Origin of the sequence: Dyella sp. KRB-257 (genome assembly GCF_049445995.1) — a bacterium.
Lineage (GTDB): Bacteria > Pseudomonadota > Gammaproteobacteria > Xanthomonadales > Rhodanobacteraceae > Dyella_A.
Genome location: NZ_JBMSDZ010000001.1, coordinates 222,163 through 276,497, shown reverse-complemented (window position 1 = coordinate 276,497; position 54,335 = coordinate 222,163). Strand labels below are relative to the sequence as shown.

At 68.2% G+C, this 54,335-nt stretch carries 58 protein-coding genes (2 of these 58 only partly in view); 34 read left to right on the top strand and 24 right to left on the bottom strand.

Annotated features, from left to right (window positions below; genetic code table 11):
- The 13 genes from ccmE to ACO2Q2_RS01305 form a co-directional block, all read right to left on the bottom strand.
- A protein-coding gene (gene ccmE / locus ACO2Q2_RS01365; protein WP_423253971.1) for a cytochrome c maturation protein CcmE crosses the window boundary here: on the bottom strand, window positions 1-288 show its 5' portion. It extends 180 nt beyond the left edge of the window; only the first 288 of its 468 coding nucleotides appear in the window; it begins with the start codon at window positions 286-288; the stop codon falls past the left edge of the window.
- A gap of 20 nt (window positions 289-308) precedes the next feature.
- Window positions 309-497: a heme exporter protein CcmD gene (ccmD, locus tag ACO2Q2_RS01360; protein WP_423253970.1), complete on the bottom strand. Its 189-nt coding sequence runs from the start codon at window positions 495-497 to the stop codon at window positions 309-311.
- The gene (locus ACO2Q2_RS01355; RefSeq protein ID WP_423253969.1) at window positions 494-1,252 is read right to left on the bottom strand and encodes a heme ABC transporter permease; all 759 of its coding nucleotides are present in this window, start codon (window positions 1,250-1,252) and stop codon (window positions 494-496) included. Before ACO2Q2_RS01355 ends, ccmD begins: the two co-directional genes overlap by 4 nt.
- Window positions 1,253-1,256: 4 nt before the next feature.
- Window positions 1,257-1,943, bottom strand: a complete 687-nt coding sequence (gene ccmB, locus ACO2Q2_RS01350; protein ID WP_423253968.1) for a heme exporter protein CcmB — start codon at window positions 1,941-1,943, stop codon at window positions 1,257-1,259.
- Window positions 1,940-2,569: a cytochrome c biogenesis heme-transporting ATPase CcmA gene (ccmA, locus tag ACO2Q2_RS01345; RefSeq protein WP_423253967.1), complete on the bottom strand. Its 630-nt coding sequence runs from the start codon at window positions 2,567-2,569 to the stop codon at window positions 1,940-1,942. The genes ccmB and ccmA overlap by 4 nt, the downstream gene beginning before the upstream one ends.
- Window positions 2,570-2,632: 63 nt before the next feature.
- Window positions 2,633-3,052, bottom strand: coding sequence for a DUF3293 domain-containing protein (locus ACO2Q2_RS01340; RefSeq protein ID WP_423253966.1), 420 nt, complete (start codon window positions 3,050-3,052; stop codon window positions 2,633-2,635).
- Window positions 3,045-4,439: an FAD-dependent oxidoreductase gene (locus tag ACO2Q2_RS01335; RefSeq protein WP_423253965.1), complete on the bottom strand. Its 1,395-nt coding sequence runs from the start codon at window positions 4,437-4,439 to the stop codon at window positions 3,045-3,047. The genes ACO2Q2_RS01340 and ACO2Q2_RS01335 overlap by 8 nt, the downstream gene beginning before the upstream one ends.
- Window positions 4,440-4,634: 195 nt before the next feature.
- The gene (gene phaR / locus ACO2Q2_RS01330; protein ID WP_423253964.1) at window positions 4,635-5,144 is read right to left on the bottom strand and encodes a polyhydroxyalkanoate synthesis repressor PhaR; all 510 of its coding nucleotides are present in this window, start codon (window positions 5,142-5,144) and stop codon (window positions 4,635-4,637) included.
- Between the two features lie 105 nt (window positions 5,145-5,249).
- Window positions 5,250-6,803: a DHA2 family efflux MFS transporter permease subunit gene (locus tag ACO2Q2_RS01325; protein ID WP_423253963.1), complete on the bottom strand. Its 1,554-nt coding sequence runs from the start codon at window positions 6,801-6,803 to the stop codon at window positions 5,250-5,252.
- Window positions 6,804-6,809: 6 nt separating this feature from the next.
- Window positions 6,810-8,015 (bottom strand): HlyD family efflux transporter periplasmic adaptor subunit, encoded by a 1,206-nt coding sequence (locus ACO2Q2_RS01320; protein ID WP_423253962.1) that lies wholly within the window; start codon window positions 8,013-8,015, stop codon window positions 6,810-6,812.
- Window positions 8,012-9,493 (bottom strand): efflux transporter outer membrane subunit, encoded by a 1,482-nt coding sequence (locus tag ACO2Q2_RS01315; RefSeq protein WP_423253961.1) that lies wholly within the window; start codon window positions 9,491-9,493, stop codon window positions 8,012-8,014. Before ACO2Q2_RS01315 ends, ACO2Q2_RS01320 begins: the two co-directional genes overlap by 4 nt.
- 25 nt (window positions 9,494-9,518) lie before the next feature.
- The gene (locus tag ACO2Q2_RS01310; protein WP_423253960.1) at window positions 9,519-10,043 is read right to left on the bottom strand and encodes a MarR family winged helix-turn-helix transcriptional regulator; all 525 of its coding nucleotides are present in this window, start codon (window positions 10,041-10,043) and stop codon (window positions 9,519-9,521) included.
- A gap of 75 nt (window positions 10,044-10,118) precedes the next feature.
- The gene (locus ACO2Q2_RS01305; RefSeq protein WP_423253959.1) at window positions 10,119-10,907 is read right to left on the bottom strand and encodes a TatD family hydrolase; all 789 of its coding nucleotides are present in this window, start codon (window positions 10,905-10,907) and stop codon (window positions 10,119-10,121) included.
- A gap of 179 nt (window positions 10,908-11,086) precedes the next feature.
- Here ACO2Q2_RS01305 and ACO2Q2_RS01300 point away from each other — a divergent pair, with 179 nt between their 5' ends.
- Window positions 11,087-11,656: a glycine zipper 2TM domain-containing protein gene (locus ACO2Q2_RS01300; RefSeq protein ID WP_423253958.1), complete on the top strand. Its 570-nt coding sequence runs from the start codon at window positions 11,087-11,089 to the stop codon at window positions 11,654-11,656.
- A 10-nt stretch (window positions 11,657-11,666) separates the two neighbouring features.
- A complete protein-coding gene (locus tag ACO2Q2_RS01295) occupies window positions 11,667-12,158 on the top strand; it encodes a glycine zipper 2TM domain-containing protein (RefSeq protein ID WP_423253957.1) in 492 nt (163 codons plus the stop codon).
- 87 nt (window positions 12,159-12,245) lie between these two features.
- Here ACO2Q2_RS01295 and ACO2Q2_RS01290 read toward each other — a convergent pair whose 3' ends face one another.
- Window positions 12,246-12,680, bottom strand: coding sequence for a cell wall hydrolase (locus tag ACO2Q2_RS01290; RefSeq protein ID WP_423253956.1), 435 nt, complete (start codon window positions 12,678-12,680; stop codon window positions 12,246-12,248).
- Between the two features lie 444 nt (window positions 12,681-13,124).
- Entirely contained in the window at window positions 13,125-13,940 is an 816-nt protein-coding gene (locus ACO2Q2_RS01285; protein ID WP_423253955.1) for a YgfZ/GcvT domain-containing protein, read from the bottom strand.
- A 116-nt stretch (window positions 13,941-14,056) separates the two neighbouring features.
- Here ACO2Q2_RS01285 and ACO2Q2_RS01280 point away from each other — a divergent pair, with 116 nt between their 5' ends.
- The 23 genes from ACO2Q2_RS01280 (at window position 14,057) to hisIE (ending at window position 34,909) form a co-directional block, all read left to right on the top strand.
- Complete coding sequence (locus tag ACO2Q2_RS01280) at window positions 14,057-14,224, top strand: DUF1674 domain-containing protein (protein WP_423253954.1); 168 nt, start codon at window positions 14,057-14,059, stop codon at window positions 14,222-14,224.
- 84 nt (window positions 14,225-14,308) lie between these two features.
- Window positions 14,309-14,704 (top strand): succinate dehydrogenase, cytochrome b556 subunit, encoded by a 396-nt coding sequence (sdhC, locus tag ACO2Q2_RS01275; RefSeq protein WP_423253953.1) that lies wholly within the window; start codon window positions 14,309-14,311, stop codon window positions 14,702-14,704.
- Window positions 14,701-15,090 (top strand): succinate dehydrogenase, hydrophobic membrane anchor protein, encoded by a 390-nt coding sequence (sdhD, locus tag ACO2Q2_RS01270; RefSeq protein WP_423253952.1) that lies wholly within the window; start codon window positions 14,701-14,703, stop codon window positions 15,088-15,090. Before sdhC ends, sdhD begins: the two co-directional genes overlap by 4 nt.
- A 1-nt stretch (window position 15,091) precedes the next feature.
- Window positions 15,092-16,879, top strand: coding sequence for a succinate dehydrogenase flavoprotein subunit (sdhA, locus tag ACO2Q2_RS01265; protein WP_423253951.1), 1,788 nt, complete (start codon window positions 15,092-15,094; stop codon window positions 16,877-16,879).
- 97 nt (window positions 16,880-16,976) lie between these two features.
- Window positions 16,977-17,759, top strand: a complete 783-nt coding sequence (locus tag ACO2Q2_RS01260; RefSeq protein ID WP_423253950.1) for a succinate dehydrogenase iron-sulfur subunit — start codon at window positions 16,977-16,979, stop codon at window positions 17,757-17,759.
- A gap of 72 nt (window positions 17,760-17,831) precedes the next feature.
- A complete protein-coding gene (locus ACO2Q2_RS01255) occupies window positions 17,832-18,080 on the top strand; it encodes a succinate dehydrogenase assembly factor 2 (protein WP_423253949.1) in 249 nt (82 codons plus the stop codon).
- Window positions 18,052-18,480, top strand: coding sequence for a hypothetical protein (locus ACO2Q2_RS01250; RefSeq protein WP_423253948.1), 429 nt, complete (start codon window positions 18,052-18,054; stop codon window positions 18,478-18,480). Before ACO2Q2_RS01255 ends, ACO2Q2_RS01250 begins: the two co-directional genes overlap by 29 nt.
- Window positions 18,481-18,615: 135 nt before the next feature.
- Window positions 18,616-19,860: a lipoprotein-releasing ABC transporter permease subunit gene (locus ACO2Q2_RS01245; RefSeq protein WP_423253947.1), complete on the top strand. Its 1,245-nt coding sequence runs from the start codon at window positions 18,616-18,618 to the stop codon at window positions 19,858-19,860.
- A gap of 4 nt (window positions 19,861-19,864) precedes the next feature.
- A complete protein-coding gene (gene lolD / locus ACO2Q2_RS01240; protein ID WP_423253946.1) occupies window positions 19,865-20,590 on the top strand; it encodes a lipoprotein-releasing ABC transporter ATP-binding protein LolD in 726 nt (241 codons plus the stop codon).
- A 106-nt stretch (window positions 20,591-20,696) separates the two neighbouring features.
- Window positions 20,697-23,018: a DNA internalization-related competence protein ComEC/Rec2 gene (locus tag ACO2Q2_RS01235; RefSeq protein WP_423253945.1), complete on the top strand. Its 2,322-nt coding sequence runs from the start codon at window positions 20,697-20,699 to the stop codon at window positions 23,016-23,018.
- A 104-nt stretch (window positions 23,019-23,122) separates the two neighbouring features.
- Window positions 23,123-23,767: a MotA/TolQ/ExbB proton channel family protein gene (locus ACO2Q2_RS01230; protein WP_423253944.1), complete on the top strand. Its 645-nt coding sequence runs from the start codon at window positions 23,123-23,125 to the stop codon at window positions 23,765-23,767.
- A 5-nt stretch (window positions 23,768-23,772) separates the two neighbouring features.
- Window positions 23,773-24,213: an ExbD/TolR family protein gene (locus ACO2Q2_RS01225; RefSeq protein WP_423253943.1), complete on the top strand. Its 441-nt coding sequence runs from the start codon at window positions 23,773-23,775 to the stop codon at window positions 24,211-24,213.
- Window positions 24,214-24,218: 5 nt separating this feature from the next.
- Window positions 24,219-25,982 carry a lipid A export permease/ATP-binding protein MsbA gene (gene msbA / locus ACO2Q2_RS01220; RefSeq protein WP_423253942.1) on the top strand — a complete coding sequence of 588 codons (1,764 nt, stop codon included), beginning with the start codon at window positions 24,219-24,221 and terminating at the stop codon, window positions 25,980-25,982.
- A gap of 7 nt (window positions 25,983-25,989) precedes the next feature.
- Window positions 25,990-26,967: a tetraacyldisaccharide 4'-kinase gene (gene lpxK / locus ACO2Q2_RS01215; protein WP_423253941.1), complete on the top strand. Its 978-nt coding sequence runs from the start codon at window positions 25,990-25,992 to the stop codon at window positions 26,965-26,967.
- 177 nt (window positions 26,968-27,144) lie between these two features.
- Window positions 27,145-27,480, top strand: a complete 336-nt coding sequence (locus ACO2Q2_RS01210; RefSeq protein WP_423253940.1) for a YerC/YecD family TrpR-related protein — start codon at window positions 27,145-27,147, stop codon at window positions 27,478-27,480.
- Window positions 27,459-28,370 (top strand): ATP phosphoribosyltransferase, encoded by a 912-nt coding sequence (gene hisG / locus ACO2Q2_RS01205; protein ID WP_423253996.1) that lies wholly within the window; start codon window positions 27,459-27,461, stop codon window positions 28,368-28,370. Before ACO2Q2_RS01210 ends, hisG begins: the two co-directional genes overlap by 22 nt.
- Window positions 28,371-28,392: 22 nt before the next feature.
- Window positions 28,393-29,700, top strand: coding sequence for a histidinol dehydrogenase (hisD, locus tag ACO2Q2_RS01200; protein ID WP_423253939.1), 1,308 nt, complete (start codon window positions 28,393-28,395; stop codon window positions 29,698-29,700).
- The gene (gene hisC / locus ACO2Q2_RS01195) at window positions 29,697-30,755 is read left to right on the top strand and encodes a histidinol-phosphate transaminase (protein ID WP_423253938.1); all 1,059 of its coding nucleotides are present in this window, start codon (window positions 29,697-29,699) and stop codon (window positions 30,753-30,755) included. The genes hisD and hisC overlap by 4 nt, the downstream gene beginning before the upstream one ends.
- Window positions 30,756-30,861: 106 nt before the next feature.
- Window positions 30,862-31,926, top strand: a complete 1,065-nt coding sequence (hisB, locus tag ACO2Q2_RS01190; protein ID WP_423253937.1) for a bifunctional histidinol-phosphatase/imidazoleglycerol-phosphate dehydratase HisB — start codon at window positions 30,862-30,864, stop codon at window positions 31,924-31,926.
- A gap of 53 nt (window positions 31,927-31,979) precedes the next feature.
- Window positions 31,980-32,606 carry an imidazole glycerol phosphate synthase subunit HisH gene (gene hisH, locus ACO2Q2_RS01185; protein WP_423253995.1) on the top strand — a complete coding sequence of 209 codons (627 nt, stop codon included), beginning with the start codon at window positions 31,980-31,982 and terminating at the stop codon, window positions 32,604-32,606.
- Window positions 32,603-33,331 carry a 1-(5-phosphoribosyl)-5-[(5-phosphoribosylamino)methylideneamino]imidazole-4-carboxamide isomerase gene (gene hisA / locus ACO2Q2_RS01180; protein WP_423253936.1) on the top strand — a complete coding sequence of 243 codons (729 nt, stop codon included), beginning with the start codon at window positions 32,603-32,605 and terminating at the stop codon, window positions 33,329-33,331. The genes hisH and hisA overlap by 4 nt, the downstream gene beginning before the upstream one ends.
- Window positions 33,325-34,098, top strand: coding sequence for an imidazole glycerol phosphate synthase subunit HisF (hisF, locus tag ACO2Q2_RS01175; RefSeq protein WP_423253935.1), 774 nt, complete (start codon window positions 33,325-33,327; stop codon window positions 34,096-34,098). Before hisA ends, hisF begins: the two co-directional genes overlap by 7 nt.
- 181 nt (window positions 34,099-34,279) lie before the next feature.
- Entirely contained in the window at window positions 34,280-34,909 is a 630-nt protein-coding gene (hisIE, locus tag ACO2Q2_RS01170; protein WP_423253934.1) for a bifunctional phosphoribosyl-AMP cyclohydrolase/phosphoribosyl-ATP diphosphatase HisIE, read from the top strand.
- A 14-nt stretch (window positions 34,910-34,923) separates the two neighbouring features.
- On the opposite strand, the gene ACO2Q2_RS01165 is transcribed toward hisIE, so the two are convergent.
- Genes ACO2Q2_RS01165 through ACO2Q2_RS01150 form a run of 4 tightly spaced genes read right to left on the bottom strand, consistent with a single transcriptional unit; the run spans window position 34,924 to window position 37,868 of the window.
- Window positions 34,924-35,922 carry a C13 family peptidase gene (locus tag ACO2Q2_RS01165; protein WP_423253933.1) on the bottom strand — a complete coding sequence of 333 codons (999 nt, stop codon included), beginning with the start codon at window positions 35,920-35,922 and terminating at the stop codon, window positions 34,924-34,926.
- Between the two features lie 17 nt (window positions 35,923-35,939).
- Complete coding sequence (gene mtnC, locus ACO2Q2_RS01160; RefSeq protein WP_423253932.1) at window positions 35,940-36,629, bottom strand: acireductone synthase; 690 nt, start codon at window positions 36,627-36,629, stop codon at window positions 35,940-35,942.
- 31 nt (window positions 36,630-36,660) lie between these two features.
- Entirely contained in the window at window positions 36,661-37,224 is a 564-nt protein-coding gene (locus ACO2Q2_RS01155; RefSeq protein ID WP_423253931.1) for a 1,2-dihydroxy-3-keto-5-methylthiopentene dioxygenase, read from the bottom strand.
- Window positions 37,221-37,868, bottom strand: a complete 648-nt coding sequence (locus ACO2Q2_RS01150) for a methylthioribulose 1-phosphate dehydratase (RefSeq protein WP_423253994.1) — start codon at window positions 37,866-37,868, stop codon at window positions 37,221-37,223. Before ACO2Q2_RS01150 ends, ACO2Q2_RS01155 begins: the two co-directional genes overlap by 4 nt.
- Window positions 37,869-38,034: 166 nt before the next feature.
- Here ACO2Q2_RS01150 and ACO2Q2_RS01145 point away from each other — a divergent pair, with 166 nt between their 5' ends.
- Window positions 38,035-38,367, top strand: coding sequence for a high-potential iron-sulfur protein (locus tag ACO2Q2_RS01145; RefSeq protein ID WP_423253930.1), 333 nt, complete (start codon window positions 38,035-38,037; stop codon window positions 38,365-38,367).
- A 394-nt stretch (window positions 38,368-38,761) separates the two neighbouring features.
- Here ACO2Q2_RS01145 and ACO2Q2_RS01140 read toward each other — a convergent pair whose 3' ends face one another.
- On the bottom strand, window positions 38,762-40,213 hold the full coding sequence (locus ACO2Q2_RS01140; RefSeq protein WP_423253929.1) for an amino acid permease: 1,452 nt from the start codon (window positions 40,211-40,213) through the stop codon (window positions 38,762-38,764).
- A 76-nt stretch (window positions 40,214-40,289) separates the two neighbouring features.
- Entirely contained in the window at window positions 40,290-41,774 is a 1,485-nt protein-coding gene (locus ACO2Q2_RS01135) for an amino acid permease (protein WP_423253928.1), read from the bottom strand.
- Between the two features lie 240 nt (window positions 41,775-42,014).
- Between ACO2Q2_RS01135 and ACO2Q2_RS01130 the strand changes: the two genes are divergently transcribed.
- Complete coding sequence (locus tag ACO2Q2_RS01130; protein ID WP_423253993.1) at window positions 42,015-42,491, top strand: NUDIX hydrolase; 477 nt, start codon at window positions 42,015-42,017, stop codon at window positions 42,489-42,491.
- 128 nt (window positions 42,492-42,619) lie between these two features.
- On the opposite strand, the gene ACO2Q2_RS01125 is transcribed toward ACO2Q2_RS01130, so the two are convergent.
- The 3 genes from ACO2Q2_RS01125 to ACO2Q2_RS01115 all read right to left on the bottom strand — a co-directional run bounded on the left by ACO2Q2_RS01125 (window position 42,620) and on the right by ACO2Q2_RS01115 (window position 47,181).
- Window positions 42,620-43,141, bottom strand: coding sequence for a 3-hydroxyanthranilate 3,4-dioxygenase (locus tag ACO2Q2_RS01125; RefSeq protein ID WP_423253992.1), 522 nt, complete (start codon window positions 43,139-43,141; stop codon window positions 42,620-42,622).
- Window positions 43,142-43,325: 184 nt separating this feature from the next.
- On the bottom strand, window positions 43,326-45,215 hold the full coding sequence (gene parE / locus ACO2Q2_RS01120; RefSeq protein ID WP_423253927.1) for a DNA topoisomerase IV subunit B: 1,890 nt from the start codon (window positions 45,213-45,215) through the stop codon (window positions 43,326-43,328).
- A gap of 166 nt (window positions 45,216-45,381) precedes the next feature.
- Window positions 45,382-47,181, bottom strand: coding sequence for a M24 family metallopeptidase (locus ACO2Q2_RS01115; protein ID WP_423253926.1), 1,800 nt, complete (start codon window positions 47,179-47,181; stop codon window positions 45,382-45,384).
- A gap of 141 nt (window positions 47,182-47,322) precedes the next feature.
- Here ACO2Q2_RS01115 and ACO2Q2_RS01110 point away from each other — a divergent pair, with 141 nt between their 5' ends.
- The 7 genes from ACO2Q2_RS01110 to mgtE all read left to right on the top strand — a co-directional run.
- Window positions 47,323-48,996: a CTP synthase gene (locus ACO2Q2_RS01110; protein WP_423253925.1), complete on the top strand. Its 1,674-nt coding sequence runs from the start codon at window positions 47,323-47,325 to the stop codon at window positions 48,994-48,996.
- A 136-nt stretch (window positions 48,997-49,132) separates the two neighbouring features.
- On the top strand, window positions 49,133-49,966 hold the full coding sequence (kdsA, locus tag ACO2Q2_RS01105) for a 3-deoxy-8-phosphooctulonate synthase (protein WP_423253924.1): 834 nt from the start codon (window positions 49,133-49,135) through the stop codon (window positions 49,964-49,966).
- 122 nt (window positions 49,967-50,088) lie between these two features.
- Window positions 50,089-51,402, top strand: coding sequence for a phosphopyruvate hydratase (gene eno / locus ACO2Q2_RS01100; protein WP_423253923.1), 1,314 nt, complete (start codon window positions 50,089-50,091; stop codon window positions 51,400-51,402).
- 17 nt (window positions 51,403-51,419) lie between these two features.
- Entirely contained in the window at window positions 51,420-51,752 is a 333-nt protein-coding gene (gene ftsB / locus ACO2Q2_RS01095) for a cell division protein FtsB (RefSeq protein WP_423253922.1), read from the top strand.
- Complete coding sequence (gene ispD, locus ACO2Q2_RS01090; protein ID WP_423253921.1) at window positions 51,749-52,447, top strand: 2-C-methyl-D-erythritol 4-phosphate cytidylyltransferase; 699 nt, start codon at window positions 51,749-51,751, stop codon at window positions 52,445-52,447. The genes ftsB and ispD overlap by 4 nt, the downstream gene beginning before the upstream one ends.
- A 28-nt stretch (window positions 52,448-52,475) precedes the next feature.
- Window positions 52,476-52,949 carry a 2-C-methyl-D-erythritol 2,4-cyclodiphosphate synthase gene (gene ispF / locus ACO2Q2_RS01085; RefSeq protein WP_423253920.1) on the top strand — a complete coding sequence of 158 codons (474 nt, stop codon included), beginning with the start codon at window positions 52,476-52,478 and terminating at the stop codon, window positions 52,947-52,949.
- Window positions 52,946-54,335: the 5' portion of a magnesium transporter gene (gene mgtE, locus ACO2Q2_RS01080; RefSeq protein ID WP_423253919.1), read on the top strand. 65 nt of this gene lie beyond the right edge of the window; the window shows 1,390 of its 1,455 coding nt (coding positions 1-1,390); the start codon lies at window positions 52,946-52,948; its stop codon lies beyond the right edge, outside the window. The genes ispF and mgtE overlap by 4 nt, the downstream gene beginning before the upstream one ends.

Genomic DNA, 54,335 nt, shown 5'->3' with positions numbered 1-54,335 from the left:
CAGGTCCGGCAGGATGCCGGTGTACTCCACCGGCATGGCACCGTCGGCGTCGACCACGGTGAAGGTGACCTTCAGCGAGTCGCTGGCGCGCTGGATCGAGCCCTGCTTGACCATGCCGCCGAGGCGGAAGGTCCTGTAGCCCTTCGCCTGGCCCGACTGCACCTGGCTGGGGGTGAGCAGGTAGTTCATGTTCTGCTGCAGCGCGAACACGGTCAGGCCGCCGGCGACGGCGGCGGCCACCAGCACCATGACCACGATGACGAGCCGACGTTTGCGGGTGGGGTTCATGCGGGACTTCCGGTTCGATCTCAGGCGGCGGGGGACGCGTCGCGGGACTGGCGGGCCGCCTGTCGCGCCAGTCGGGTGCGCAGCTCGCGCAGCACCCGGCGACGGCGCAGCACGGGCGCCAGCGCATCGGCCAGCAGCACCAGGAGAAACACGGCGTAGGACGGCCAGACATACGCCGCGTAGCCGCCCATGGCGAAAAACGCGCTCATCGGCCGCCCTCGTGCTGCGCGATCTGGCGCACCCAGTCCTTGCCGCTTTCCAGCGCCAGCAGATCGGTGCGCACGCGACCGAACAGGCTGGCCAGGTAATAGCACTTGGTGGCCACCATCATCGTTAGCAGCGGCCAGATCATCGAGCCGCTCATGGTCGACGGCCCGAGCAGGCGCACGGTGGAACCCTGGTGCAGGGTGTTCCACCAGTTCACCGAGAAATGCACGATCGGCACGTTGATGATGCCGATCAGCGCCAGGAAGGCGGCGGCCCGCGCGCCCTGCCGGCGATCCTCGAACGCGTGGTACAGGCCCATCACGCCCAGATACAGGAACAGCAGCACCAGCTCCGACGTGAGCCGGGCGTCCCAGGTCCACCAGGTACCCCACATGCGGATGCCCCACAGCGAGCCGGTGACCAGCGTGATCAGGGTGAAGGCGGCGCCGATCGGCGCCGATTCCATCGCCACCACCTCGGCCAGCTTGATCCGCCAGACCAGCGCGATGAACGCCGAGACGGCCATCACCGCATAGATGAACAAGGCCATCCACGCGCTGGGCACGTGCACGAAGATGATGCGGTAGTCGTCGCCCTGCTGGTAATCCGGCGGGGCCAAGACCAGCCCGCCGTACATCGCCACGGCGCCGAGGATCAGCGCGAGCGCGAGCATCCACGGACGCAGGGCGCCGGCGAAGCGGTAGAAGGTCGGCGGCGAGCCGAGCTTGTGCAACCAGAGCGGAATCCAGCTGGACATAGGTTCACGCGTCCAAGGCAATGCGGAGGGCGGCGGCGCAGGCCAGCGGCGCCAGCACCAGGGCCAGCGCCAGCGCGGCGCCGAGCCATGCGATCGGGGCTATCCATGGCAGGCCCTGCTGCGCCGCGGAGAGCGCGCCGGCGGCAAAGATCACCACGGGCACGCACAGCGGCAGCAACATCAGGGCGAGCAGCATACCAGAGCGCCGGGTGCCGGCCGTCAGCGCCACCAGCACCGCGCCGAGCAGGCTGAGCATCGGCGTGGCCAGCGCCAGCGCCAGCAGCAGGATCGGCATCGCCGCCGCCGGCAGCTGCAGCATGCTGGCCAGCATCGGCGCGATCACGATCAGCGGCAGCGCGGTGGTCAGCCAGTGCGCAAGAATTTTCATGCCGAGCATCAGCGCCAGCGGCTGCGGGGCGAGCACCAGTTGCTCCAGCGAGCCGTCCTCGATGTCGCCGCGGAACATGCCGTCCAGCGCCAGCAGCATCGCCAGCAGCACCGTCACCAGCACCACGCCGCCGGCGATCCGCTGCAGCAGGGCGTTCTCCGGGCCGAGCGCGAACGGAAACAGCGTGGTGACGATCAGCGCGTACAGCACCGGCATGGCGATGTCGCCGCGGCGGCGCCAGGCCAGCGTGAGGTCGCGCCGCAGCACCGCGGCGCAGGCGCGCGACAGCGGAGCGCGGTTCATGCGTGCATCCGGATGCGCTGCGGTTCGCCACCGTGGAAGCTCACCGCGCCGTGGCTGGTGACCAGCGCCGCGCCGCCGCTGGCGAGATGCGTTTCGAGCAGCCGGTTGACCAGCGCGATGCCGTGCCGATCCAGGTTGGCGTACGGCTCGTCGAGCAGCCAAAGAGTGGCCGGCACCAGCAGCAGGCGGGCCAGTGCGGCGCGCTTTTTCTGGCCGGCGGAGAGCTGGCGCACCGGCTCGTCCTCGTAGCCCGACAGGGCCACCTCGTGCAGCGCCGCGGCCGGATCCATGCCATCGCGGCAGCCATGCAGGCCGGCGGCGATGCGCAGGTTCTCGCGCGGGCTGAGGTCGCCCTTGAGGCCCAACTGGTGGCCGAGGAACACGATCTCGCCCTGGCTGGTGTCGCGCACCAGCGGGGCGCCGCGCCAGTGCAGCTCGCCCTCGTCGACGTGCAGCAGGCCGGCCAGCACGCGCATCAGCGTGGTCTTGCCGCTGCCGTTGTCGCCCTCCACCAGTGCCAGCTCGCCGGCATGCAGCCGGAACTGCAGCGGCCCGAACACGGGTTCGTCCTGGCGCAGGAAGCTCAGGGCCCGCGCTTCGAGCAGGGGGAGGGCGGCGGCGGTCATCCGCTCAATTGTCCGCAATGGCCGGCGGCCTTGTCCATGCGGCGGCCTGTCGCCGGGCGGCCGTCACGGTATGTCGCCCGTCCAGCACAGTCGCGGTGGCGTCCCGCCTTCGCCGGCGACGAAAGCGTGCTGGTGAAGGCGGGCGCACAGCGAGCGCAGGCTGGCGGCATCCGGACCGATCACCAGCAGGCTGGGTTCGCGCCAGCCGTCGACTCCCACGCCGACCGCAGCGTGGATGCCGGCGATGTCCTCGCGCTGGCGCAGGTCGGCCAGCAACGCGCGTTGCGCACGGCGATTCCACGCCTTCGGCATGGGCTGCGAACGCGGGTTCCATGCGGTGATCACGCCCCAGGCCGCGTCGCCCGTCAGCTGCCGCAGGGCATCGGGCATCGGCGCGCCGATGCGCAGGCTCGCGCATCCGCCGGCCGGCAGACGGATGCGGTAATCCGTGGCCAGGTACGCCGCGAGCAGGGCCTCATCCACGTTCGATCACGGGCAGCGGCGGCAGGCTGGCGCGCAGTTGTCGCACAGCCTCGTCCAGCGACACGGCCGTGGCGCTGTCGCGGCCGGCCAGCAGCCGGTCAAGCAGTGCGTTCTGCGCTTGGCCGCGTTCGTAGGCATAGGCATACGGCAGGCGGGTGAAGGTGACCATGCGGTAGCGTGCCATGAAGTGCTCCGGTGCCGCCTCCGCCAGGCGCGCGCCGAGTTCGCGCTTGGCCAGATAGTGCCGGTCCGCCACCGAATCGCGCATCTCGATGTAGTTCTCCAGCGCCATGGCGGCAATCGCGTCGGCGTTTGGTTTGCGACGCTGCTGGAAGGTCTCGAATACACCGGCGCCATCGCCGCCGTCGGACGCCAGCAAGCCGGCCAGTTCGACGGCGTCCTCCAGGCCGCAGTTCATGCCCTGGCCGTGGAACGGCACGATGGCGTGGGCGGCGTCGCCCAGCAGCACGGCGCGATCGTCCAGGTGCCAGCGGTCGAGGTAAAGCGTGTAGAGATTGGGGGCCGGATGCGCTGCGAAGTCGTGCGCGAAGCGCGGCATCAGCGGCAGCAGGTCGGGAAACTCGGTGCGGAAGAAGCGCTCGGCGCTGTCCGCATCGGGCAGGGTGGCGAAGCTCGGGTGCGGCCCCACACCCGGCAGGAACAGCGTCACGGTGAAGCTGCCTTCCGGATTGGGCAGCGCAATGCACATGTGACCACCGCGCGGCCAGATGTGCAGCGCGTGCGGTTCGAGCGCGAAATGCCCGTGCGTGCTGGCGGGTGCGCCGGGCAGCGCCTCCACCGGCGGGATCTCCAGCTCCTTGTAGGCATGGCCCAGGGCTTCCACCCGCTCGCCCAGCGGCTGGCGCCGGTTCATCGCCGCGCGCACCGCCGAGCCCGCGCCGTCGGCGCCGATCAGGCGGTCGAAGGCGTGCTCGCGCATCGCCCCGCCGGCGTCGACCAGATACAGCCGCTGGCGGTCGAAATCGACGTCGCGGATGACGTGGCCGAAGTGGAAGCGCACGCCGGATGCCTTGGCGGCGTCGAGCGTGAGCATGTTCAGCGCGCCGCGGCAGACCGACCAGATCACCTCGCTGTCGTCCACGCCGTAGCGCTGCAGCGAGGGTGCCTGCCGGTCCACGTGCACCATGCGACCGCGCATCATCACCGCCCGCGCCAGCACCTGCTCGGCCAGGCCGGCGGCGCGCAGCGCATGCAATCCGCGTTCGGCCAGCGCCAGGTTGATCGAGCGACCGGCTTCGTAGCCGGCGCGGCGCGGGTCGGGGCGCTTTTCGAACACCTCGACGTCGAAGCCCGCGCGGGCCAGCAGATGCGCGAGCAGGGCGCCGACCAGGCCGCCGCCGGCGAGAGTGAGTGTGGGGGATGCCAAGGGTGGGTCCGTCGCGTGGGGCGCCACTGTCGATCAGGCAGCGGCCCGGTGCAAGCCGCCGGCGGGTCGCTCAGAAGCTCAGGAAGTACCGCCGTTGACCGGCGGGTTGGCGCCGGTGACGACAGCACGTGCTGTGCTGCAGCGGCCGCCGAAGGGGAACGGGCCCGGGGCGGCCGCGGGCGCGCCCCGGCGGTATCAGGAGGACTTCTTGCCCGTGCGGCCGGTGTTCGCGCCGGGCGTGGCGGCGGCAGGCTTGGCCTGCGTGGCCGCATCGAGGAAGCCGCGCTGCATGGATTTCCACGCATCCATGTTGCGCTCGGTGAGGTCGTTGAGCATCGACCACGGGGTCTGCCCCATCAGGCTGTTGAGCTGGGTGCGGAACTGCTGCTGCTGGTCGAGGAAAACCTGCAGGCTGCGCTCCAGGTAAGGGCCCATGAAGCCCTGCAGCGAGTCGCCGTAGAACCGGATGATCTGGCTCAGCAGCTGCGGCGACAGCATCGGCTGCCCCTTCTCCTCGTGCTCGGAAATGATCTGCAGCAGCACCGAGCGGGTGAGGTCCTCACCGCTCTTGGCGTCGCGGACCTCGAAGGTTTCGCCGTCCAGCACCAGCTGGCGGATTTCCTCCAGCGTGATGTAGCTGGAGATTTCCGTGTCGTAGAGCCGACGGTTCGGATACTTCTTGATGATGCGGAGTGTTTGTGCCATGTGGCGGAAACTAGCAGAAGGTATTGCGCTGCACCAGTTGCAATACTGCACAGTCGCAATGCTGCACGCCGGAGTGCAGCAAAATCGTCTCGGCCCGACGCCGGATCAATGACCTACGCCGCCGCCGGCGCTGCCGAAGGGCGGTTTGGCCAGCCACAGCACCGGGATCAGCAGCACGAACAGCACCGCGCAGAGCCAGAACACGTCGTTCACGGCCAGGGTCAGCGCCTCCCTCGTGAGCAAGCGGTCGATCACCCCCAGCCCCTTGGTCGAGGGCAGGCCCGCGTGCGAAAGCTGCTGCAGGAAGGTGGTCGTGGCCGGATGCGCCGGCGTGATGCTCTCGGTCAGCGTGGCATGGTGGAACTCGCCACGGTGCTGCCACAGCGTCACCGACACGGCCGTGGACACGCTCGAACCCAGCGTGCGGCAGAAATTGGCCAGCCCCGAGGCGCTGGCGATTTCCGCGGCCGGCAGGCCGGACAGGTAGACCTGGTTGAGCGGGATGAAGAAGCAGGGGATGGCGATGCCCATCACGAAGCGCGGCAGCACCAGCGCGGAGAACGAGGCGGAACTGTCGAAGGTGGCGGACCAGTACGAGGTGACGGCGAACATCACGAACGCGAAGGTCACCACCGCGCGCAGGTCGAGCCGGTGCAGGTTGCGCCCCAGGATCGGCGCGATCAGGAAGGCGAGGATGCCGACCGGCGCCGTGGCGAGCCCCGCCCAGGTGGCGGTATAGCCCAGCGTGGTCTGCAGCCACAGCGGGAACACCACGTTGATGCCGAAGAACGCCATCATGCCCAGCGACAGCCCGGTCACGCCCACGGCGAAGTTGCGCTGGCGGAACAGCGACAGCTCGACCACGGGATGCTTGGCGTGCAGCTCCCACACGATCAGGAAGGTCAGGCAGACCAGCGCGACGATGCCCAGGGTGGTGATCATCGGCGAGGAGAACCAGTCGTGGTCGTTGCCGTTGTCGAGCATGAACTGCAGCGCGCCCACGCCGACCACCAGCAATACCAGGCCGATCACGTCGATCGGCATGTCGAAGGTTCTGGTTTCGCGCTTGCGCAGCAGCGCCCAGGTGACCACCGCCGCGGCCAGACCCACCGGCAGGTTGATGTAGAAGATCCACGGCCAGGAGAAATTGTCGGTGAGCCAGCCGCCGAGGATCGGCCCGAAGATCGGCGCCACCACTACGGTCATCGCCCACAGTGCCAGCGCAATGCCCTGACGCTCCTTCGGGTAGCTCGACAGCAGCAGCGTCATCGACAGCGCCACCATCGGGCCGGAGCCGGCACCCTGCATCAGGCGGCCGACCACCAGCACCGGCATCGACGTGGCCAGGCCGCACATCATCGAGAACACCACAAACAGCAGCACCGACACTACGAAGGTCTTCACCTCGCCGAAGCGCTTGGCGATCCAGCCGGTGAGCGGCTGCATGATCGCACTGGCCAGCGCGTAGGAACTGATCGCCCAGGTGCCTTCGCTCGGGCTCACCCCCAGACCGCCGGCGATGTGCGGTACGGCGACGTTGACGATGGTCATGTCCAGCACCTCCATGAAGGTGCTCAACGCGACGGCGGCGGTGAGCAGTACCAGCGCGCCGCCGTGCAGTGGCTTCAGCGGTGCAGTGTCGTTCGGCGTGGCGGCCATGGTGGCTCAGCGCCCAGCGGGCAGATTGGCGACGATGATGCGGTCCGCCTCGGCATCGGCCCTGGCGGCCATCCGGTCGTAAACGTCGGTACTGGCGACCGGCTGCACCGCGGGCGCCCTGGCCAGCACGTCCCCCTTGTCGTCGGTGATGTCGACCGTGACGGCGGCGGACAGACCGATGCGCAGCGGATGCCTGTCTAGCTCGGCATTGTCCAGCGTGATGCGCACCGGTACCCGCTGCACCACCTTGATCCAGTTGCCTGTGGCGTTCTGCGCCGGCAGCAGCGAGAACACGCTGCCGGTGCCGGCGCCGATGCCGACCACCTTGCCGTGGTACTCGGCATCGCTGCCGTAGATGTCCGCCTCGATGGTCACCGGCTGACCCAGCCGGATGTGACGCAGCTGGCTCTCCTTGAAGTTGGCGTCGATCCACAGGTTGTGCAGCGGTACCACGGTCATCAACTGCTGGCCAGGCTGCACGCTGTTGCCCAACTGCACGCTGCGCTGCGCGACATAACCCGAGACGGGCGCGTAGATCGCGTTGCGCCGGGCAGCCACCCACGCCGCGCGGAAATCGGCGCGCGCCTGCATCACCACCGGATTGTGCGCCACGTCGGTGCCTTCCACCGCCGCGCGTGCGGCGGATGCCTGGGCCTGCGCCGCGTCCAGCGCAGTACGCGCCTGGGCCACCCCATCGCGCAGATGCTGGATGATTTCCGGTGACTCCGCGTTCGCTGCAACCAGTGGCAGGCGGCGCTTGAGATCGGCCTCGGCCTTGCCGAGCTCCAGTCGACGGGCCGCCACCTGCGCCTCGGCACCGGCGGCACTGTCGGTTTGCTGGCGCACGCCACGCACGGCCTGTGCCAGCGCGCTGCGCGCCTGCTGCAGGCGGATGTCGGCATCGGTGCCGTCGAGCTTCACCAGCACCTGGCCGGCCTCCACCCGCTGCGTGTCGTCGGCCATGATCGCCACCACCGTGCCCGGCACCTGCGCCGAGATGGCGACCTGGTTGCCGCCGACGTAGGCGTTGTCGGTCTTCTCGCGGCGCGACAGCACCAGCAGCCAGAGCAGCAGCCAGCCGACGGCGGCCAGCACGAAGATGCCGGCGACGACGATCAGCGCGCGGCGGCGCTTGGCCGGGTTCCTGGCGGCCATGCCGCTCTCCTTGGCGTCGGTCGGCGCGGGCGTGGCGGTGGACTCGGTGGCGCTCATGGACGAGGGGCTCCAGCATGGTCAGGGGAAGGCGAGGAGGTATCGGATGCGGTGTCGGACGAAGGCGGACGATAGCCGCCGCCGAGCGCCTTGATCAGGGCGAGGTCGGTGCTGACGGCCTGCGCCTGCAGCTGGGTGGCGGCGTCGCGCTGCTGCAGCAGCTGGGCGCGGGCCGCCAGTGATTCGCGGGCATCGCGTACGCCCTGTGCGGCACGCGCTTGCGCCGCGGCGAGCAGGCGCTCGTCGGCGGCCAGCTGTGCCTCCTGCTGGATGCGACGCTCGGCCAGCATCTGCGCGGTGAGGGCCTGGGTCGACACGTCGCGAGCCGCCTGCAGCACCACGCTGTGGTATTGCGCCACGGCGCTGTCGAGCTGTGCCTTGCTCAGGCCGTAGTTGGCCTGCAGCAGGCCGCTGTTGAACAGCGGCAGGTGCAGTGCCGGTGCAAGCGCGAACGTGCGGCTGCCGGCGGTGAACAGCTGGCCGAGGTCGATGCTGGACAGTCCCGCCATCGCGCTGATGCTGAGATCCGGCAGGAACTGGGCGCGCGCCACGTCGGTCTGCTTCAGCGCCGCCTCCACCTGCCAGCGGCTGGCGGCGATGTCGGGGCGGCGTGCGATGAGATCGAGGCCGGCCCCCGCCGGCAGGCCGCCGGACACGTCGGGGAGCGGGCGCGGCGCGAGCTTCGGAAGTTCGGCCGGCGCCACGCCGACCAGCGATGCCAGCGCGGCGAGGCGGATCCGGGCCGAGCTGTCGATCGCCGTGCGCATCCCGCGTGCGGCGGCCAGTTGGGCCTGCGCGCGCGAGGCCTCGTCGGGCAGGTCGACGCCCTGACGAACGCGCAGCTGCGCGATGTCGGCCAGCCGCTGCTGTACAGCGAGCGCCTGGACGGCCAGTGCCAGGCGCGCCTGATCGGCCTGCCAGCCAAAGTAGGTGTCGGCCACCGCGTACTGGATCGCCAGCGCCGCCGCGCTGCGCTGCGCTTCGGCAGCGTGGGCCTGGTCCAGTGCCGACGCCACGGCCGCCCGCGTCTTGCCCCACCAGTCGAAGTCGTAGCGCAGCTGCACGCCAAGGTCAGCCTGGTTGTACCAGGTGAAACCGAGGAATCTGCTGGGAATCATCCCGTGCTCGCTCAGGCGCTGCCGCGCCACCTGAGCGCTGCCGTTGATGTTGAGCCCGGCCTGCGCGGCGGCCGCGCGGATCGATTGTTCGGCACTGCCCACGCGGCTCTGCGCCAGCGCCAGATCCGGGGCCTGACGCATCGCCAGGTCGATCAGGCGATCGAGTTGGTCGTCGTGGTATGTGGTCCACCAGTCGGCAGCCGGCCAGCCGGCGCGCGTGGTGGTCGGCAGCCCGGCCAGCGGAACGTCATCGCGGAGCAGCGGAGGATCGAGCTTGCGCGGAGGCGTGACGCACGCGGCGAGGGCCACCGTCATCGCGGCCAGCAACAGGGTGCGCCCGCGGGGCAGGGCGTGCTTCATCGGGAAGGCCTCGTCGGGTCGTGATTCATGGGAGCGTGGGGGCGTGCAGCTGATCGAGGTTGTCCGCCAGCTTGCGCAGGAGGTGACCCAGGTTGCGACGATCGGGCCCGCTGAAGCCGTCGAACATGGCGCTCACGCGCGGAAACAGCGTCGGCAGCATTTTCTGCACGAAGCGCTTGCCGGCGGGCGTGATGCGGATGAGCACCCGCCGACGGTCCTCTTTGCTGGCGGCTCGCACGATCAGGCCGCGTTGCACCAGCGCGTTGCCGATGCGGGTCATGTTGGTGGCTCCCTGCGAGGTGTATTCGCACAGCTCGCCAGGCGTGGAGCTGCCGTCGGGGCTGCTGTAGAGAATCATCAGCGTCAGGAATTCGCTGTGGTTGAGCTTGTGCGGCTTGAGCGTGAGCTCCAGTTCCTCCCGCAGGCGACCACCCACCATCAGCATCAACCGGCTGAGCTTGGCCTTGCCCGCGGGCATGCCCGCAATCGCAGCGCCGAGCCGATCGATGCCCTGATCCATCATCGCGATGCAGTTGCGCAGCGTGGTCATTTCATCAGCTTATATTTCATTGGTGAAATAAAAAGATAGCAAGTCGCCTACCAGCGATGCAACGGTGCCGGTGGATCAGTCCGGTCGCCTGCGGAAAGACTGCAATCCGAACAGGCGCTCGGCATTGGCTGACGTGGCGGCGGCGACGGCGGCCTCGGCCTCGCCGCGCAATCGGGCCACATGGGACAGGGTCGTTCGGACCCACGCCGGCTCGTTGCGCTGGCCGCGATGCTCGACGCCCGGCTGATCGGGGGCGTCGCTTTCCAGCAGGAGCCGGTCGATCGACATCGTCGCCACCAGGCGATGCAGGCGCCGGGCGCCGGGATAGGTCAGCGGTCCGCCAAGGCCGAGGAAAAATCCGAGGTCGAACAGTTGCCGGGCCTGTTGCTCGCTGCCGGAAAAGCTGTGCACGACGCCGCGCAGGCCCGGTTGTCGGCGCACTGCCAGGATCACTGCGTCCACCGCGCGGCGCGCATGGATGATGACGGGAAGGCCGCGCTCGCCCGCGATCGCCAACTGGCGTGAAAAATAAAGCTGCTGGGTCTCCCGGTCGGCGTCCCCGGCGAAAAAGTCCAAGCCGATCTCACCGACGGCGATGGCCGGGTGCGCGTCGAGCCATCCGGGCAGGGCCTCAAGATGCTCGACGGTGTGCTCGGGCTGGAACATCGGGTGCAGGCCGTAGGCGGGGAAGACGTCGCGATGCCGGTCCGCAAGTAAGCCGATGGCGTCCCAGCTACGCCGATGCACGGCAGGGACTACCATGGATCGCACGCCGTGCTCGCGCGCCCGTGACAGCACCTGCTCGCGGTCTGCGTCGAAGCGTTCGTCGTCCAGATGAAGGTGGCTGTCTACGAGCGTGGTCATGGATGGATGTCGATGGCTGCGGCCGATTTCGACTCGCGGCTGTGGCAGGCGTCACGTGAAAGCCAGGTGACGGGAAGGAGCTAGGTCGTATTCAGTTGCGCAGGGTTTCAATGGTTCGGCGAAAGGCGAAGGGGCGCAGCGCGCGCCGTCTCGCAGGGGTTCAAACGAGGAGAGTCATGATGAATCGTGCAATGGTCAACGTGCTTCATGTGGGGATGGCTGCTGCGTTGGCAGCAAGTCTGGTGGCATGCAACCGCGATGCGAGCGCCGATGCCGGAGTTGCAGGCGATGCGGGCGCGAACGGCGTCAAGTATGCCAAGGTGATCAGCGTGGATCCGGTCCGCCAGACCGTGAACACGCCCAGGCAGGTGTGCCACGACGAGGTGGTGAACACCACCTCGCCGCCGAAGGATCAGCACCAGATCGCCGGTACCGCCATCGGTGCCGTGGTGGGCGGCGTGCTAGGCAACCAGATCGGTGGAGGCAAGGGCAAGACCCTGGCGACCGTGGCCGGCGCGGTGGGTGGTGGATATGCCGGCAAGAAAATCGAGGCGAGTCGCCAGCACGCGACCACCACGTCCACCGTCGAGCGCCGTTGCAGCACGGTCAACGACACAAGCACCAAGCTGGTCGGTTATGACGTGCGCTACGAGTACAACGGGGTAACCCGCACGGTTCGCATGGACCATGATCCGGGCGATCGCGTGCAGGTCCAGGAAGGTGTTACCGCCGTTTCCGACGCTCACTGAGGAGTACTCCATGGCTATTGCAACAGGCAAGATGGTGCTCGTCTCAGCTGCACTGGCAGCGACCCTTGCGCTGACGGGTTGCGAAACCGCGCCCTACGGCAACGGGGGCTACAGTCGTCCGTCGCAACCGGCGTATGGCTATGACAACCGCGGGCCGGCCCGTTGCAACAGCTGCGGCGTGGTCAAGGAAGTGCAGCAGGTCTACGTGGAGCGCAAGAGCAATGGCACCCTCGGTGCAGTCATCGGTGCGGTGGCCGGGGGCGTGCTGGGCAACCAGATCGGCAAGGGTGATGGCCGCAAGGCCGCCACCGTAGCCGGGGCGGTCGCTGGCGGTGTGGTGGGCAACAAAGTCGCCAACGCGCACAGCGGCAGCGATGTGGCGTGGCGGGTAACCGTTCGCCTCGACAGCGGTGAGTACACCACCGTCACCCAGACGGAGGATCCGCGTGTTCGCAATGGCGATTACGTGCAGATCCAGGGTGGTCGCGTCTACGCACGATAGAAGTCAATGTGGGCTGATTGGACATCTGGACGTCCAAACAAAAAACCCTCCGTCCGGAGGGTTTTTTGTTTTGCATGATGTGCCTGATCAGTTGACGGCGTAGAAGCGGTGTTCGCCGATGATCTGACCGGTCTGGTTGATCGACCAGTAGGGCGCTATGGCAAGCGTGGCGAAATGGTCGGCATGCGGAACCACCAGTCGGCGCTCGGCGGCGGGGAGCTGCCAGTTGCTCATCGATTCGCCAGCGATCTTCCACGCTTTCGCAAAGGCCTGCATGTTGGAGATGTCGAACGAACCGGGCGTGGTGGTGGTGGCGAACTGGTGTGGGGCGGTGACCACCTTGCACACCGTGTTGCCCCATTGCCCCCGTTCGCGGCGCCGCAGCGCGACTTCGGCGACGGCAAGCTGTCCCATGGTGGGTTCGCTGCGCGCTTCCAGGTAGACGGTCGTGGCCAGGCACGCCTGGTCCGCTACCGGCTGGGGAAGCACGGATGCCATCCACAGTAGAAGAGAAAGTTTCATGTCTGCCTCCAACGTGCTGTACGCATGGCCGGCGAGAGCCGGGCACGTGCGCCGTTGCGGTGGACGGGCGGGCAGGCCGTTCCACCTGGATGAATGACACTCGGGCCGAAACTTGGGGGCCTTGGGTGCCTTTGCCACGGGATTGTGGCGGGTCGGGCGGGCGCTTGGTTGCCTGGCCTGACCCGTGCTGCCGGACCATCGACGGGGTCATTGCCCCCGCATTGCCTGCAACTGCTCCGCCACGGACGGCGGTGATTCCTTCCGACAGATCGTCTTGTCGGGTCGCGCCGATCCGGACTCTTCCGGTTCGTCGCGTGCATCGGTCCACGAGGTGGTGGGCCGCTCAAAAGTTCGGCGGAGACTAGTGGCGCGATTGCGTGAAGGCAAGTGCCGATGCTTCCGGATTCACTGGGCGCTCACATTTGCATTGCCGCCGGATAGCGCTCACGCAGGCCACGTTTCGAGGCAGTCCAGCGAGATCGAGCGACCGGCATGGATCGCCGAGAGCGGCATGCGCATGCCGGTGGAGTCCGCTTGGCAGATGGCGAGCGCTTCGACGCCGTGTTCGGTGCCCACGACATCCAGCAGTTGGACGGTCGCGCCGCCATCGCCTTCACCGAGCGACGTGCCTGCAGGCACGTGCTGCGACAATCCGACCCGGCACAGCCGCCGCTTGCTGCCACCGCGGTAGTGCAACCGGGCGACGATCTCCTGACCGGGATAACAACCCTTCTCCAGGCTCACCGCCTGCAGGCGATGCAGTGACAGGGCGGGCGGCAGGAAGATGCCTTGCAGTGCATCGGGCAGCCACGGCCAGCCGGCTTTCACTTGCGCCGCACGCCAGGAATCGCTGGCGCCTGGCTGTGGCGAGAGCACCAGGGAATAGTCGCCGCAGCCAAAGCGGAGCGCTCCGTCGGCATCCTGCATCCGGTGCATGGCCAGCGCGGCACCCCGCTCGACGAAGCGTGAGTCGTCCGCGCGCATCGATACTTTGGCGCGGAACACGAAGCGCGCCAGATCGTTCTTCATCGCTTCCGCATGCCCGCCGCGCAGGAGCAGCACGAGGTGGTCCGGTGCCAGCTTGGCGAGCTGGAAAAAATGTCGCACGCGTCCCTGTGCATCCAGCCATGCGCTGAACTGCCAATGCCCCGTCGCCATGGACGACACGGCACTGGTGAACTGGCCTTGCGCGAAGGGGATGGCATCCGGACCCTCGATCACGAGCGTCTGGGCAACCGTGGAGGGCGTCGAGTCGGACATGGCTCAAGCAGTGGGGGTGAGGGGCCGTGAAGGCAAGGATGCGGCACCTGTCAGGCACCGCGTCAGGTTGTGCCGACAGGCGTACAGGTATTACTCTTGTTCAGCTAAGAGTAGCCATGTCCGACAATCGCTCCCATCCTGAAAAGACGCCTTCGGCCGATCCGGCCCGCAAGGAAACCGTGCCGGCGAAGCCCGCCGGCACGGTCAAGACGGACGAGCGGCCGGCGCCGGATCCCACACGCTACGGCGATTGGGAAAAGAACGGTCGCTGCATCGATTTCTGATCCGTCGCGCCGGCCATCGCCGGCGTGTGGATGGACAACGATGGTCGGCGTGGGAACCAGCGATTCCACACCAGGATAGCCACCATGGCCGACACGCGACGACCGCTTTCTCCGCACCTGCAGGTCTACAAGTGGCAGGTGCAGATGATGACTTCCATCCTGCATCGAGCGACCGGGATCGTGCTTGCCCTCGGCAGCGCGATCATCGTGTGGGGGCTGACGGCCCTGGCGGGAGGCGATGCGGCCTTTGCCGCGTTCAAGGCGTGTGCCGGCAGTGCGCCCGGCTTGCTGATCCTGTTCGGCTGGACTTGGGCGTTCGGCTACCACCTGTGCAACGGCATTCGACATTTGGTGCAGGACACCGGCGCCGGTTACGCCATCCCACAGTTCGTGCGCTCCAGCTGGCTGTCAGTGATCGGCAGCCTGGTGATTACGCTGCTGGTCTGGGCCTATGTGTTGAACTCAGGAGGTGCGGCATGAGCGCGAAGGATCTGCAGCATCCGATCAAGCGGGCGCGCGGCCTCGGTTCGGCGCAGTCGGGTGTCGGCCACTGGTGGACGCAGCGCCTCACCGCGATCGCGCTCGTCGTTCTCGGCCTGTGGTTTCTTGCCACGGTGCTGCGCCTGGCGCATGCCGACTACGAGACGGCCCGTACGCTGGTGGGCAAGCCGTGGAACGCGATCCTGCTGATCGCTTTCGTGGTCATCATGTTCTGGCACGCCGTGCTCGGCCTGCAGGTGGTGATTGAAGATTACGTGCACACGCGCTGGAAGGAAGTGTCCTTGCTGGTGCTGGTGAAGTTCCTCGCGGTGCTGGGCGCGCTCGCGGGCGTGCTGGCGGTCCTGCGCGTCGCCCTGGGAGCCTGAAGTGGAAAGCTACAAGATCCAGCAGCACAAGTACGACGTGATCGTGGTCGGCGCCGGCGGCGCCGGCCTGCGCGCCACCTTCGGCCTGGCCGAGAAGGGCCTCAAGGCCGCGTGCATCACCAAGGTGTTTCCGACCCGCTCGCACACGGTGGCCGCGCAGGGTGGTATTTCCGCCGCGCTCGGCAACATGGGCGAGGACGACTGGCGCTTCCATTTCTACGACACCATCAAGGGGTCGGACTGGCTGGGCGACCAGGATGCCATCGAATACATGTGCCGCGAGGCGATCCCGGCGATCATCGAGCTGGAGCACTACGGCGTGCCGTTCTCGCGCACCGCCGAGGGCAAGATCTACCAGCGTCCGTTCGGCGGCATGACCACGCACTACGGCAAGGGCACCGCGCAGCGCACCTGCGCCGCGGCCGACCGCACTGGCCACGCGATCCTGCACACGCTGTACCAGCAGGCGCTGGCGCACGACGCCTCGTTCTTCGTCGAGTACTTCGCGATCGACCTGATCTTCGACGAAGAGGGCGTGTGCCGCGGCGTGCTGGCGCTGGACATGAACGAGGGCACGCTGCATTTCTTCCGCGGCCAGTCCGTGGTGCTGGCAACCGGCGGCTACGGCCGCGCGTATTTCAGCGCCACCTCGGCGCACACCTGCACCGGCGACGGCGGCGGCATGGTGCTGCGCGCCGGCCTGCCGCTGCAGGACATGGAGTTCGTGCAGTTCCACCCGACCGGCATCTACGGCGCGGGCTGCCTGATCACCGAGGGCGTGCGCGGCGAGGGCGGCTACCTCACCAACTCCGGAGGCGAACGCTTCATGGAGCGCTACGCCCCGAACGCAAAGGATCTGGCCTCGCGCGACGTGGTCAGCCGCGCCATGACGATCGAGATCCGCGAGGGCCGTGGCGTCGGCGAGCACAAGGACCACATCCATCTGAACCTGATGCACCTGGGTGCGGACGTGATCCACGAGCGGCTGCCCGGCATCGCCGAGTCGGCGCGCATCTTCGCAGGCGTCGACGTGGCGAAGGAGCCGATCCCGGTGCTGCCGACTGTGCACTACAACATGGGCGGCATTCCGACCAACTTCCACGGCGAAGTGGTGCAGCTGAAGGACGGCAACCCTGATTCGGTAGTGCCGGGCCTGTTCGCGATCGGCGAGGCGGCCTGCGTGTCGGTGCACGGCGCCAACCGCCTGGGCTCGAACTCGCTGCTCGACCTGGTGGTGTTCGGTCGCGCAGCGGCCAATCGCTGCGCCGAGGTGATCCAGCCGGGGGCGTCGCACAAGGATCTGCCGGCGAGCGTGCTGGACAAGGCACTCACCCGCTTCGATGGCCTGCGCCATGCCAACGGCGGCACGCCGACGGCGAAGATCCGCGCGGAAATGCAGCGCACCATGCAGAGCGACGCGGCGGTGTTCCGCACCGGCGATACGCTGAAGGATGGCAAGCGCAAGATCTCCGAGGTCTACGAATCTTTCAGGGACGTCAAGGTCTCAGACCGCTCGCTGGTGTGGAACTCCGACCTGATCGAGACGCTGGAGCTCTCGAACCTGCTGGCGCAGGCGGTGGCGACCATGCACTCGGCCGAGCAGCGTCCGGAAAGCCGCGGCGCGCATGCCCGCGAGGACTTCCCGGACCGCAACGACACCGAATGGATGAAGCACACCCTGGTCAAGGTGGACGAGGCCGGCAGGACCAGCTTCGAGTTCCGCCCGGTGCACATGTTCACGATGACCGACGAGGTCGAAGTGGTGCCGCCGAAAAAGCGCGTCTACTGATCTGGCGATGCCGGCGATCCTTGCTGCCGGCATCGCTCGCGCATCGCAGGTGGTCGGGGCCGTCAGGCCCTCCTAACGAGATTGAAGGGTTCCGCACATGGCAGAGTTCACCCTCCCGAAGAATTCGAAGATCCAGCCGGGCAGGCATTTCCCGGCGCAGGGCGCGAAGCAGCCGCGCACCTTCCGCGTGTATCGCTGGTCGCCGGACGACGGCCAGAATCCGCGCATCGACACCTACGAGGTCGACCTGGCCGCGTGCGGCCCGATGGTTCTGGACGCGCTGCTGAAGATCAAGAACGAGATCGATCCCACGCTGACCCTGCGTCGTTCCTGCCGCGAGGGCATCTGCGGCTCGTGCGCGATGAACATCGACGGCACCAACACGCTGGCCTGCACCAAGGCCATCGACGACTGCGCCGGCGGTGACGTGAAGATCTACCCGCTGCCGCACATGCCGGTGGTGAAGGATCTGGTACCGGATCTCACGCACTTCTACGCCCAGTTCGCCTCGATCAAGCCATGGTTGCGCACGCAGAGCCCGGCGCCGGACCGCGAGCGCCTGCAGTCGCCGGAAGACCGCAAGCACCTCGACGGCCTGTACGAGTGCATCCTCTGCGCCTGCTGCTCGACCAGTTGTCCGAGCTACTGGTGGAACGGCGACAAGTACCTCGGCCCGGCGATCCTGCTGCAGGCCTACCGCTGGATTGTCGACAGCCGCGACGAGGACACCGGCGCGCGCCTGGACGACCTGGAAGATCCGTTCAAGCTGTACCGCTGCCACACCATCATGAACTGCACGCGCACCTGCCCGAAGGGCCTGAACCCGGCCAAGGCGATCGCCGAGATCAAGAAGCTGATCGTGCAGCGCCGCGCGGTCTGAGCGGTTGCCTGCTAGTGTCTGACCTGCGGGCTGCCTCCGGGCGGCCCGCATGCTTTTGGAGAGCCGAAAATCGTGGAAGAGGCACGCATCAAACGACTGCGCTGGCGCACCCGCCGCGGTACCCGCGAGCTGGATGCGCTGTTCGGCGGCTGGCTGGACGAGTCCTTTCCGGCGGCCGACGAGGCCAGGCGGCAGGCCTTCGACGAACTGCTGGATGTGCAGGACCCGGACCTGTGGGACTGGGTGATGGGCCACGCCCGCGCGCCGCGCGCCGACTGGCAGGCGATCATCGATGACATCCGCGCCCGCCATCGGCTTTGAGTACCGTCCGTCGCGACTGATCCGGCGTCTGCGCTGGCTCGTCGCGGGGCTGGCCGTGCTGGCGCTGATGCTGAGCGGCGTGGGCCTGGCCACCCAGGCGGGACTCGGCTTGCTGTTGATCGCGGGTTTTGGCCTGGCCCACTGGCGGCGCGTGACGCCCCCCACGGCGGTGGGTTGGCATCCGGCGTCCGGCTGGACGCTGCGGATGGCCGACGGCAGCGACGCCGCCGTGACCCTGCGTTCGTTCCGCGTCCTGGCTGGCTGCATCGTCCTCAATCTGGCCGGTGGAGGCATGCGTCACGACCTTTGGCTGCTGCCGGACAACAGCGACGGGGATACCCGGCGGCGCCTGCGCATGCGCCTGGCCGCATCGGGTGGCGAGGCGCTTTCCCCGCGCTGAGCCGGTTGCCGCCTGCGCCGGCATCGGGCACTCTGCCGCGCTGGTGCGGTCCATGCCAGGCCTGAGCGATCAGGACCTGAGCCATCAGGCATGCCCAACTGGCCGGCGCGCCAGCCCCATACAGATCAGGTTGCCATGTTCCGACCGCTCGAACTCTTCATCGGCCTGCGCTACACGCGCGCCAAGCGCCGCAACCAGTTCATCTCCTTCATCTCCACGGTGTCGATCATCTGCATCTGCATCAGCGTGATGGCGCTGATCACCGTGATGTCGGTGATGAACGGCTTCGACAACGAGCTGCGCACGCGCATCCTCGGTGCGGTGTCGCACGCCACGATCTCCGGGGTGGGCGAGAGCATCCACGACTGGCCCGGCACGGTGGCGCTCGCCCGGCGCAATCCGCACGTGAGGGGTGCCGCTCCCTACGTGGAGATGCAGGCCTTCCTGCAGGGCAGCTACGGGTCGAACGGGGCCATCGTCCGCGGCATCGAGCCGGCGCTGGAACCGAAGACGTCGGACATCGACAGGCACATGGTGCAGGGCCGGTTCGACTCGCTTACGCCCGGCGGCTGGAACATCGTGCTGGGCAAGGAACTGGCGATGACGCTGGGGGTGAACGTGGGCGATCACGTCACCATGTACGTGCCCCAGCTGCGCGCCACACCGATGGGTTCGGTGCCGCGCATCCGCGGCTTTCGCGTGACGGGCATCTTCGAGCTGGGCATGCAGCAGTACGACTCGGGTCTGGCGCTGATCAACATGATCGATGCGGAAAAACTGGGCAGCCTGTCCGGCCCCACCGGCATCCGCCTGCGGCTGGACGATCTGTGGAATGCCGGCACGGTGGCGCGCCAGTTGAGCGACCGGCTCGGCCAGCTCTACAGCGTGCGCACCTGGATGCAGGAAAACAGCAACTTCTTCTCCGCCATCTCGATGGAGAAGAAGGTGATGTTCATCATCCTCTCGCTGATCATCCTGGTTGCGGTGATCAACCTGATCTCGATGCTGATGATGCTGGTGACCGACAAGCAGGCCGACATCGCCATCCTGCGCACGCTCGGCGCCACGCCGCGCAGCATCATGGGCATGTTCATGGTGCAGGGGCTGCTGGTGGGTTTCGTCGGCATCGGCTTCGGCGTGGGCCTGGGCTCGCTGCTGTCGTGGCAGCTGCCGGCCATCGTCGACTGGATCCAGGATGTGTTCCACGTGCAGTTCCTGTCGCCGGACGTCTATTACATCTCCAACGTGCCCAGCAAACTCGATCCGGTCGACGTCGGCTGGGTGGCGCTGGTGACCTTCCTGTTCTCGCTGCTGGCCACCCTTTACCCCGCGTGGCGCGCCTCGCGCACGCAGCCGGCGCAGGCGCTGCGCTATGAGTAAGCCGATGAACACAGGCAATGACGTGGTGCTGCGCGCCAGCCATATCGCCAAGAGCTATCGCGAAGGTGACCTACACACCGACGTGCTCACCGACGTGAGCTTCGAGCTCAGGCGCGGGCAGACGGCGGCGATCGTGGGCGCGTCCGGCTCGGGCAAGAGCACGCTGATGCATATTCTTGGCGGCCTGGATACGCTCACGGCGGGCGAAGTGGAAGTGGAGGGGCGCCTGCTCTCCTCGCTCTCCGACGCCGAGCGCGGCCGCGTGCGCAACCGCTCGCTGGGTTTCATCTACCAGTTCCACCATCTGCTGCCCGAGTTCACCGCGCTGGAGAACGTGTGCATGCCGCTGCTGATCCGTGGCGTGGGCATCGCGCAGGCGCAGCGCGAGGCGGGCAAGCTGCTCGGCCGCGTCGGCCTGGCCGCCCGCCTGCGGCACAAGCCGTCGGAGCTGTCCGGCGGCGAGCGCCAGCGCTGCGCGGTGGCGCGCGCGCTGGTGACCCGGCCGGCCTGCGTGCTGGGCGACGAGCCTACCGGCAACCTCGACGAGGCCAACGCGGCGCAGGTCTACGCACTGATGCTGGAACTCAACCACGAGATCGGCACCAGCTTCATCCTGGTCACCCACGACACGCGCCTGGCCGCGCGCATGGATCGCACCCTGGTGCTGCACAACGGCGTGCTCAGCGAGCCGCCGCGCGCCGATCCGGCCGCCCTGCTGCGCGAGATGTGAGTCCTTCCCCCGCAGCGCGGGCCGGCATGCGCCTACGCCGGAGCGGCTGATGCGTTCGCGCCAACGCCGCTAGCCTTGTCCAGGGCTTCCAACGGCAGGCGCAGGGATGTCGCCACGACAAAGCGTTTCGTGCGGGGTGATCGGCAGCAGCCTGGCGCTGCTGCTCGGCGTGCTGGCGGTGCAGTGCTGGCCTGCGCTGCCCACCGGGGCATGGCTGGTCGCCGCGGCGGCGGCCAGTGCCATGCTGGCGGTGGTGGGCTGGTGCCGACCTCGCTGGCGGATGGTCGGATGGGCCGCGTGCGGACTGGGCTGGGCGATGCTGCACGGCGCCTGGGCGATGCAGGCGCGGCTGCCACCCCTGCTCGAAGGCCGGGATTTGATCGTCGAGGGTCGGGTGACCGATCTGCCCGATCCACGTCCCGACGGCACCCGTTTCACGCTGGCCGTGCGCTCGGCGACGCTCGATGGCCGGCCGCTCCCGCTGCGGGGCCGCGTGCAGCTGGCGTGGTACGACGATCCGCCGCCCGTGCAGCCGTGCGAAGCCTGGCAGTTGCGGGTGCGCCTGAAACGGCCGCGCGGGATGATCAATCCGGGCGGCGCGGACAGCGAGCGCAGCGCCCTGCAGCGCGGCATCGTCGCCAACGGCTACGTGCGCAGGAGCGCCTCCAACCACCGGCTGGCCGATGGCCATTGCGTGGATCGACTGCGCGCACGGCTGGCCGATGGCATCGAACGGCGCGTGCCCGATACGCACGATGCCGCCCTGCTGCGCGCGCTGGCGGTGGGCGACGTGCGCGGTCTCTCCGCGGACGACTGGTCGGTGGCGCGGGCGAACGGCGTATCGCATCTGCTGGCCATCTCCGGCTTCCACGTGGGTGTCGCGGCGGGTTTCGGCGTGGGACTTGCCGCCCTGCTGTACTGGCTCTGGCCGGGGCTGGCGCTGCGCCGGCCACGCGTGCAGGCACAGGCGCTGGCCGCGCTGCTGGCGGCGTCGGCATACGGCGCGCTGGCCGGCATGGGGCTGCCCACGCTGCGCACGTTGCTGATGATCGCCGTGGTGGTGCTGGCGCGCGGTGGACGGCGCCACGCCAGCGCGGCACACGGGCTGGCGCTGGCCATGCTGGCGATGCTGCTGGTCGATCCGCTGGCGGTGCTGTCGGCCGGGTTCTGGCTGTCCTTCGTGGGCGTGGCCTTCCTGATGCTGTGTCTCGGGTCGCCGCGACGGGGTCTGCGCGGTTTCCTGCACGACCTCACCGCCGGCCAGTGGGTGATGACGATCGCGCTGCTGCCGCTCACGCTGTGGTTCTTCGGGCAGGCGTCGCTGCTGGGGGCGCTGTCGAATCTGCTGGCGGTGCCGGTGGTGAGCTTCGTGCTGGTGCCGCTGACGCTGTGCGGCGTACTGCTGATGCTCGCGTGCCCGCCGCTGGCGTTCGCGCCGCTGTGGCTGGCCAGCGTGGGGGCGCATCGGCTCTGGCGCGTGCTGGCGTGGCTGGCCGAGCTGCCGGGGGCGTCCTGGTATCTGCCGGCGGTGTCGCCGTGGGCGCTGTTGCTGGCCTCGGTCGGTGCGCTGTGGCTGCTGGCGCCGCGGGGTACGCCCACGCGCTGGCTGGGCGTCGGTCTGTTCCTGCCGCTGCTGTGGCCGCTGCAGGCGTCGATCCCGCCGTCTGCCTTTCAAGTCTGGATGCTTGACGTGGGGCAGGGGCTCTCGGTGGTGGTGCGCACGCGGCATCATGTACTCCTTTACGACGCGGGCGCGCGTTATCCGTCGGGGTTCGACGTGGGCGCGGCGGCAGTGGTGCCGTCGCTGCATGCGCTGGGTGTGCGTCGGCTCGATGCGCTGGTGATCAGTCACGCCGACAACGATCACGCCGGCGGCGCCGAAGCGGTGCTGGACGCCTATGCGCCGACGCTGCGGCTCAGCGGCGAGCCGAAGCGGCTGCCGGTGCGCATGGACAACTGCGTCGCCGGGCAGGCATGGACGTGGGATGGCGTGACGTTCCGCATGCTTGGCCCGCGCGGCGGCGAGCGCAAGGGCAACGATCGCTCGTGCGTGCTGCTGGTGGACGGCGGCGCGGACCGCCTGTTGCTCACCGGCGACATCACCCGGCGCGTGGAGGCTGCCATGGCGGCCGCCGTGCCGTCGGGACGGCCGGTGGTGCTCAGCGTGCCGCACCACGGCAGCAAGACCTCATCGTCGCAGGCGCTCCTGCAGGCGTTGCATCCCGCGCTGGGGCTGGTTTCGGCCGGCTGGCACAACCGCTTCGGCCATCCGCATCCGGACATCGTGGCGCGCTACGCCGCGGCCGGCGTGGCGCTGCGCAACACCGCAAGCGCCGGGGCGATCCGCCTGGATTTCCCCGCGCGCGGCCCGGCCTCGGTCAGCGCGGAGGAACGTCGCCGGCAGCGCCGCTACTGGCGCGAGAAATAGGCTGGCCGCCTCGATCGCCCGCAGCCGGACGCAGCCCACGGAACCGCCGCGGTGGACTGGTATGATCGCCGCTTCGTTCTTGGCTGCGTCGTGCGGGAGTCGTCGTGCTGCAAATCCTGATGGCTGGCGGTTGGGCCATGGTGCCCATCCTGTTCTGCTCGGCGATCGCATTGGCGATCGTGCTGGAGCGTTTCTGGTCGCTGCGGCGCAGCTCGGTGCTGCCGCCGGGCCTGGGCGCCGAGGTGCGCGAGTGGGCGCGCAGCGGCAAGCTCGATCCGCAGCACCTGGAGGCCCTGGCCGACGGGTCGCCGCTGGGCGAACTGCTCGCCTCGGCGCTTGCGGTGCGCCACCGCTCGCGTGAGCTCATCAAGGAGCGGCTGGAGGACACCGGCCGCCACGTGGCGCACCGCATGGAGCGTTACCTCAACACGTTGGGCACGATCGCCCTGATCGGCCCGCTGCTCGGCCTGTTCGGTACCGTGATCGGCCTGATCCGCATGTTCCTGGACGTGATGAGGGGCGGCGTGGGCGACCCCATGAAGATGGCCGGCGGCATCGGCGAGGCGCTGATCTGCACGGCTTCCGGCCTGGTGGTGGCGATCCCGGCCTACGTGCTGCACCGCTACTTCCGCAGCAAAGTGACGGGCTACTGCGTGGACATGGAGAAGGAGGCGATCGCCCTGCTGGACGATCTCACCGTCGGCACGCCGATGGTGTCGCGCCCGCGCCGCGCCCCGGCGGCAGGGTAAATTCCATGCGTATCGGTTCGGACCGTCGCCGCGACGATTTCGAGATCAACGTGATCCCGTTGATCGACGTGCTGCTGACCCTGCTGATGTTCTTCGTGCTCACCACCACTTTCGTGCAGCACGCGCGCATGCAGGTGACCCTGCCCAAGGCCAGCGCCGAGGATCGCGATGCCCAAGCGCCGCTGCTCACCGTGATGATCGACCGCGACGGGCGCTTCTACGTGGGCAGCGACGAGGTGATGGGCGAGGGCATCGGGCCGCTCCGGCGCATGCTCGAACAGAATGCCGGCGGCCGCCGCGACGGCCAGGTGGTGATCCGCGCCGACGCGATGACGCCGCACCAGTACGTGGTCACCGCGATGGACGCGCTGGGCCAGTTGGGCTTTACCCGGCTGTCGATCGCCACCACGCCGAATCCGCCCGGCGATCCGGGCAGCGAGCGGTGACGCGAGTGACGGCAACTACCGCCAGTACCGATCCCTGGACCACCTACAAGCGGCTGCTCGGCTACTCGCGGCGTTACAAGGCGATGGCGCTCGTGACGCTGCTGGCCATGGTGGTCGATGGCGTCGCGCTGGCAGCTTTCACCAGCCTGATCCAGCCGATCATCGACAAGCTGTTCGCGTTGAAGAATCCCTACTACATCTTCTGGATGCCGATCTGGATCATCGGCATCTTTCTCGTGCGCGGAGTGGCTACCTTCGTCGGCGGCTACGGCATGGCCTATATCGGTCGCAATGTGGTGCAGTCGATCCAGAGGGATGTGTTCGGTGCATACCTGCGATTGCCAGCGGCTTTCTTCGGCACCGAGCATTCCGGCCAGCAGATATCGCGCATCACCTACACCACCGAGCAGGTCGCCCAGGCGGTGACCGATGCCGTGAAGGTGGTCGTGATCGACGGCGCGACCGTGCTCGGGATGCTTGCGGTCATGCTTTACCACAGCGCCTATCTGACCCTGGCGCTGCTGGTGATGGTGCCGGCGATCCTGATGATCGCGACCGTGGTCAGTCGGCGCTATCGCCTGATCAGCCAGCGGATTCAGGGCACCATGGGATCGGTGACGGGTACGGTCGAGGAGTCGGTTGGCGCGCATCGTGAGGTGCGGATCTATGCGGGCCAGGCGCACGAGGCCGGTCGGTTCGACGAGATCACCCATCGATCGAGGCGACTGAACCTCAAGATCGCCGCCACCAGTGCCGCTTCCAGTTCGACCGTGCAGACGGTCGCCGCGCTGGCGCTGGCGCTGCTGGTCTTCCTTGGCACCCGGCCGGCGGTCATCGACCGGATATCCCCCGGCGATTTTCTGGCCGTGCTCACGGCGATGGGTGCCATGCTCTCCTCGCTGAAACGGCTGGCCAACGTACAGCCCAATGTGCAGAAAGGGCTGGCGGCCGCACAGGATCTGTTCGCGGTGATCGACCAGCCGCCGGAACCCGACATCGGCACCCAGCCGCTTGAGCGGACCGCTGGCGACCTGGTATTTCGTGGAGTCGAGTTGCAGTATCCCGGCAGCGAGGTGGTTGCCCTGCGCGGCGTGGATCTGGCTTGTCCGCCGGGTCGGGTGACCGCACTCGTCGGACGGTCCGGCAGCGGCAAGAGCAGCCTGGTCAGCCTGTTGCCGCGCTTTTATGAGCCAAGCCGGGGGTGCATCTTCCTGGATGGCCGCGATTATCGTGACTATCCCTTGAAGTCGCTGCGCCGGCAGATCGCCTGGGTGGGCCAGAGCGTGGTGCTGTTCGACGGCACGGTGGCCGAAAACATCGCCTACGGCGAACTGGCCGGAGCCAGCGAGGCGGACATCGAGTCGGCCGCAGAAGCAGCCAATGCGATGGAATTCATCAGCCGCATGCCGCTGGGGCTGCACAGCCCGATCGGGCAGGCTGGCGGCATGCTCTCCGGCGGCCAGCGCCAGCGCATCGCCATTGCACGCGCCATCCTCAAGAACGCGCCGATCCTGGTGCTGGACGAAGCCACCAGCGCGCTCGACACCGAGTCCGAACGGCTGATCCAGCAGGCATTGCAGCGCCTGATGAAGGATCGCACCACGCTGGTGATCGCCCATCGCCTGTCGACCATCGAGGGCGCCGACCAGATCGCCGTGATGGACCACGGGCGCATCGTGGAGTGCGGCACGCACGCCGAGCTGCTGGCGATGCAGGGCCACTACGCGGCGCTGCATCGCATGCAGTTCCATCAGCCCGCCCACGACTGAGCGGCCGATGGCGCTGGCCGACACGCTGCAGGCGAGCTGGTACGGCACGCGCGGCGCGCCGATCTGGACCTTTCCGCTGGCCTGGCTGTACGGCGTACTGACCGCACTGCGCCGTGCCCTTTATCGCATCGGCTGGCTGCGCAGCAGGCGGCTGGCGGTGCCGGTGGTGGTGGTGGGCAACCTCACCGCCGGCGGCACCGGCAAGACCCCGCTCACCCTGGCGCTGGTCGAGGCGCTCGCTGCGCGCGGCTGGCGACCGGGCGTGGTCAGCCGGGGCTACGGCGGTATTCAACGCGAGCCGGCGCTGCTTGGCGACGATCCCGATCCGGCGCAGTTCGGCGACGAACCCTGCCTGATCCGCGCCGGCGGCGTACCCGTGGCGGTGGGGCGGGATCGTCCCGCGGCCGCCGCGTTGCTGCTGCAGGCCGGCTGCAACGTGGTGATCGCCGACGACGGCCTGCAGCACTACGCGCTGGCCCGCGACGTGGAGATCTGCGTGATAGACGGCGAGCGCCGATTCGGCAATGGTCGCCTGCTTCCGGCCGGCCCGCTGCGCGAGCCGCTGTCGCGCCTGCGCCGCGTCGATTTCCGCGTCTGCAACGGCGCGGCGGGCGAGGGCGAACACGCGATGCGCCTGGTCGGCGACCTGGCGGTGTCGCTCGTGGATGGTGCCACGCGCCCGCTGACCGGCTTCACCGGCGCGCCGGTGCATGCGGTGGCGGCGATCGGCCATCCGGATCGTTTCTTCGACAGCCTGCGCGCGCACGGGCTGGAGGTACGGGGCCATCGCTTCGCCGATCATCACGCCTTCGCGCCGGAAGATCTGGCCTTTGCCGGCGACGCCCCTCTGCTGATGACCGACAAGGACGCGATCAAGTGCCGGCGCTTCGCCCGCCCGGGCTGGTGGCGCGTGCCTGTGCGCGCCGTGCTGGACCCGGCTTTTATCGACGCCCTATGTGCGCGCCTCGACGCGGCTTCCCGCTGACCCGCGCTTCCCGCCGAGGCGCGGCGCATCCGGGCGCATGAATCCGGGATTCCCCGTCGCGCTCGTGTCCTGTCCGGGGCAGCTGCAGCCTACCGCTGAACGCTTTCCGTTCGTCGACTCGACAAGCCGCGGGAACGCCTCTAGACTTGTTCTATTGTATTAACGCGTTAGTACATTATGAAACGACGTTCCGTCGATCCCGAGACCCCGGCCGAGTCGGCCGAGCTGAGCCTGTGCGAGGCACTGCTGTCGTTGAAGAATGCCGAGGAGATGTCGGCGTTCCTGCACGACCTGTGCACGCCGGCGGAGCTGGAAGTGCTGGTGGATCGCTGGCGGGTGGTCCCCTACCTGCTCGACGGCGTGTCCTATCGCGAGATCCACGAGCGCACTGCGGTGAGCATCACCACGATCGGCCGGGTGGCGCGCTATCTCACCCAGGGCAGCGGCGGTTATCTGGCGGCCGCTGCGCGCGGTGCGCGGCGCCGCGCGGCATTGAAAAAGGACAAACCATGAAGACGCGCGATCGACTGCGCATTGCGATGCAGAAATCCGGCCGGCTCACCGAGCCGGCGCTGGACCTGCTGACCCGCTGCGGCCTTACCTTCCGGCAGAGCCGCGACAAGCTGTTCTGCTTCGGCGAGGGCGAGCCGGTGGACCTGCTGCTGGTGCGCGACGACGACATCCCCGGGCTGATCGCGCAGGGCGTGTGCGACCTGGGCATTGTCGGGCGCAACGTGCTCAGCGAGTTCCAGCTCGCCGCCGGCGTGGACGCGGCGCCCTTGCACGAATGGCGCCCGCTTGGCTTCGGCCGCTGCCGGCTGTCGATCGCCGTACCGCAGGAGATGGCATACGCCAGCGCGGCGGACCTTGGCGGACGGCGCGTGGCGACGTCCTATCCGGGTCTGCTCGGCACGTGGCTGCGCACGCAGGGCGTCGACACCCAGGTGGTGACGCTGGCCGGCTCGGTCGAGATCGCGCCCCGGCTCGGCACCGCCGACGCCATCTGCGACCTGGTGCAGAGCGGCGGCACGCTGGTGGCCAACCAGCTGCGCGAGGTCGAGGTGCTGCTGGAAAGCGAGGCCGTGCTGGCCGGCCCGAAGACCCTGCCGGCGGACGAGCGCGGCGACATGATCGAACTGCTGCTCAAGCGGCTGGACGGCGTGATCCAGGTGCGCGAGTCGCGCCTGCTGCTGCTGCAGACCTCGCGCAGCACACTGGAGGCGGTCACCCGCCTGCTGCCCGGCGGCCCGCAGCCGACTCTGCTGCCGGTGGCCGGCCAGCCCGACCAGCTGATGCTGCAGGCGCTGTGCGCGGGCGAGGTGAGCTGGCGTCAGCTGGAAGAGATCAAGAAGGCCGGCGCGCGCGAGATGTTCGTGCTGCCGGTGGAAAAGATGCTCGCCTGAGCGGACACGAGGACACGAGACGATGAAGCGGCTGGACTGGAACACCCTTGATGAAGCGGCCCGGCGCGGGGCGCTGGCCCGCCCGGCGCAGGCGCGCGCGGACGAACTCAAGCAGGGTGTGGCGGCGATCGTGGCCCAGGTGCGCGCGCACGGCGATACGGCGCTGCGTGAACTGAGCGCGAAGTACGACCGCTGCACGCTGGATGCCATCGAAGTCACCGCGGCCGAGTTCGACGCGGCCGAAGCGAAACTCGACGAGCCGCTGAAGGCGGCGATCCGCGAGGCGGCCGGGCGCATCGATACCTACCACCGCGCCTCGCAGCCGCAGCCGGTGGGCGTGGACACCGCACCGGGCGTGCGGGTGGAACGCATGCTGCGCCCGATCGCCCGCGTCGGCCTGTACGTGCCGGCCGGCACGGCGCCGCTGCCGTCCACCGCACTGATGCTGGGCGTGCCCGCGGCGATCGCCGGCTGCCGCGAAGTGGCGCTGTGCTCGCCCGCGCGCGCCGACGGCCGCTGCGACGAGGCCGTGCTGTATGCCGCGCGCGTCACCGGCGTGCACCGCGTGTTCAAGCTCGGCGGTGCGCAGGCGATCGCCGCGATGGCCTATGGCACGGACAGCGTGCCCAAGTGCGACAAGCTGTTCGGCCCGGGCAATGCCTGGGTCACCGAGGCGAAGCTGCAGGTATCGGGGGATCCGGAGGGTGCGGCGATCGACATGCCGGCCGGTCCGTCCGAGGTGCTGGTGATCGCCGACGACAGTGCCAACCCCGCCTTCGTCGCGGTCGACCTGCTGTCGCAGGCCGAGCACGGGCCGGACTCGCAGGTGATGTTGCTCAGCCCGTCGTCCGCGCTGCTCGATGCCGTGGCCGGCGAGGTGGATCGCCAATGCGCCACCCTGCCGCGCGGGGAGACCACGTTCAAGGCGCTGGCGCAGAGCCGGCTGATCCGCGTCGCGTCGCTGGCGCAGGCGGTGGAGGTGAGCAACCGCTACGCGCCCGAGCACCTGATCATCCAGACCGTCGAGCCGCGCGCGCTGCTCGACGGCATCGAGAGCGCCGGCTCCATCTTCCTGGGCCCGTGGACACCTGAGTCGGTCGGCGACTACTGCAGCGGCTCCAACCACGTGCTGCCCACCTACGGTTACGCGCGCAGCTACAGCGGCGTGTCGGTGGCCAGCTTCGTCAAGCAGATCAGCGTGCAGGAGGCGAGCGCCGACGGCCTGCGCGCGATCGGTCCGTGCACGGTCACGCTGGCCGCTGCCGAGCAGTTGGAGGCGCACCGCCGCGCGGTGTCGATGCGGCTGGACGCGCTGGAGGGTCGCGCATGAGTGTGCTCGATCTGGCGCGGCCGGAGATCCGCGCGATGCAGCCGTATTCCTCGGCGCGGATGGAGGCCAGCGGCGGGCAGATCCTGCTCAACGCGAACGAATCGGCCTGGGCGCCGTTCGGCGAGGCGGGCGCCGGCTGCAACCGTTATCCCGACCCGCAGCCGACGGCGCTGGTCGATGCGCTGGCCGCGCTGTACGGCGTGCGCCGCGAACAGTTGCTGGTTGGCCGCGGCAGCGACGAGGCGATCGACCTGCTGACACGCGCGTTCTGCCGCGCCGGCGAAGACGCGATCCTGATCCAGCCGCCCACCTTCGGCATGTACGCGGTATGCGCGCGCATCCAGAACGCGGCGGTGATCGAGGCGCCGCTGGCGGCCGATTTCACGCTGGACGTGGACGCCGTGCTGGCGGCGATGACCCCGGCGGTGAAGCTGGTGTTCGTCTGCACGCCGAACAACCCGACCGGCCAGACGATCGCGCCCGCCGCCATCGAGCGGCTGGCACAGGCGCTGGCCGGCCGTGCGCTGCTGATCGTCGACGAGGCCTATGTCGAGTTTGCCGATGCGCCAAGCATGGCCGGGCTGATCGACCGCCACGAGCACGTCGCCATTTTGCGCACGCTGTCCAAGGCCTGGGCGCTGGCCGGTGCGCGCATCGGCACGCTGCTGGCGAACGACGCGGTGATCGCGCTGCTGCGCCGGATCATGCCGCCGTATCCGCTGCCCTTGCCCTGCGTGGAGGCGGCGCTGGCCGCGCTGTCGCCGGCCGGGCAGGCGCAGGCGCGTGGGCATATCGATCAGGTCAGGGTCGAGCGGGCGCGCATGGCCGACGCGCTGGCCGCGGTGCCCGGCGTGCGCGCGGTGCTGCCGTCGCAGGCGAACTTCCTCGCCGTGCGCTTCGACGACGCAGGTGCTGTCTACCGGCAGTTGCTCGCCGCCGGCATCGTGGTGCGCGACGTGCGCCGCTATCCGAACCTCGGCGACGCCCTGCGCATCACCATCGGCACGCCGGAGGAAAATGCACGCGTGCTGGAAGCACTCAGGGGAACCCCATGAATCCCGTAGCCCGTAGGAGCGCACCCTGTGCGCGATTGCCAGGTCGCTGCCGAATCCCGCAGGTCGCGCACAGGGTGCGCTCCCGCGCGGGTTGGAGAAATTGTTGATGAGCCGCAAGATCCTTTTCATCGACCGCGACGGCTGCCTCATCGTCGAACCGCCGGACGAGCAGATCGACAGCTACGAGAAGCTGGACCTGCTGCCGGGCGTGATCGGCGCGCTGCAGCGCTGCGTCGCCGCCGGCTACGAGCTGGTGATGGTGACCAACCAGGACGGCCTGGGCACCGCGGGTTTCCCGCAGGCGAGCTTCGACGGTCCGCACCGGTTGCTGCTGCGCATCCTGGCCTCGCAGGGCATCGTGTTCCGCGAACAGCTGATCGACCGCAGCTTCCCGCACGAGGGGCTCGATACGCGCAAGCCGGGCATCGGCATGCTGCGCCACTACCTGGCCGACGACGGCTGGAGCCGGGCGGCGTCGGCCGTCATCGGCGACCGCGACACCGACATGCAGCTGGCCGCCAACCTCGGCGTGCGCGGCCTGCGCGTGGGGCCGCAGGGGCAGTCGTGGGACGCCATCGCGCATCGCCTGCTCGATGCGCCGCGCACCGCCACGGTCCAGCGCAACACGAAGGAAACCCGCATCACGGTGAGCGTGGACCTGGATCGCGTGGCCGAGCCGAAGGTGCATACCGGGCTGGGCTTCTTCGACCACATGCTGGAGCAGATCGGCAAGCACGGCGGGTTCGCGCTGGAGCTCCGCTGCGAGGGCGACACCCACATCGACGAACACCACACGATGGAGGACTGCGCGCTGGCCCTCGGCCAGGCGCTGAAGCAGGCGCTGGGCGACAAGCGCGGCATCGGCCGCTACGGCTTCACGCTGCCGATGGACGAATCCTTCGCCAGCGCCGCGCTGGATCTCTCCGGCCGGCCGTACTTCGTGTTCGAGGGCAGCTTTCCGCGCGAGCGCGTGGGCGACATTCCCACCGAGCTGGTGCCACACGTGTTCCGCTCGCTGTGCGAGACGCTGGGTGCCAACCTGCACCTCACGGTGAAGGGCGACAACGCGCACCACATGGTCGAAGCCTGCTTCAAGGTGGTGGCGCGCACGCTGCGCCAGGCGATCCGCCGCGAGGGCAGCGAGCTGCCCAGCACCAAGGGGACGCTCTGATGAGCGCGCCGGTGCATGACACGCCTCCCTCTCCCCCGGCCACGTCGGGGGCGATGGCCAGGGCGAAGGGGCGCTCTGATCTTCCGTCGCAATCGGTCGTCCTCGTCGATGCCGGCGGCACCAACATCGGTTCGGTGCGCTACGCACTGCAGCGCCTCGGCGTGGAGGCGGCGCTCACTTCCGATCCGGCCACCATCCGCGGTGCCGACAAGGTGATCCTGCCCGGCGTGGGTGCGGCCGGTCCGGGCATGGCACGCCTGCGCGAGCTGGGGCTGGTCCAGTTGATGCGTTCGCTGACCCAGCCGGTGCTGGGCGTGTGCCTGGGCATGCAGCTGTTGTGCGCGCATTCGGAAGAGGGCGACACCGAATGCCTGGGCGTGATCGACGCCCCGGTGCGCCGTTTCCGCGAGGCGCCGGGCCTGCGTGTGCCGCACATGGGCTGGAATGCGCTGAAGCCGGTGCGCGGGCATCCGCTGCTGACCGGACTGACGGCCGGCGAGCAGGCCTACTTCGTGCACAGCTACGCGGTGCCGACCGGAGACTGCACACTGGTCACCAGCGACTTCGGCGGCCCGTTCTCCGCGATGATCGCCCGCGGCAATTTCTACGGCATGCAGTTCCATCCCGAGCGTTCCGCCGGGGTGGGGGCGCGCCTCCTGAAGAATTTCCTCGCCCTATGACGTTCCACGTGATTCCCGCGATCGACCTGCGCGGCGGCCAGGTGGTGCGCCTGAAGCAGGGCGACTACGCGCAGCAGACCGATTATCCGTTCGACCCGGTCGAGCTGGCGTCCCGCTACGCCGCTGCCGGCGCCGGCTGGCTGCACCTGGTCGATCTCGACGGCGCGCGCTCCGGCAATCTGGACAACCTGAAGGTGATCGAGACGATCGCGGCCAATGGCATGCGGGTGCAGGCCGGCGGTGGCGTGCGCGGCGAGGACGATCTGCGCCGCCTGTTCGACGCCGGCGTGCGGCGGGTGGTGCTGGGCAGCGTGGCGATCCGCGATCCGGATACGGTGGCCGGCTGGCTCGGCAGCTACGGTGCGGAGCGGCTGACGCTGGCGCTCGACACCCGCCGCATCGACGGCCGCTGGGCCCTGCCCAGCGCTGGCTGGACCGAGCTCGAAGCGCGCACGCTGGACGAACTGGCGCCGTGGTACGCCGCACGCGGCGCGCGTCACCTGCTGTGCACCGACATCGACCGCGACGGCATGCTGGCCGGCTTCAATCTCGATCTCTATCGCCACCTGGCCGCCACCGTGCCCACGCTGGCGGTGCAGGCCTCCGGCGGCGTGCGCTCGCTGGACGACATCCGCGCGGCGCGCGCGGCGGGGGTGCGAGGGGTGATCCTCGGTCGTGCCCTGCTCGAAGGGCGCTTCACTGTCGAGGAGGCCATCGCATGCTGAGCCGCCGCATCATTCCCTGCCTCGACGTGCGCGACGGTCAGGTGGTCAAGGGCGTGCGCTTCCGCGACCACGTGGTGATGGGCGAGATCGTCGATCTCGCGCTGCGCTATCGCGACGAAGGCGCCGACGAGCTGGTGTTCTATGACATCACCGCCAGCCCGCAAGGGCGCAGCGTGGACCGCGGCTGGGTCGAACGCGTGGCGCGGGTGATCGACATCCCGTTCTGCGTCGCCGGAGGCATCCGTTCGGTGGACGAGGCGCGTGCCGTGCTGCACGCCGGGGCCGACAAGATCTCGGTGAACTCGCCCGCGCTGGAGCGTCCCGAGCTGATCGACGAACTGGCGCAGGCGTTCGGCGTGCAGTGCGTGGTGGTCGGCATCGATTCGCTACGCGACGCCGACGGCCCGTGGCGCGTGCGCCAGTACACCGGCGATCCGGACAAGACCCAGGCGCTGGCACGGGGCACGCTGGACTGGATGGTCGAGGCACAGCGCCGTGGCGCGGGCGAGATCGTGCTCAACTGCATGGGCAGCGACGGCGTGCGCCAGGGCTACGATCTGGAGCAGTTGCGCGCCGCCCGCGCGATCTGCCGCGTGCCGCTGATCGCCTCGGGCGGGGCCGGCGCGCCGGAGCATTTCCGCGATGCGTTCGCCAATGCCGACGTGGACGGCGCGCTGGCGGCCAGCGTGTTCCACTCCGGCGCCATTGCGATTCCCGAACTCAAGCGGTATCTGGCGGGGCAGGGCATTGCGGTGCGCTCTGCATGAGAAGCGACGTTCTCGTCCATCCGCATGTTTCCGCCGTCATGCCAGCGAAAGCTGGCATCCAGCGTCTTCGATCTCTGCGGCAAGGACAAAAAAAGGCACTGGATGCCGGCTTGCGCCGGCATGACGGCGAGGAGGGGTGCCGTTTTCGTCTCAGCTGTGTGAAGCCAAAGGAGCGTCTCGCGTGAATCCATCGATTGCCACGCTCAACCCCGACCAACTCGACTGGGCCAAGGGCGACGGCCTGCTGCCGGCGATCGTGCAGCACGCGCAGACCGGCGAGGTGCTGATGCTCGGCTACATGAACGCCGAGGCGCTGACGGCCACCCAGCAGACCGGCCACGTCACCTTCTTCAGCCGCTCGAAACAGCGCCTGTGGACCAAGGGCGAGAGTTCGGGGCACGTGCTGGCCCTGCAATCGATCCGCGTGGACTGCGACGCGGACACGCTGCTGGTCGGCGCGCTGCCGCACGGACCGACCTGCCACACCGGCACGTCGAGCTGCTTCGGCAACCACGTGGCCCCCCCGCTGGGCTTTCTCGCTGAACTGGATGCGCTGGTGGCGCAGCGTGATGCCGAGCGGCCGGCCGGCAGCTACACCACGCGCCTGTTCGAGGGCGGCGTGCGACGGATCGCCCAGAAAGTGGGCGAAGAAGGCGTGGAAACGGCGCTGGCCGGCGTGGCGCAGGGCGACGCGGACCTGCTTGGCGAAGCCGCCGACCTGCTGTTCCATCTGACCGTGCTGTTGCGTGCGCGCGGCCGGTCACTGGCGGACGTCGCCGATCTGCTGGCCGCACGCCACGCAGCGAAATAAATAAATAACCGGGATCAGTGCGTGGCGGGCGCCCCGCCGCTCGCCTCGGGGCGGAACGGCAGCGGCGGTCCGATCGCGTCACCGTGTCGCCAGCGTTCCAGCTGCGCGGTGATGCCGGTGCCGGTGGCCATCTGCGGCTCGGACGGCGTGAGCTTGTCCTGCTGCTCCCAATGCGCGATCTCGGCCCGTGCGCGGTTGAAGGCCTCGATGGGGTCGGCCGTGCGGTTCAGTGCATCGACCAGCCAGGCCCGGCCGAAATAAGTGGCGTTCGAATCGCTGCCGCAGCCGAACGAGCTGCGATCGGCGCGTGCGGCGGTGATCACCAGGGTGCCGTCGCCCGCGAGCGGTGGCACGAAGCCACCGGAATAGCAGGCGTTGACCACCACGACTTTCCATCTGAACGGGTGTTCGGCAAGGATGCCGGCCAGATCCTGCGCGCCGATCTGGTCCAGCGGCAGCGGGTCCATGTCCACCAGCAGGGTGTGCTCCGGATCGCCGTGGCTGGTGAGGTAGAGCATCAGGATGTCCTGCTGCGGGTCCATCGCGCGCCACAGTCCGGTGAGCACGCTTTCCAGATTGCTCCAGCTGGCCAGCGGATAGGTGTCCAGTGTCGCCGGATTGTTGGCCAGTACCACGCTGTGCGCGCGCTGGCCGTAGCGTTGCCGGAACAGCTGCGCGGCATACTCCGCCTCGTTGCGGAACACGTCCTCGCTGCCATCACCGGCAAAAGTCACCAGGTAGAGATTCGGCACGCCCGCTACGCGCGGCCCGAGGCCGTCGAGTGCCTTGCGCAGCAACAGCGGTTGGGCGTAGAGCACCTGCTCGGGAGACGGCGCGTCGGCTGGCCAGGTGTCGGCTGGCAGGTCGCCGACGTCGCCGACATCGGTGGCACTGGCGGCCGCGGCCGGTGCCGCCGCTTGCGCCGTCACCGTGCGGAGGGGGTGGTGCTCCAGGGTGACGGTCAGTGCCGCGCCGGTGGCGAAAGCGAGCAGGGCGGTGAGCAGCAGGCGCATGGCGATGCCTTGCCAGGTCAGACCGTGATGGCGTCGAAGTCGCGGTACACGGGATGGGTCGATGTACCCGACGCATCCTGTGCGGGATCGCGCAGCAGCCAGCCGGTCTGGAAGCCGGCGGCGCGGGCCGCATCGAGTTCCTGCACGATGTCGGACAGGAACAGGATGTGCGTCGGCTGCACGTCGATCGTCTCGGCGATGGCGGCATACGAGGCAGCCTCGCGCTTGGGTCCGGTCTGCGTGTCGAAATAGCCGGCGAACAGCGGACCGAGGTCACCCGCCTCGCTGTGGCGGAAAAACAGCTTTTGCGCCGGCACCGAGCCGGACGAGTAGACGTAGAGCTTCAGGCCCTGCGCCCGCCAGGCGCGCAGGCGGGCCGGCACTTCGGGATAGACGTGGGCGCGATAGTCGCCGGCCTCGTAGCCGTCCTTCCAGATCATGCCCTGCAATGCCTTGAGCGCGGTGGACTTGCGATCCTCATCGATCCAGCGCAGCAGCATTTCGATGATCTCCTGCCGGCTCGCCTCGATCAGGCCGGCCTCCTTCGCCGCTTCGTGCAGCCAGTGCTGTACCTCGAGCGTGTCGCCATGGGTTTCGACGAAGGCGGGCAGGCGCTTGCGCGCGTAGGGAAAGAGCACGTCCCTGACGAAATCGATCGAGCTGGTGGTGCCCTCGATGTCGGTGACGATGGCGCGGATCTCGATCATCGGGAGTCCCTGGTGCGTGCGAGCGATGGAATCAGGCGCCGGCGCCGGCGTGCGGCGCCATGCGCGGGAAGCGTTCGGCGATGTCGGCGCCGGTGAAGTGGGCGACCCAGCCCTCCTTGTTGGTGAACAGGCGGATCGCCACGAAACAGGGCGACTCGCTCATGTCGAACCAGTGCGGGGTGCCGTCGGGTACGCCGATCAGGTCGCCCTGTTCGCACAACACCTCGTACACCTTGCCGCCGATGTGCAGGGTGAACTGCCCGGCGCCGGCCACGAAGAAGCGCACCTCGTCCTCGCTGTGGGTGTGCTCGTCGAGGAATTTCCGGCGCAATGCGGTGCGGTCGGGGTGATCGGGAGTCAGGCTGATCACGTCCACCGCCTGGTAGCCCTCGCTGGCCATCAGCCGGTCGATGTCGCTGCGATAGGCGGCGATCACCTCTTCCTGGCTGGCGCCCGGAGCGATCGGCTGGCTGGCCTGCCACTGCTCGAAGCGGATGCCGACCGCGCCCAGTTCACGAGCAATGGCCGCGTGCTCGTGATGCTCGGCCAGGGCGGCATTCGGTACGGTGTCGTCGTAGATGCGCAGACGGCTCATGCGGACAACCTCCTCAGATCCAGTTCGCAGGCAAGCAGGAATTCCAGCGCTTCCAGATGGCGGCGCGTTTCGGCCATCGTGCGGCCCCAGGTGTAGATGCCATGACCATCGATCAGGTACCCATGCAGCGGCTTGCCGGAGTCCAGCCAGGCGTCGACCTGCGCGACGAGCCCAGGCATGTGCTGCGTGTTGGGAAACACCGGAATCTCCAGCACGCTTTCGTGGGTATGGAAGCCGGTGATTGCCTTCTGCAACTCCCAGCCTTCGAGGCGGACCACGCCCTGTGTGGCAAATAGACGCGAGGCCACGCTCTGCGTGCGCGAATGGGTGTGTAGTACCGCCTGCGTCTCGGGCCAGCGCCGGTACAACTGCGTATGCAGGGCCGTCTCGGCACTGGGCCGGGCGTCGGTACCGACGGGCCGGCCATCGAGATCGATGAGCATGATGTCGTCACGATCGAGCCGGCCCTTGTCGCGGCCGGAGATGGTGATCGCCGCATGCGAGGCATTCACCCGCATCGAGAAGTTGCTGCTGGTGGCCGGGGTCCAGCCGAGCAGGGCCAGATCCTTTGCCGCATGCGCGATGGCATCGGCGCATGCGTGGAACGCGTCGCTCGAAATACCCTCGGGAAGCATCTGTGACATGAGTATTTGGACGTCCAAACGGTAGGAAAGAATAACACGCTGCGCCGCTCTTCCGTCGGATAATGCGAGCGATTCTCGCAAGTCAGGAAAGATTGCGGCGATGGGCGTAGCATCGCGTCACCCAGCGCCGCGCGAGCGGCAGTTCATTCACGACGGAGGTTTGCCAATGTCCCACGAAGAAAACATCGAATCGCGTCGCCGATTCCTCAAGATTGCCGCCGGTACCGCCGCTGCGGCGGTGGTGGTCGGTGCGCTGCCGCGCGTCGCCCGTGCCGCGGATCTGCCGCACGTGTCCGAATCGGATCCGACGGCCAAGGCGCTGGGCTACGTGGAAGATGCCAACGCGACCAAGGATCCGAAGCACAAGGCCGGCGACACCTGTGCGAACTGCCAGTTCTACAGCGGCGGAGCCACCGGTTACGGTCCTTGCCAGTTGTTCCCGGGCAAGTCCGTCGCGGCCAAGGGCTGGTGCGTGTCGCATGCGGTGAAGGCCGGCTGATCGGCCCCCCTCGCGTTGCAAAAGTTGCAAAAAGAAAGGCCGGCTGCGAAGCCGGCCTTTTTGTTTGTCGAGGCATCGCGCTGTGGACGCGGCGAGGCACCTCAAAAGTGCTGCCCGGCGCGTCAGGATGAGGAGCTGACCCTGTCTGACGCACCGGGCGGCGATCCGGGGTCCACTGCCAAGTGATCAACCCGCGGACCACGGATGATACTCCGCTCCTCCGGGCTGTGCGAACCGTTCCATCGTGGCGACGTTTTTTTCATGAAAATGTTTTATATCAAGGTGTTATGTGGCATTCCGTTGACATTTCCTGGGCTGCATGCGCCGTGTGGAGCGATTCGGCACGTTCAGGACTCTTCGTTGAAAAAGAGCGAAGATGACCGCTTTTAGGCACTTATTGCCCGGCTTTCTGGGCATGAAGATGGCTGTGCCGAAGTCCATAGCCGAAATAGATCATCAGGCCGAGGATCGTCCAGACGCCCATCAGGGTCCAGTTGAACCAGTTCATGGTGGACAGCAGTCCGATGCAGCTGAGCACGCCGGCCACGCATATCACCGGTGCCCACGGCACGCGAAAGGTGCGCGGCAGCTCCGGTGCGGTGTAGCGCAGGATCAGCACGCCGGCACAAACCGCGGTGAAGGCGATCAGCGTGCCCATCGAGGTGAGGTCGGCGAGCAGGTCGAGCGGGAAGATCGCCGCCAGCACGGCGATGCCGAAGCCGGTGATGAGGGTGTTGATGTGCGGCGTGCGGTGCTTCGGATGCACCCTGGCGAACACCTTGGGCAGCAGGCCGTCGCGGGCCATGATCATGAAGATGCGCGGCTGGGCGATGATCATCACTAGGATCACCGAGGACAGGCCGATCAGCGCGCCGACCTCCACCCAGGTGCGCAGCCAGCCCAGCTCCGCATGACCCCGCAGCGCGGTCACCACCGGGTCGACCGTGTTGAGCATGGTGTACGGCACCAGGCCGGTCATCACCGCGGCCATGCCGAGGTACAGCAGGGTACACAGGATCAGCGACACGATGATGCCGAAGGGCAGGTCGCGCTGGGGGTTCTTGCATTCCTGCGCTGCGGTCGAGGTCGCCTCGAAACCGATGTAGGCAAAGAACACCATCGCCGCACCGCGGAAAACGCCGGACCAGCCGAACTCGCCGTCCCCCTTCTGCTCCGGAATGAAGGGATGCCAGTTGTCGGTGTCCACGTAGCGGGCGCCGGCGATGATGATCATCAGGATCAGGCCGACCTTCAGCAGCACCATCAGCGCGTTCAGTCCCGACGACTCGCGGATGCCCACGTAGCACAGCCAGGTCAGCGCCAGCACGATGGCGACCGCCGGCAGGTTGAGCAGATGCCCGGTCGCGACCAGGTGGCCGCCGGTAAAGGCGAGCGGCGCCTGGGTGAGCGCGGCCGGCAGGTGAATGCCGACATGGTCGAGCAGGCTGGTGAAGTAGCCGGTCCAGCTGGCCGCCACGGCCGAAGCCGAGATGCCGTATTCCAGCACCATGTTCCAGCCGATGAACCAGGCGACCAGCTCGCCCAGTGTGGCGTAGGCGTAGGAATAGGAGCTGCCGGAGACCGGGATCAGGGTCGCGAACTCGGCGTAGCACAGCGCGCTGAACGCGCTGCAGATCGCCGCCAGGATGAAGGAGATCAGCACGGCCGGACCCGCATGCTCCGCGGCCGCGGTGCCGGTGACGACGAAAATGCCGGTGCCGATCACCGCGCCGATGCCCAGCGCGGTGATGCCCCACGGTCCGAGCGTGCGGCGCAGTGCCGGGCCGTGGCTTTCGTCGACGTCTTCGCTGAAATGGGTCTTGCGGGCGAGCAGTTGCTTGAGCATGGTGATTCCGGAAAAGACGACGGCACGGCTTTCACCGTGCCGTCCAGGCCTCAATGAACGGTTTGCGGCACGCTGGTCAGGAGGGTTCGGTCCCGTTGGCCAGATGGCTCTTGCGATGACCGTAGGCGAAATACACAACCAGGCCGACGAGGGCCCACACGAAGAACACGCTGATCGCGGTGGATGAAAGGTTCACGAACAGCAGCAGGCATCCCAGCATGGCCAGCGGGCAGACGATCCACACCAGCGGAGTCCGGAAAGGGCGCGGCCGCTCCGGTTGCTTGACGCGCAGGATCATGACGCCGACCGCAACCATCAGGAAGGCGAACAGCGTGCCCGAATTGGTGATGTCGGCGAGCAATCCGACCGGGAACAGCGCGCCGAAGAACGAGACGAAAAGCCCGGTGATCATCGTCAGCACGTGCGGCGTATGGAAGCGCGGATGCACAGTGGACAGGCGATTGGGCAGCAGGCCATCGCGGGACATGGTGAAGAAGATACGGGTTTGCCCGTAGATCATCATCAGGATGACGGAGGGCAGCGCAAGGCTTGCGGCCATGCCCACCAGGTACCCGATCTTGTCCGAACCCAGCGTGTGCAGCACATAGGCCAGCGGCTCCTTGCTGCAGACAAGCGCCTTGATCCCCTCGCAGGCGGCCGCCATTTGCGGCGTGCCCGGCTGCAATACCGCGCCATCGGCTCCGACCATCGGCTGGGAGCCGACCGAGCCGACGGCGCCGTAACCGACGAGAAGGTAGAAGATGGTGCAGACCGCAAGAGATCCGATCAGGCCTATCGGAATGTTCCGGTTCGGATTCTTGGTTTCCTCCGCCGCGGTCGAAACCGCGTCGAAGCCGACGTAGGCGAAGAAGATGGACGCGGCAGCGCCAAGCACGCCGATACCGCCCATGGGGCTGCCCCAGCCGTTGGGCAGGAACGGCTGGAAATTTGCCTCGTGCGTGGCCGGAACGGTGATCACGATGAAGGCGACCAGCGCGGCCACCTTCAGCGATACCAGGACAGCATTCACCTTCGCGGATTTGGATGTTCCAAGCACCAGCAAGGCGGTGATGACCAAGGCGATCAGGAACGCGAGCAGGTTGAAACTGCCGCCGTCGAACGGGCCGGTTCGCAGGAAGCGCGGCAGTCCGATGCCTGCGCTGTTCAACAGTCCGTTGACATAGCCCGACCAGCCGACGGAGACCGTGCTGGCTGCGATCGTGTATTCCAGAATCAGTGCCCAGCCGACAATCCAGGCGATACCTTCGCCCAGTACGCCGTAGGTGTAGGTATAGGCCGATCCTGCGACCGGAATCATGCCGGCCAGTTCCGCATAGGCCAGTGCAGCCAGGGCACAGACGACGGCGGCGATCACGAAGGCGATCAACATGCCCGGGCCGGCCTTCTGGCCCGCTTCGGCCGTCAGTACGAAAATACCCGTGCCGATGATCGCACCGACACCCAGGAGAGTGAGCTGGATCGGGCCGAGCTGCCGTTTGAGGCTTTTCTTTTCGGCCGTGGCAAGAATCTGGTCAAGCGGCTTGACGCGCTGAAAAAGCATGTGGTGGTTCCCCGTGGAAACAGACGCCATCCCCATGGCGGCGCCGCAAGGCAGGCGGCAGGCGGAGGTGACGGGCAACCATAGCCGACGCCGATGGGGGCGACAAGCGCCGTGCGGCACATCGACGGCGGGTAGAATCGCGTGCTCGCCAACGCCCGTCGGAGTGCCGTCCTGGACGCTGCCAAAGCCACTTTTCTCGCTGCACTGCAGCGTTTTTCCGCGACTGATCCGGCCGATTCCATGCCGGACGTCTTCGGCGCATTCCTCGACTCCTCGCCGGATGTGTTCCACCGCCACCATGCGCCTGGACACTTCACCGGATCGGCCTGGCTGGTGAGCGGTGACGGCGAGCGCGTGTTGCTCACCCACCACCGCAAGCTGGGGTGCTGGCTGCAGCTTGGCGGTCACGCCGACGGCGACGCGGACCTCGCGCGGGTGGCGTTGCGCGAGGCGGAGGAGGAATCGGGCCTGGCCGGGTTGCGTGTGGATGGCGGCATCTTCGACCTGGATCGCCATCGCATTCCGGCGCGCGGCGACGAGCCGGAACACTGGCACTACGACGTGCGCTACGTGGTGCGCGCGTGCGGGGGCGAGGCGTTCGCGGTCAGCCCGGAATCGCTGGCGCTGGCCTGGATGCCGGTGCGTGCGTTGGCCGGCGATGCGGCCGTCGAGGTATCGTTGCGGCGCATGGCTTGCCGGTGGCTGGCGCGGGGGTGAAGGCAGGGCGATCTGTCTCTGGGTGTGTCCATCGCGGCCGGAGGGCGCTACCACAAGATCACCCCAGCCCTGTGGGAGTGGCCTCCGGCCGCGATGGACAGCCAATCAAGGCAGCTTCGCGCACCCGCTCAGGCGTGCTTCGCCGGCGCCGGGTTGAGGTGTCCGCAGGCCTTGCAGGTGCGCGCCTCGGACGAGCGGTAGAAGCGCTCGAACACTGGCGGGAAGTCGCGCTCGATGCTGTCGAGCGCGAAGTACTCCTCGTACAGCTTGTGGTTGCAGCGCTCGCAGAACCACAGCAGGCCGTCCTGCTCGTGCGGCAGGCGGCGGCGTTCGATCACCAGCCCGACCGAGCCGGACATGCGCTGCGGCGAATGCGGCACGCGCGGCGGCAGGTAGAACACTTCGCCGGCGCGGATCGGGATGTCGCGCGCCTGGCCCTCGTCCTGCACCTTCAGCACCATCTCGCCCTCGAGCTGGTAGAAGAATTCCGGCCCCTCGTCGTAGTGGTAGTCGGTGCGCGCGTTCGGACCGCCGACGATCATCACGATGAAGTCGCCATCGACGATGCACTTGTTGCCCACCGGCGGCTTGAGCAGGTGGCGGTGCTCGGCTATCCAGCGCTTGAGGTCGAAGGGCGGGGTCAGGGCCATACGCATGATGCCTTTGACGTTTTTCCTCTCTCCTTTGGGGAGAGGGCCGAGGTGAGGGGCGGGTGCTCGCGTGGGTTTTCCATGCGGAGCGTGTTCGCCTTGGTCACACCTTATCGTAAGACCGGATCGTAAGACTGGCCCCTCACCCCAGCCATCTCCCCGGAGGGGAGAAGGAGTCAAGGCGTCACACTTCGAGCGTGGCGAGGTCGCCCTTTTCCTCCAGCCAGGATTTGCGATCGCCGGCGCGCTTCTTGGCCAGCAGCATGTCCATCAGTTTGGCGGTGCCTTCGTTGTCGTCGACCGTGAGCTGCACCAGCCGACGGGTATCTGGATGGATGGTCGACTCGCGCAGCTGCGCCGGGTTCATCTCGCCCAGACCCTTGAAGCGGGTGGTGCTTACGGCACCCTTCATCTTCTCGCGCTCGATGCGATCCAGCATCGCCTGCTTCTCGCCCTCGTCCAGGCAATAGAACACCTGCTTGCCCACATCGACGCGGAACAGCGGCGGCATCGCCACGAACACGTGACCTTCGCGCACCAGTGACGGGAAGTGCTTGAGGAACAGCGCCGACAGCAGGGTCGCGATGTGCAGGCCGTCGGAGTCGGCGTCGGCCAGGATGATCACCTTGCCGTAGCGCAGGCCGGAGAGATCGTCCCTGCCCGGATCGCAGCCGATCGCCACGGCCAGGTTGTGCACTTCCTCGGACGCCAGCACCGAAGTGGACTCCACTTCCCAGGTATTGAGGATCTTGCCGCGCAGCGGAAGGATCGCCTGGAACTCCTTGTCGCGCGCCTGCTTGGCCGAACCGCCGGCCGAGTCGCCTTCGACCAGGAACAGCTCGGTGCGGGTGAGGTCGGTGGCGGTGCAGTCGGCCAGCTTGCCGGGCAGGGCGGGGCCCTGGGTGATCTTCTTGCGCACCACCTGCTTGGCCGCCTTCAGCCGCGCGCTGGCACGCTCGATGGCGAGCTGGGCGATCCTCTCGCCCAGATCCACATGCTGGTTCAGCCACAGGCTGAAGGCGTCATGGATCACGTTCTCCACCAGCGCGGCGGCCTGGCGCGAGGACAGCCGCTCCTTGGTCTGGCCGGCGAACTGCGGATCGAGCAGCTTGGCGCTGAGCACGAAGGCGAGGCGCTCCCACACGTCTTCGGGCGCCAGCTTCACGCCGCGCGGCAGCAGGCTGCGGATGTCGCAGAACTCGCGGATCGCGTTGGTCAGGCCGGTGCGCAGACCGTTGACGTGGGTGCCGCCCTGCACGGTGGGAATCAGGTTGACGTAGCTCTCCTGCACCAGCTCGCCCTCGGGCAGCCAGGCGAGGGCGACGTCCAGCCCTTCGGTGTCGCGCGCCACGTGGTGCACGAACAGCTCGGCGGGCAGCGACTCGGCGCCGTCCAGCTCGCCGCGCAGGTAGTCGCGCAGGCCGTCCTCGTAATGCCATTCGACGGTCTCGCCGCTGACCTCGTCGGTGAGCTTCACGTTGAGGCCGGCGCACAGCACCGCCTTGGCGCGCAGCAGGTGCTTGAGCCTGGGGATGGAGATTTTCGGCGAGTCGAAGTACTTCGGGTCGGCCCAGAAGCGCACGGTGGTGCCGGTCTTCTTCCTGGGCACCGTGCCGATGACGTCCAGCTCGCTGACGCGGTCGCCGTGCTCGAACGCCATGCGGTATTCGTTGCCGTCGCGGCGGATGGTCACTTCCACCCGCTGCGACAGCGCATTGACCACCGACACGCCCACGCCGTGCAGGCCGCCGGAGAAGTTGTAGTTCTTGCCGTTGAACTTGCCGCCCGCGTGGAGGCGGGTGAGGATCAGCTCGACGCCCGGCACGCCCTCCTCCGGGTGGATGTCCACCGGCATGCCGCGACCGTCGTCGCTCACTTCCACCGAGCCGTCGGCGTGCAGCACCACCTCGATGTTCTTCGCGTGGCCGGCCAGCGCCTCGTCCACCGAGTTGTCGATCACCTCCTGTACCAGGTGGTTCGGGCGCGAGGTGTCGGTGTACATGCCGGGACGGCGCTTGACCGGATCCAGGCCGGAAAGGACTTCGATATCGGCGGCGTTGTAGCGACTGCTCATGGATGTCTGTCGTGATGCTGAGCGCCGCAGCATGGCGAGAGAGCGGCGTGATGGTCAAGGCGAGCGAGGATGGTCGAGGCGCAACCCCTGGAGCGCACCTTGTGCGCGAATGCTCTTGGCTTTGATGTCGATCAGGAGCAAGAGCCTTCGCGCACAGGGTGCGCTCCTACATGGGCGCGCAGTGGCGTTCGAGCCAGGCCAGGTCGGCATCTTCCAGCAGCGGGCTGAGCGCGGCACGCACGCCGGCGTGGTAGTCGTCCAGCCAGGCGCGTTCCTCGGGATTGAGCAGGTGCGGCTCCAGCGCGCGGCGGTCGAACGGGCACAGCGTGAGCGTCTCGAAGGCGTAGTAGTCGCCGAACTCGGTCTGCTCGGCCTCCACCACCACGGCCAGGTTCTCGTGGCGGATGCCGTGGCGGCCGGGTTTGTACAGGCCCGGCTCGATCGAGGTGACCATGCCCGGCTCCAGCGCGACCAGCGCGCCGCCGCTGACCGGCGGGCGAATGCCCTGCGGCCCCTCGTGCACGTTGAGGAAGTAACCGACGCCATGGCCGGTGCCGTGGCCGTAGTCCATGCCCACGGCCCACAGCGGCGCGCGGGCCAGCGCGTCGAGCTGCGGGCCGCTGGCGCCCTTGGGGAAACGGGCGCGCGAGAGCGCGATCAGGCCCTTCATCACCAGCGTGGCATCGCGACGCTGCTCGGCGGTGGTCTCGCCCAATGCGAGTACGCGGGTGATGTCGGTGGTGCCGCCGAGATACTGGCCGCCGGAATCCACCAGCAGCAGGCCCTTGCGGACCAGCGCGCTGTGGTGCTCGGGCGTGGCGCGGTAGTGCGGCAGGGCGCCGTTGGCCTGGTAGCCGGCGATGGTGGCGAAGCTCTCGCCGATGAAGTCCGGCTGCGCCGAGCGTTCCTCGCGCAGCAGGGCATCGACGTCCAGCTCGGTCTGCGTCATGCCGGCGGCGAGGCGATCCTCCAGGCGGCGGAAGGCGCGTACCAGCGCGGCGCCGTCGCGGCGCATCGTCTCGCGGATGTGATCCAGTTCGGCCGCGCTCTTGCGCGCCTTCATCGCGGTGGACGGGTTGGCCGCCTCGATCCGTCTGACCGTCGCCGGCACCGCATCAGCCACCGCGCAGACCACCTTGCCCGGGTCCAGCAGCAGTACGTCGTCGGCGCCCAGTTCGGCCAGCGCGTCGGTCACCGCGGCGTAGTCGGCCAGGTGGATGCCGTCGGCTGCGAGCGCCGCCACCAGGGTGTCGCCGAGCTTGCCGCGTTCGGCGAACAGCGTGGCCCTGCCTTCGGCCTCGACCAGCAGGTGGGCGAGAAACACCGGGTTGCATTCCACGTCGCTGCCGCGCAGGTTGGTCAGCCAGGCGATGTCGTCCAGGCTGGATACCAGGTGGTGCGTGGCGCCGAGCTTGCGCATGACGGTGCGCACCCGCGCCAGCTTGTCCGCCCGCGGCGTGTGCGCCCAGCTCAGCGCGTGCTCGACCACCGGCGCGCACGGCAGCGCCGGGCGGTCGGTCCAGATCGCGGCCGGCAGATCCAGGTCGGTACGCAGGGTGGCGCCCACCTCGCCGAGCAGGCGGGCGATCTGCTGCCGCGAGGCGACGCTCAGGCTGTCGCCGGCGATGGCCACCGCGTCGCCGGCGTGCAGGTGCTGCTGCAGCCAGAGCAGGTGTTCCGGCGCATGCGCCACCTTTTGCTTCATCAGGGCGATGCCGCTGCCCGCCAGCTGCTGCTCGCCCTGGGCGAAGTAGCGCGAGTCGGTCCACAGGCCGGCGTGCTCGGCGGTAACCAGCAGCGTCCCGGCCGAACCGGTGAAGCCGGACAGCCATTCACGCGCGGCCCAGTGGCCGGGCAGGTATTCGGACAGGTGCGGGTCGGCGGTCGGTATCAGGCATGCCGCCACGTTGCGGGCAGCCATGACCTGGCGCAGGGCGGCGAGGCGGGAAGGAATGGGGTGGGTCATCCCTTCATGCTATCAGCGCGCCCCACCGGAACGCTGCCGATCGCGTCGGACATGAACCGCTTTCGGGGAATTTGCCCCTGACGTCTCGCGATCGGGCCCGTCTGCCGCTAAAATGCCTAATTTCCAGCACGGCTGCATCCCATGACCCCCCTGATTTTCGTCACCGGCGGTGTGGTGTCCTCGCTTGGCAAGGGCATCGCCGCGGCGTCGCTGGCTTCCATCCTGGAAGCGCGTGGTCTCTCCGTCACCATGATGAAGCTCGATCCCTATATCAATGTGGATCCGGGCACCATGAGTCCCTTCCAGCACGGCGAGGTCTACGTCACCGACGACGGTGCCGAGACCGACCTCGACCTCGGCCACTACGAGCGGTTCGTCCACACCCGCCTGACCGGCAAGAACTCGATCACCACCGGCAAGATCTACGAGAGCGTGATCCGCAAGGAGCGCCGCGGCGACTATCTCGGCGCCACCGTGCAGGTGATCCCGCACATCACCGACGAGATCAAGCACTGCATCCACGAGGCCACCCGCGGCTTCGACGTGGCGCTGGTGGAGATCGGCGGCACCGTGGGCGATATCGAGTCGCTGCCGTTCCTGGAGGCGATCCGCCAGCTGCGCATCGAGCACGGTCCGGAGAAGTGCCTGTTCATGCATCTCACCCTGGTGCCCTTCATCAAGGCCGCCGGCGAGATCAAGACCAAGCCGACCCAGCACTCGGTGAAGGAATTGCGTTCCATCGGCATCCAGCCCGACATCCTGCTGTGCCGCTGCGAGGAGCCGCTGCCGGATGGTGAGCGCCGCAAGATCGCCCTGTTCACCAACGTGTCCGAGAACGCCGTGATCAGCGCGGTGGACGTGGACGTGATCTACAAGACCCCGCTGTGGCTGCACAGCCAGGGCCTGGACGACATCGTGGTGAAGAAGCTCGGCCTGGACGCCAAGCCGGCCGATCTCGGCGGCTGGCAGCGCACGGTGGATGCCGTGGTGCATCCGAAGGACGAGATCACCGTCGCCATCTGCGGCAAGTACGTCGAGCACAAGGACGCCTACAAGTCGCTGGGCGAGGCGCTGCGCCACGGCGGCATCAAGCAGCAGACGCGGGTGAACCTGGAGTGGATCGACTCCGAGCAGATCGAGGCCGAAGGCGCCGCCAAGGTGCTCGGCCACGCGGATGGCATCCTGGTGCCCGGCGGCTTCGGCAAGCGCGGCTTCGAGGGCAAGGTGCTGGCGGCGAAGTACGCCCGCGAGCACGGCGTGCCGTATTTCGGCATCTGCTACGGCATGCATGCGGCGGTGGTGGATTTTGCCCGCCACGTGGCCGGCCTCGCCGACGCCGACTCCAGCGAGAACGACCGCCACACCGCCAACCCGGTGATCGCGCTGATCACCGAATGGACGACTGCCACCGGCGAAGTCGAGCAGCGCAGCGAACGCTCGGACCTGGGCGGCACCATGCGCCTGGGCGCGCAGGAATGCCGCCTCAAGGCCGGCACGCTGGCGCGCGAGATGTACGGTCAGGACGTGGTGCGCGAGCGTCATCGCCACCGCTACGAGTTCAACAACCGCTACCGCCAGTCGTTCGAGGACCTCGGGCTGGTGATCTCGGGCAAGTCGATGGACGACCTGCTGGTGGAGATCGTCGAGCTGCCGGCGCAGAAGCATCCGTGGTTCCTGGGCTGCCAGGCGCATCCGGAGTTCACCTCCACGCCGCGCGACGGCCATCCGCTGTTCATCGGCTTCGTGCATGCGGCGCGCGAGTACAAGGTGGTGCGCGACGGCGAGCGCCTGGCGGATGCGCAGGTGTCGGCATGAACCCGGTGCTCGCAGGCCATCCCATCCCGGTAGGAGCGCACCCTGTGCGCGAACGGGCCTCGCGGAAGACCTTCGCAATCTCTGGCCAGGAGCAATTCGCGCACAGGGTGCGCTCCTACCGAGAGGGCAAGCCATCATGAAGCTCTGCAACTTCGAGGTTGGGCTGGACCGGCCGCTGTTCCTGATCGCCGGACCCTGCGTGGTGGAGTCCGAGCAGCTGCAGATCGATACCGCCGGCACGCTGAAGGAAATCACCGCGCGACTGGGCATCCACTTCATCTTCAAGTCGAGCTTCGACAAAGCCAACCGTTCCTCCGGCTCCAGCTTCCGCGGCCCGGGCATGGAGGAGGGCCTGCGCGTGCTCGGCGAAGTGAAGCGCCAGCTCGGCCTGCCGGTGCTCACCGACGTGCACGAGTACACCCCGATGGACGAGGTGGCCGCGGTGGTCGACGTGCTGCAGACCCCCGCGTTTTTGTGCCGCCAGACCGACTTCATCCAGAAGGTGGCGCGCGCCGGCAAGCCGGTGAACATCAAGAAGGGCCAGTTCCTCGCCCCATGGGACATGAAGCACGTGGTGGCCAAGGCCAGGGCCGTCGGCAACGACGACATCATGGTGTGCGAGCGCGGCGCCAGCTTCGGCTACAACAATCTTGTATCGGACATGCGCTCGCTCAGCGTGATGCGCGATACCGGCTGCCCGGTGGTGTTCGACGCCACCCATTCGGTGCAGTTGCCGGGCGGGCAGGGCGCCACCTCCGGAGGCCAGCGCGAATTCGTGCCGGTGCTGGCGCGCGCCGCCGTGGCGGTGGGCGTGGCCGGCCTGTTCGCCGAGACGCACCCGAATCCGGAGAAGGCGCTCAGCGACGGCCCCAACGCCTGGCCGCTGGGCAGGATGGAGGCGCTGCTGGAGACGCTGATCGAACTCGATGCAGTGACCAAGCGGCACGGTTTCCTGGAACAACACCCGTAGGAGCGCACCCTGTGCGCGATTGCCTTTCGCCCAATGCATGCAAGAGCATCGCGCACAGGGTGCGCTCCTGCGGCGAACCGGCAGCACGAATTCATTGAACACTACCCACGCACTGGACTGACATGACTACCGAGATCACCCGCATCCATGCACGCGAAATCCTCGACTCCCGCGGCAATCCCACGCTGGAAGCCGAAGTCACCCTGGCCGGCGGCGGCTTTGGTCGCGCGGCGGTGCCGAGCGGTGCGTCGACCGGTACCCGCGAGGCGGTGGAGCTGCGCGACGGCGACAAATCGCGCTATGGCGGCAAGGGCGTGAAGACTGCCGTCGGCCACGTCAACGGCGCCATCGCCAGCGCGCTGAAGGGTTTCGACGCGGCCAACCAGGGCGGACTCGACGCCAAGCTGGTCAACCTCGATGGCACGCCGAACAAGGGCAAGCTCGGCGCCAACGCGCTGCTGGGCGTGTCCATGGCCGCCGCGCACGCCGTCGCCGCGCAGCGCCAGCTGCCGCTGTGGCGCTACCTGGCGGAAATCAACGGCACCACCGGCAGGCCCGGCATGCTGCCGGTGCCGATGATGAACATCATCAACGGCGGCGAGCACGCGGACAACAACATCGACGTGCAGGAGTTCATGGTGCTGCCGGTGGGCATGCCGACCTTCGCCGAGGCGCTGCGCGCGGGCGCGGAAATCTTCCACGCGCTGAAGAGCGTGCTCAAGGGGCGCGGCCTGAGCACCTCGGTGGGCGACGAGGGCGGCTTTGCGCCGAACCTGCGCTCCAACATCGAGGCGCTGGACACCATCCTCGAGGCGATCAGCAGGACCGGCTACCAGGTCGGCGGCGAGATCCTGCTGGGCCTCGATGCCGCCAGCTCGGAGTTCTACAAGGACGGCAAGTACGACCTCGCCGGCGAAGGGAAGCAGTACACCTCCGAGCAGTTCGTCGACCTGCTGGCCGGCTGGGCGAAGCAGTACCCCATCGTCACCATCGAGGACGGCATGGCCGAGGGCGACTGGGCCGGATGGAAGCTGCTCACCGACGCCATCGGCGACCGCGTGCAGGTGGTCGGCGACGACCTGTTCGTGACCAACCCGAGCATCTTCCGCGAAGGCATCGAGAAGAAGATCGCCAACTCGATCCTGATCAAGGTGAACCAGATCGGCACGCTGTCCGAAACGCTCGAAGCGATCGCCATGGCCGACGCGGCGAAGTACTCGGCGGTGATCTCGCATCGCTCGGGCGAGACCGAGGACACCACCATCGCCGACATCGCGGTGGCCACCACGGCCACCCAGATCAAGACCGGCTCGCTGTGCCGCAGCGACCGTGTGGCCAAGTACAACCAGCTGCTGCGCATCGAGGAACAACGGGGTGCCGAGGCGCGCTACGCCGGGCGCGACGCGTTCCCCAACCTCGCGCGCCTGCCTGGCTGAAGGGGAACGCGGCCGCCATGCTGCGCTGGGTCGCGCTGATCCTGCTGGCACTGCTGATCGCCCTGCAGGTCAAGCTGTGGAGTGACACGGGCGGCATGCGCGAAGTCGACGCCCTGCGCGCCGCGGTGAAAAAGCAGGCGGACGAGAACCAGCGCCTGCAGCAGCGCAACCAGGCGCTGGCCGCCGATGTGTCCGACCTCAAGAGCGGCGAACAGGCAGTGGAAGCGCGCGCGCGTGCCGAGCTCGGCCTGATCAAGCCGGGCGAGACCTTCTACCAGGTGGTCGAGAAGCCCGGCGCCGCGACGGCGCCGGCCGCGCCGGCCACCGCTCCCGACGCCGCGCAGCCATGAGCCGGGCGCCGCTGTGGTGCGTGGTTCCCGCGGCCGGGCGCGGCACGCGCGTCGGCGGCGATCGGCCCAAGCAGTACCTGACGCTGGCCGGACGGCCGCTGATCGAGCACACGCTCGACCGGCTGGCCCGGCATCCGCACATCGCCGGATTGATGGTGGTGCTGTCCGCCGGCGACGCGCTGTGGAGCGGGGTGTCGGCGCTGCACGGCAAGCCGGTGCGCACCACCGTCGGCGGCGCGGAGCGCTGCGATTCCGTGCTGGCCGGGCTGGACGCGTTGCCGGACACGGTGGCGCCCGACGAGTTCGTGCTGGTGCACGACGCGGCCAGACCCTGCGTGCGGCTGGACGACATCACCCGCCTGCTCGATCGCGCCGGCGGTGCGGATGGCGGCCTGCTCGGCGCGCCGCTGCGTGACACGCTCAAGCGCGCCGATGCGGCCGGACGCAGCGAGCTTACCGAACCGCGCGAGCTGCGCTGGCGCGCCTTCACGCCGCAGATGTTCCGCCGTGGTGCATTGTCGGCGGCACTGCGCCAGGCTGCCCGCGACCGCGTGAGGGTAAGCGACGAGGCGATGGCGATGGAGCTGGCCGGCCATGCACCATTGCTGGTCGAGGGTGCGGAGGACAACATCAAGGTCACCACGGCGGCGGACTTCGCGCTGGCGGAGTTTCTGCTGGCGCGGACGGCGCCATGAAAGGGTGGGGAAAAGGGTGGGGAAAACGGTGAGGATCGGTCAGGGTTTCGACGTGCATGCCTTCGGTGACGGCGACTTCGTCACGCTCGGTGGCGTGCGCGTGCCGCACGGGCGCGGGCTGCTTGCCCACTCCGACGGCGACGTGGTGATCCACGCGCTGTGCGATGCGATCTTCGGCGCGCTGGCGCTGGGCGACATCGGCCAGCACTTTCCGCCGTCGGACCCGCGCTGGCGCGGCGCCGACAGCCGCCGGTTCCTGCGCCACGCCGCGGCGCTGATGGTGCAGCAGGGCTATCGCCTGGGCAATGCGGATGTGACGGTGATCGGCGAGGCGCCCAAGGTCGGCCCGCATGCGTCTGCGATGCGCCAGAACCTGGCGACGGACCTGGGCTGCGAGCTCGCACAGATCAGCATCAAGGCCACCACCACCGAGAAACTCGGCTTCACCGGGCGCGGCGAAGGCATCGCGGCGCAGGCCTGCGTGCTGCTGGAGCGCGCGTGAGCGAGGTCGAGGCCCGCGGTTCCGGCAACCGGCTGCAGGAGCAACTGGAAGCCATCGTCGAACTGCTGCGGCAGCAGTCGCGCATGCGCGACGAACTGGACGAACTGCGCGACGCCGGCGCCAGCCCGGTCGATCGCGCGCCGATCGCCGAAGCCCTGCGCGACAGCGCCGACGTGCTGCAGCAGCAGCTCGACCCGCTGCATCCGGCCGACATCGCCTTCATCCTCGAGTCGCTGCCGCTGGCCGACCGCCTGGCGGTATGGCAGCGCGTACGCGCCGACCGCGACGGCGAGATCCTGCTGGAAGTGTCCGACGCGGTGCGCGAATCACTGATTGCCGACATGGACCAGGGCGAGATCATGGCGGCGGTCGGACCGCTGGACGCGGACGAGCTGGCCGACCTGGTCGAAGACCTGCCCACCGAGGTGCTGCCCGAGCTGATGGCCAGCCTCGACGCGCAGCAGCGCGAGCGGGTGCAGTCGGCACTGTCCTACGAGGACGACCAGGTCGGCGCGCTGATGGACTTCGAGATGGTGACCATCCGCGAGGATGTGAGCCTGGAGACCGTGCTGCGCTACCTGCGCCGGTTCGACGAGCTGCCCGCGCAGACCGACAAGCTGTTCGTGGTGAACCAGGACAACCTGCTTACCGGCGTGCTGCCGCTGCACCGGCTGCTGGTCAACCCACCCGACCGCATGGTCGGCGAGGTGATGGCGCCGGACGTCAACACCTTCCACCCGCACGACGACGCCTACGACGTGGCCCAGGCCTTCGAGCGCTACGACCTGGTGTCCGCGCCGGTGGTGGACGAGGGCGGGCACCTGATCGGCCGGCTCACCGTGGACGCGATGGTCGACGTGATCCGCGAGGAGGGCGAGAGCGAGGTGCTCAGCCGCGGCGGCCTGCGCGAGGAGGAGGACATCTTCGCCTCGGTGTGGGCCAGCCTGCGCAACCGCTGGTCGTGGCTGGCGGTCAACCTGGTCACCGCGTTCATCGCCTCGCGGGTGATCGGCCTGTTCGAGGGCTCGATCCAGCGGCTGGTGGCGCTGGCCACGCTGATGCCGATCGTCGCCGGCATCGGCGGCAACTCCGGCAACCAGACCATCACGATGATCGTGCGTGCCATGGCGCTCAACCAGATCAATGCTGACAGCGTGCGCCGGCTGTGGCGCAAGGAGCTGGCGGTGTCGCTGGTCAACGGCCTGCTCTGGGGCGGCGTGATCGGCGTGGTGGCGTATGCGTTGTACGACAATATCGCGCTCGGCCTGGTGATGACCGCGGCGATGACGCTCAACCTGCTGCTGGCCGCGTTCGCCGGCGTGGCCATCCCGATGCTGATGACCCGGTTCGGGCGCGACCCGGCACTCGGTTCCAGCGTGCTGATCA

Excerpts from the sequence above, each read along its gene's own strand:
- hisB (WP_423253937.1), top strand. The coding sequence starts at position 30,862 with ATGAGCCGCAAGATCCTTTTCATCGACCGCGACGGCTGCCTCATCGTC.
- ACO2Q2_RS01110 (WP_423253925.1), top strand. The coding sequence starts at position 47,323 with ATGACCCCCCTGATTTTCGTCACCGGCGGTGTGGTGTCCTCGCTTGGC.
- ACO2Q2_RS01245 (WP_423253947.1), top strand. The coding sequence starts at position 18,616 with ATGTTCCGACCGCTCGAACTCTTCATCGGCCTGCGCTACACGCGCGCC.
- ccmD (WP_423253970.1), bottom strand. The coding sequence starts at position 497 with ATGAGCGCGTTTTTCGCCATGGGCGGCTACGCGGCGTATGTCTGGCCG.
- kdsA (WP_423253924.1), top strand. The coding sequence starts at position 49,133 with ATGAAGCTCTGCAACTTCGAGGTTGGGCTGGACCGGCCGCTGTTCCTG.
- ACO2Q2_RS01130 (WP_423253993.1), top strand. The coding sequence starts at position 42,015 with ATGCCGGACGTCTTCGGCGCATTCCTCGACTCCTCGCCGGATGTGTTC.
- hisF (WP_423253935.1), top strand. The coding sequence starts at position 33,325 with ATGCTGAGCCGCCGCATCATTCCCTGCCTCGACGTGCGCGACGGTCAG.
- ACO2Q2_RS01315 (WP_423253961.1), bottom strand. The coding sequence starts at position 9,493 with ATGAAGCACGCCCTGCCCCGCGGGCGCACCCTGTTGCTGGCCGCGATG.
- sdhC (WP_423253953.1), top strand. The coding sequence starts at position 14,309 with ATGGCCGACACGCGACGACCGCTTTCTCCGCACCTGCAGGTCTACAAG.
- ACO2Q2_RS01305 (WP_423253959.1), bottom strand. The coding sequence starts at position 10,907 with ATGACCACGCTCGTAGACAGCCACCTTCATCTGGACGACGAACGCTTC.
- ACO2Q2_RS01325 (WP_423253963.1), bottom strand. The coding sequence starts at position 6,803 with ATGGCCGCCACGCCGAACGACACTGCACCGCTGAAGCCACTGCACGGC.
- ACO2Q2_RS01225 (WP_423253943.1), top strand. The coding sequence starts at position 23,773 with ATGCGTATCGGTTCGGACCGTCGCCGCGACGATTTCGAGATCAACGTG.
- ACO2Q2_RS01260 (WP_423253950.1), top strand. The coding sequence starts at position 16,977 with ATGGCAGAGTTCACCCTCCCGAAGAATTCGAAGATCCAGCCGGGCAGG.
- ACO2Q2_RS01280 (WP_423253954.1), top strand. The coding sequence starts at position 14,057 with ATGTCCGACAATCGCTCCCATCCTGAAAAGACGCCTTCGGCCGATCCG.
- ACO2Q2_RS01165 (WP_423253933.1), bottom strand. The coding sequence starts at position 35,922 with ATGCGCCTGCTGCTCACCGCCCTGCTCGCTTTCGCCACCGGCGCGGCA.
- hisC (WP_423253938.1), top strand. The coding sequence starts at position 29,697 with ATGAGTGTGCTCGATCTGGCGCGGCCGGAGATCCGCGCGATGCAGCCG.
- mtnC (WP_423253932.1), bottom strand. The coding sequence starts at position 36,629 with ATGATCGAGATCCGCGCCATCGTCACCGACATCGAGGGCACCACCAGC.
- ACO2Q2_RS01295 (WP_423253957.1), top strand. The coding sequence starts at position 11,667 with ATGGCTATTGCAACAGGCAAGATGGTGCTCGTCTCAGCTGCACTGGCA.
- ACO2Q2_RS01285 (WP_423253955.1), bottom strand. The coding sequence starts at position 13,940 with ATGTCCGACTCGACGCCCTCCACGGTTGCCCAGACGCTCGTGATCGAG.
- lpxK (WP_423253941.1), top strand. The coding sequence starts at position 25,990 with ATGGCGCTGGCCGACACGCTGCAGGCGAGCTGGTACGGCACGCGCGGC.
- ispD (WP_423253921.1), top strand. The coding sequence starts at position 51,749 with ATGAGCCGGGCGCCGCTGTGGTGCGTGGTTCCCGCGGCCGGGCGCGGC.
- ACO2Q2_RS01150 (WP_423253994.1), bottom strand. The coding sequence starts at position 37,868 with ATGTCACAGATGCTTCCCGAGGGTATTTCGAGCGACGCGTTCCACGCA.
- ccmB (WP_423253968.1), bottom strand. The coding sequence starts at position 1,943 with ATGAACCGCGCTCCGCTGTCGCGCGCCTGCGCCGCGGTGCTGCGGCGC.
- sdhD (WP_423253952.1), top strand. The coding sequence starts at position 14,701 with ATGAGCGCGAAGGATCTGCAGCATCCGATCAAGCGGGCGCGCGGCCTC.
- ACO2Q2_RS01300 (WP_423253958.1), top strand. The coding sequence starts at position 11,087 with ATGAATCGTGCAATGGTCAACGTGCTTCATGTGGGGATGGCTGCTGCG.
- ACO2Q2_RS01145 (WP_423253930.1), top strand. The coding sequence starts at position 38,035 with ATGTCCCACGAAGAAAACATCGAATCGCGTCGCCGATTCCTCAAGATT.
- ACO2Q2_RS01310 (WP_423253960.1), bottom strand. The coding sequence starts at position 10,043 with ATGACCACGCTGCGCAACTGCATCGCGATGATGGATCAGGGCATCGAT.
- ACO2Q2_RS01115 (WP_423253926.1), bottom strand. The coding sequence starts at position 47,181 with ATGACCCACCCCATTCCTTCCCGCCTCGCCGCCCTGCGCCAGGTCATG.
- hisH (WP_423253995.1), top strand. The coding sequence starts at position 31,980 with ATGGCCAGGGCGAAGGGGCGCTCTGATCTTCCGTCGCAATCGGTCGTC.
- ACO2Q2_RS01250 (WP_423253948.1), top strand. The coding sequence starts at position 18,052 with ATGACATCCGCGCCCGCCATCGGCTTTGAGTACCGTCCGTCGCGACTG.
- ACO2Q2_RS01290 (WP_423253956.1), bottom strand. The coding sequence starts at position 12,680 with ATGAAACTTTCTCTTCTACTGTGGATGGCATCCGTGCTTCCCCAGCCG.
- parE (WP_423253927.1), bottom strand. The coding sequence starts at position 45,215 with ATGAGCAGTCGCTACAACGCCGCCGATATCGAAGTCCTTTCCGGCCTG.
- hisA (WP_423253936.1), top strand. The coding sequence starts at position 32,603 with ATGACGTTCCACGTGATTCCCGCGATCGACCTGCGCGGCGGCCAGGTG.
- ACO2Q2_RS01140 (WP_423253929.1), bottom strand. The coding sequence starts at position 40,213 with ATGCTCAAGCAACTGCTCGCCCGCAAGACCCATTTCAGCGAAGACGTC.
- ACO2Q2_RS01155 (WP_423253931.1), bottom strand. The coding sequence starts at position 37,224 with ATGAGCCGTCTGCGCATCTACGACGACACCGTACCGAATGCCGCCCTG.
- ACO2Q2_RS01355 (WP_423253969.1), bottom strand. The coding sequence starts at position 1,252 with ATGTCCAGCTGGATTCCGCTCTGGTTGCACAAGCTCGGCTCGCCGCCG.
- ACO2Q2_RS01320 (WP_423253962.1), bottom strand. The coding sequence starts at position 8,015 with ATGAGCGCCACCGAGTCCACCGCCACGCCCGCGCCGACCGACGCCAAG.
- ACO2Q2_RS01235 (WP_423253945.1), top strand. The coding sequence starts at position 20,697 with ATGTCGCCACGACAAAGCGTTTCGTGCGGGGTGATCGGCAGCAGCCTG.
- ACO2Q2_RS01210 (WP_423253940.1), top strand. The coding sequence starts at position 27,145 with ATGAAACGACGTTCCGTCGATCCCGAGACCCCGGCCGAGTCGGCCGAG.
- phaR (WP_423253964.1), bottom strand. The coding sequence starts at position 5,144 with ATGGCACAAACACTCCGCATCATCAAGAAGTATCCGAACCGTCGGCTC.
- ccmA (WP_423253967.1), bottom strand. The coding sequence starts at position 2,569 with ATGACCGCCGCCGCCCTCCCCCTGCTCGAAGCGCGGGCCCTGAGCTTC.
- ftsB (WP_423253922.1), top strand. The coding sequence starts at position 51,420 with ATGCTGCGCTGGGTCGCGCTGATCCTGCTGGCACTGCTGATCGCCCTG.
- hisD (WP_423253939.1), top strand. The coding sequence starts at position 28,393 with ATGAAGCGGCTGGACTGGAACACCCTTGATGAAGCGGCCCGGCGCGGG.
- ACO2Q2_RS01135 (WP_423253928.1), bottom strand. The coding sequence starts at position 41,774 with ATGCTTTTTCAGCGCGTCAAGCCGCTTGACCAGATTCTTGCCACGGCC.
- eno (WP_423253923.1), top strand. The coding sequence starts at position 50,089 with ATGACTACCGAGATCACCCGCATCCATGCACGCGAAATCCTCGACTCC.
- ACO2Q2_RS01125 (WP_423253992.1), bottom strand. The coding sequence starts at position 43,141 with ATGGCCCTGACCCCGCCCTTCGACCTCAAGCGCTGGATAGCCGAGCAC.
- lolD (WP_423253946.1), top strand. The coding sequence starts at position 19,865 with ATGAACACAGGCAATGACGTGGTGCTGCGCGCCAGCCATATCGCCAAG.